Annotated in this window: 52 protein-coding genes and 2 pseudogenes (1 of these 54 running past the window's edge); 24 read left to right on the top strand and 30 right to left on the bottom strand. The window is 63.4% G+C overall.

Going from position 1 to position 56,280, the window contains the following annotated elements:
• Positions 1-583: the 3' end of a glycoside hydrolase family 127 protein gene (locus FJ423_RS08895; RefSeq protein WP_140840886.1), read on the top strand. Its footprint begins 1,397 nt before the window's first position; 583 of the gene's 1,980 nt are visible here — the last part of the coding sequence; its start codon lies beyond the left edge, outside the window; the stop codon is at positions 581-583.
• Positions 584-595: 12 nt separating this feature from the next.
• Here FJ423_RS08895 and FJ423_RS08900 read toward each other — a convergent pair whose 3' ends face one another.
• From FJ423_RS08900 to FJ423_RS08910, 3 genes are all read right to left on the bottom strand, one after another.
• Positions 596-1,402: an endonuclease/exonuclease/phosphatase family protein gene (locus FJ423_RS08900; protein ID WP_181170758.1), complete on the bottom strand. Its 807-nt coding sequence runs from the start codon at positions 1,400-1,402 to the stop codon at positions 596-598.
• Between the two features lie 24 nt (positions 1,403-1,426).
• A complete protein-coding gene (locus FJ423_RS08905; RefSeq protein ID WP_140840888.1) occupies positions 1,427-2,887 on the bottom strand; it encodes a phospholipase D-like domain-containing protein in 1,461 nt (486 codons plus the stop codon).
• Positions 2,888-3,039: 152 nt separating this feature from the next.
• Entirely contained in the window at positions 3,040-3,867 is an 828-nt protein-coding gene (locus FJ423_RS08910) for an oxidoreductase (RefSeq protein WP_140840890.1), read from the bottom strand.
• Between the two features lie 75 nt (positions 3,868-3,942).
• Between FJ423_RS08910 and FJ423_RS08915 the strand changes: the two genes are divergently transcribed.
• Entirely contained in the window at positions 3,943-4,875 is a 933-nt protein-coding gene (locus FJ423_RS08915) for an AraC family transcriptional regulator (RefSeq protein WP_140840895.1), read from the top strand.
• Between the two features lie 74 nt (positions 4,876-4,949).
• Here FJ423_RS08915 and FJ423_RS08920 read toward each other — a convergent pair whose 3' ends face one another.
• The 4 genes and pseudogenes from FJ423_RS08920 to FJ423_RS08935 all read right to left on the bottom strand — a co-directional run bounded on the left by FJ423_RS08920 (position 4,950) and on the right by FJ423_RS08935 (position 7,909).
• On the bottom strand, positions 4,950-5,597 hold the full coding sequence (locus tag FJ423_RS08920) for a class I SAM-dependent methyltransferase (protein ID WP_140840897.1): 648 nt from the start codon (positions 5,595-5,597) through the stop codon (positions 4,950-4,952).
• Between the two features lie 38 nt (positions 5,598-5,635).
• Complete coding sequence (locus tag FJ423_RS08925; protein WP_140840899.1) at positions 5,636-6,694, bottom strand: aminopeptidase; 1,059 nt, start codon at positions 6,692-6,694, stop codon at positions 5,636-5,638.
• A 119-nt stretch (positions 6,695-6,813) separates the two neighbouring features.
• A pseudogene (locus FJ423_RS08930) lies at positions 6,814-7,002 on the bottom strand (hypothetical protein); the annotation flags it as partial.
• Positions 7,003-7,159: 157 nt separating this feature from the next.
• Positions 7,160-7,909, bottom strand: a complete 750-nt coding sequence (locus tag FJ423_RS08935) for a DUF899 family protein (protein ID WP_140840901.1) — start codon at positions 7,907-7,909, stop codon at positions 7,160-7,162.
• Positions 7,910-8,029: 120 nt separating this feature from the next.
• Here FJ423_RS08935 and FJ423_RS08940 point away from each other — a divergent pair, with 120 nt between their 5' ends.
• From FJ423_RS08940 to FJ423_RS08950, 3 genes are all read left to right on the top strand, one after another.
• Positions 8,030-9,250, top strand: a complete 1,221-nt coding sequence (locus FJ423_RS08940) for a helix-turn-helix domain-containing protein (protein ID WP_140840903.1) — start codon at positions 8,030-8,032, stop codon at positions 9,248-9,250.
• 33 nt (positions 9,251-9,283) lie between these two features.
• Positions 9,284-10,288, top strand: a complete 1,005-nt coding sequence (locus tag FJ423_RS08945) for an NAD(P)-dependent alcohol dehydrogenase (RefSeq protein WP_140840905.1) — start codon at positions 9,284-9,286, stop codon at positions 10,286-10,288.
• Between the two features lie 96 nt (positions 10,289-10,384).
• On the top strand, positions 10,385-11,026 hold the full coding sequence (locus FJ423_RS08950) for a DUF5074 domain-containing protein (protein ID WP_140840907.1): 642 nt from the start codon (positions 10,385-10,387) through the stop codon (positions 11,024-11,026).
• 25 nt (positions 11,027-11,051) lie between these two features.
• On the opposite strand, the gene FJ423_RS08955 is transcribed toward FJ423_RS08950, so the two are convergent.
• The 3 genes from FJ423_RS08955 to FJ423_RS08965 form a co-directional block, all read right to left on the bottom strand.
• Entirely contained in the window at positions 11,052-12,140 is a 1,089-nt protein-coding gene (locus tag FJ423_RS08955) for an acyltransferase family protein (protein WP_140840909.1), read from the bottom strand.
• Between the two features lie 107 nt (positions 12,141-12,247).
• Positions 12,248-13,510 carry an MFS transporter gene (locus FJ423_RS08960; protein ID WP_246680112.1) on the bottom strand — a complete coding sequence of 421 codons (1,263 nt, stop codon included), beginning with the start codon at positions 13,508-13,510 and terminating at the stop codon, positions 12,248-12,250.
• Complete coding sequence (locus tag FJ423_RS08965; RefSeq protein ID WP_140840913.1) at positions 13,507-14,238, bottom strand: MBL fold metallo-hydrolase; 732 nt, start codon at positions 14,236-14,238, stop codon at positions 13,507-13,509. Before FJ423_RS08965 ends, FJ423_RS08960 begins: the two co-directional genes overlap by 4 nt.
• Positions 14,239-14,345: 107 nt before the next feature.
• Here FJ423_RS08965 and FJ423_RS08970 point away from each other — a divergent pair, with 107 nt between their 5' ends.
• A complete protein-coding gene (locus FJ423_RS08970; RefSeq protein WP_140840915.1) occupies positions 14,346-15,011 on the top strand; it encodes a metalloregulator ArsR/SmtB family transcription factor in 666 nt (221 codons plus the stop codon).
• Positions 15,012-15,180: 169 nt separating this feature from the next.
• On the opposite strand, the pseudogene FJ423_RS34095 reads toward FJ423_RS08970, so the two are convergent.
• The 8 genes and pseudogenes from FJ423_RS34095 to efp form a co-directional block, all read right to left on the bottom strand.
• Positions 15,181-15,341 (bottom strand): annotated as a pseudogene (locus FJ423_RS34095) (DUF899 domain-containing protein); the annotation flags it as partial.
• 32 nt (positions 15,342-15,373) lie between these two features.
• Positions 15,374-15,757 carry a VOC family protein gene (locus FJ423_RS08980; RefSeq protein ID WP_140840917.1) on the bottom strand — a complete coding sequence of 128 codons (384 nt, stop codon included), beginning with the start codon at positions 15,755-15,757 and terminating at the stop codon, positions 15,374-15,376.
• 225 nt (positions 15,758-15,982) lie between these two features.
• Positions 15,983-17,485, bottom strand: a complete 1,503-nt coding sequence (locus tag FJ423_RS08985; RefSeq protein WP_140840919.1) for a winged helix-turn-helix domain-containing protein — start codon at positions 17,483-17,485, stop codon at positions 15,983-15,985.
• Positions 17,486-17,660: 175 nt separating this feature from the next.
• Complete coding sequence (locus FJ423_RS08990; RefSeq protein ID WP_181174755.1) at positions 17,661-18,869, bottom strand: calcium-binding protein; 1,209 nt, start codon at positions 18,867-18,869, stop codon at positions 17,661-17,663.
• Positions 18,870-19,313: 444 nt separating this feature from the next.
• The gene (locus FJ423_RS08995; RefSeq protein ID WP_140840923.1) at positions 19,314-20,582 is read right to left on the bottom strand and encodes a calcium-binding protein; all 1,269 of its coding nucleotides are present in this window, start codon (positions 20,580-20,582) and stop codon (positions 19,314-19,316) included.
• Positions 20,583-20,733: 151 nt separating this feature from the next.
• Entirely contained in the window at positions 20,734-22,065 is a 1,332-nt protein-coding gene (locus FJ423_RS09000; protein ID WP_181174766.1) for an HlyD family type I secretion periplasmic adaptor subunit, read from the bottom strand.
• Between the two features lie 26 nt (positions 22,066-22,091).
• Positions 22,092-23,795: a type I secretion system permease/ATPase gene (locus tag FJ423_RS09005; protein ID WP_246680113.1), complete on the bottom strand. Its 1,704-nt coding sequence runs from the start codon at positions 23,793-23,795 to the stop codon at positions 22,092-22,094.
• A gap of 413 nt (positions 23,796-24,208) precedes the next feature.
• The gene (gene efp / locus FJ423_RS09010) at positions 24,209-24,778 is read right to left on the bottom strand and encodes an elongation factor P (protein ID WP_140840929.1); all 570 of its coding nucleotides are present in this window, start codon (positions 24,776-24,778) and stop codon (positions 24,209-24,211) included.
• Positions 24,779-24,907: 129 nt separating this feature from the next.
• Here efp and epmA point away from each other — a divergent pair, with 129 nt between their 5' ends.
• The gene (gene epmA / locus FJ423_RS09015; RefSeq protein WP_140840931.1) at positions 24,908-25,948 is read left to right on the top strand and encodes an EF-P lysine aminoacylase EpmA; all 1,041 of its coding nucleotides are present in this window, start codon (positions 24,908-24,910) and stop codon (positions 25,946-25,948) included.
• Between the two features lie 2 nt (positions 25,949-25,950).
• Here the strand turns inward: epmA and FJ423_RS09020 are convergent, their stop codons facing one another.
• Both FJ423_RS09020 and FJ423_RS09025 read right to left on the bottom strand, forming a co-directional pair.
• Positions 25,951-27,057 (bottom strand): glycosyltransferase family A protein, encoded by a 1,107-nt coding sequence (locus tag FJ423_RS09020; protein ID WP_140840933.1) that lies wholly within the window; start codon positions 27,055-27,057, stop codon positions 25,951-25,953.
• Positions 27,054-28,772, bottom strand: a complete 1,719-nt coding sequence (locus FJ423_RS09025; protein ID WP_181174756.1) for a glycosyltransferase — start codon at positions 28,770-28,772, stop codon at positions 27,054-27,056. Before FJ423_RS09025 ends, FJ423_RS09020 begins: the two co-directional genes overlap by 4 nt.
• 386 nt (positions 28,773-29,158) lie before the next feature.
• Between FJ423_RS09025 and FJ423_RS09030 the strand changes: the two genes are divergently transcribed.
• The 6 genes from FJ423_RS09030 (at position 29,159) to lpxK (ending at position 34,823) form a co-directional block, all read left to right on the top strand.
• Complete coding sequence (locus FJ423_RS09030) at positions 29,159-30,505, top strand: TldD/PmbA family protein (RefSeq protein WP_140840937.1); 1,347 nt, start codon at positions 29,159-29,161, stop codon at positions 30,503-30,505.
• The gene (locus FJ423_RS09035; protein WP_140840939.1) at positions 30,492-31,301 is read left to right on the top strand and encodes a 3'(2'),5'-bisphosphate nucleotidase CysQ; all 810 of its coding nucleotides are present in this window, start codon (positions 30,492-30,494) and stop codon (positions 31,299-31,301) included. The genes FJ423_RS09030 and FJ423_RS09035 overlap by 14 nt, the downstream gene beginning before the upstream one ends.
• Before the next feature lie 75 nt (positions 31,302-31,376).
• Positions 31,377-31,622, top strand: coding sequence for a DUF4170 domain-containing protein (locus FJ423_RS09040; protein ID WP_041002569.1), 246 nt, complete (start codon positions 31,377-31,379; stop codon positions 31,620-31,622).
• A gap of 5 nt (positions 31,623-31,627) precedes the next feature.
• Positions 31,628-32,407, top strand: coding sequence for a lysophospholipid acyltransferase family protein (locus FJ423_RS09045; protein ID WP_095767821.1), 780 nt, complete (start codon positions 31,628-31,630; stop codon positions 32,405-32,407).
• Complete coding sequence (gene waaA, locus FJ423_RS09050) at positions 32,404-33,720, top strand: lipid IV(A) 3-deoxy-D-manno-octulosonic acid transferase (protein WP_140840941.1); 1,317 nt, start codon at positions 32,404-32,406, stop codon at positions 33,718-33,720. Before FJ423_RS09045 ends, waaA begins: the two co-directional genes overlap by 4 nt.
• Before the next feature lie 74 nt (positions 33,721-33,794).
• The gene (gene lpxK, locus FJ423_RS09055; protein ID WP_140841084.1) at positions 33,795-34,823 is read left to right on the top strand and encodes a tetraacyldisaccharide 4'-kinase; all 1,029 of its coding nucleotides are present in this window, start codon (positions 33,795-33,797) and stop codon (positions 34,821-34,823) included.
• 80 nt (positions 34,824-34,903) lie between these two features.
• Here the strand turns inward: lpxK and FJ423_RS09060 are convergent, their stop codons facing one another.
• The 3 genes from FJ423_RS09060 to FJ423_RS09070 all read right to left on the bottom strand — a co-directional run bounded on the left by FJ423_RS09060 (position 34,904) and on the right by FJ423_RS09070 (position 37,083).
• Positions 34,904-35,842 (bottom strand): UDP-glucuronic acid decarboxylase family protein, encoded by a 939-nt coding sequence (locus FJ423_RS09060; protein ID WP_246680114.1) that lies wholly within the window; start codon positions 35,840-35,842, stop codon positions 34,904-34,906.
• Between the two features lie 57 nt (positions 35,843-35,899).
• Positions 35,900-36,757, bottom strand: coding sequence for a glycosyltransferase family 92 protein (locus tag FJ423_RS09065; RefSeq protein WP_140840945.1), 858 nt, complete (start codon positions 36,755-36,757; stop codon positions 35,900-35,902).
• Between the two features lie 92 nt (positions 36,758-36,849).
• Positions 36,850-37,083, bottom strand: a complete 234-nt coding sequence (locus FJ423_RS09070; protein WP_040986608.1) for a DUF2093 domain-containing protein — start codon at positions 37,081-37,083, stop codon at positions 36,850-36,852.
• A 114-nt stretch (positions 37,084-37,197) separates the two neighbouring features.
• Here FJ423_RS09070 and FJ423_RS09075 point away from each other — a divergent pair, with 114 nt between their 5' ends.
• Positions 37,198-37,800, top strand: a complete 603-nt coding sequence (locus tag FJ423_RS09075) for a hypothetical protein (RefSeq protein ID WP_140840947.1) — start codon at positions 37,198-37,200, stop codon at positions 37,798-37,800.
• A gap of 6 nt (positions 37,801-37,806) precedes the next feature.
• Here FJ423_RS09075 and FJ423_RS09080 read toward each other — a convergent pair whose 3' ends face one another.
• The gene (locus tag FJ423_RS09080; protein WP_095767816.1) at positions 37,807-38,733 is read right to left on the bottom strand and encodes a LysR substrate-binding domain-containing protein; all 927 of its coding nucleotides are present in this window, start codon (positions 38,731-38,733) and stop codon (positions 37,807-37,809) included.
• 90 nt (positions 38,734-38,823) lie between these two features.
• Between FJ423_RS09080 and FJ423_RS09085 the strand changes: the two genes are divergently transcribed.
• Together FJ423_RS09085 and FJ423_RS09090 are read left to right on the top strand one after the other, a co-directional pair.
• Positions 38,824-39,717 (top strand): EamA family transporter, encoded by an 894-nt coding sequence (locus FJ423_RS09085; RefSeq protein ID WP_140840949.1) that lies wholly within the window; start codon positions 38,824-38,826, stop codon positions 39,715-39,717.
• 120 nt (positions 39,718-39,837) lie between these two features.
• Positions 39,838-40,596, top strand: a complete 759-nt coding sequence (locus FJ423_RS09090; protein WP_140840951.1) for a hypothetical protein — start codon at positions 39,838-39,840, stop codon at positions 40,594-40,596.
• A gap of 50 nt (positions 40,597-40,646) precedes the next feature.
• On the opposite strand, the gene mutL is transcribed toward FJ423_RS09090, so the two are convergent.
• Together mutL and FJ423_RS09105 are read right to left on the bottom strand one after the other, a co-directional pair.
• Complete coding sequence (gene mutL, locus FJ423_RS09095) at positions 40,647-42,515, bottom strand: DNA mismatch repair endonuclease MutL (RefSeq protein WP_140840953.1); 1,869 nt, start codon at positions 42,513-42,515, stop codon at positions 40,647-40,649.
• 268 nt (positions 42,516-42,783) lie between these two features.
• A complete protein-coding gene (locus FJ423_RS09105) occupies positions 42,784-43,686 on the bottom strand; it encodes a LysR substrate-binding domain-containing protein (RefSeq protein WP_140840957.1) in 903 nt (300 codons plus the stop codon).
• 89 nt (positions 43,687-43,775) lie between these two features.
• Between FJ423_RS09105 and FJ423_RS09110 the strand changes: the two genes are divergently transcribed.
• The 4 genes from FJ423_RS09110 (at position 43,776) to FJ423_RS09125 (ending at position 48,193) form a co-directional block, all read left to right on the top strand.
• On the top strand, positions 43,776-45,326 hold the full coding sequence (locus FJ423_RS09110; RefSeq protein WP_140840959.1) for a trimethylamine methyltransferase family protein: 1,551 nt from the start codon (positions 43,776-43,778) through the stop codon (positions 45,324-45,326).
• A gap of 58 nt (positions 45,327-45,384) precedes the next feature.
• Positions 45,385-47,034: an ABC transporter substrate-binding protein gene (locus tag FJ423_RS09115; RefSeq protein WP_140840961.1), complete on the top strand. Its 1,650-nt coding sequence runs from the start codon at positions 45,385-45,387 to the stop codon at positions 47,032-47,034.
• Positions 47,035-47,127: 93 nt separating this feature from the next.
• Complete coding sequence (locus tag FJ423_RS09120) at positions 47,128-47,601, top strand: DUF3828 domain-containing protein (protein WP_140840963.1); 474 nt, start codon at positions 47,128-47,130, stop codon at positions 47,599-47,601.
• A 4-nt stretch (positions 47,602-47,605) separates the two neighbouring features.
• Positions 47,606-48,193: a hypothetical protein gene (locus FJ423_RS09125; RefSeq protein WP_140840965.1), complete on the top strand. Its 588-nt coding sequence runs from the start codon at positions 47,606-47,608 to the stop codon at positions 48,191-48,193.
• Positions 48,194-48,261: 68 nt separating this feature from the next.
• Here FJ423_RS09125 and queF read toward each other — a convergent pair whose 3' ends face one another.
• Positions 48,262-48,723 (bottom strand): preQ(1) synthase, encoded by a 462-nt coding sequence (queF, locus tag FJ423_RS09130; protein WP_140840967.1) that lies wholly within the window; start codon positions 48,721-48,723, stop codon positions 48,262-48,264.
• A 24-nt stretch (positions 48,724-48,747) separates the two neighbouring features.
• On the bottom strand, positions 48,748-48,951 hold the full coding sequence (locus FJ423_RS09135) for a hypothetical protein (RefSeq protein WP_140840977.1): 204 nt from the start codon (positions 48,949-48,951) through the stop codon (positions 48,748-48,750).
• On the opposite strand from FJ423_RS09135, the gene FJ423_RS09140 reads away from it, so the two are divergent.
• On the top strand, positions 48,941-50,986 hold the full coding sequence (locus FJ423_RS09140) for an NADH:flavin oxidoreductase (RefSeq protein ID WP_140840979.1): 2,046 nt from the start codon (positions 48,941-48,943) through the stop codon (positions 50,984-50,986). The genes FJ423_RS09135 and FJ423_RS09140 overlap by 11 nt on opposite strands.
• A gap of 96 nt (positions 50,987-51,082) precedes the next feature.
• Here FJ423_RS09140 and FJ423_RS09145 read toward each other — a convergent pair whose 3' ends face one another.
• Entirely contained in the window at positions 51,083-51,490 is a 408-nt protein-coding gene (locus FJ423_RS09145) for a hypothetical protein (RefSeq protein WP_140840981.1), read from the bottom strand.
• 139 nt (positions 51,491-51,629) lie between these two features.
• On the opposite strand from FJ423_RS09145, the gene FJ423_RS09150 reads away from it, so the two are divergent.
• Entirely contained in the window at positions 51,630-52,067 is a 438-nt protein-coding gene (locus tag FJ423_RS09150; protein WP_140840983.1) for a MarR family winged helix-turn-helix transcriptional regulator, read from the top strand.
• 168 nt (positions 52,068-52,235) lie between these two features.
• Here FJ423_RS09150 and FJ423_RS09155 read toward each other — a convergent pair whose 3' ends face one another.
• Positions 52,236-54,305: an EAL domain-containing protein gene (locus FJ423_RS09155; RefSeq protein WP_140840985.1), complete on the bottom strand. Its 2,070-nt coding sequence runs from the start codon at positions 54,303-54,305 to the stop codon at positions 52,236-52,238.
• Positions 54,306-54,592: 287 nt separating this feature from the next.
• Between FJ423_RS09155 and FJ423_RS09160 the strand changes: the two genes are divergently transcribed.
• Positions 54,593-55,780, top strand: a complete 1,188-nt coding sequence (locus tag FJ423_RS09160) for a glycine C-acetyltransferase (protein ID WP_140840987.1) — start codon at positions 54,593-54,595, stop codon at positions 55,778-55,780.
• A gap of 28 nt (positions 55,781-55,808) precedes the next feature.
• The gene (locus FJ423_RS09165) at positions 55,809-56,252 is read left to right on the top strand and encodes an SRPBCC family protein (protein ID WP_140840989.1); all 444 of its coding nucleotides are present in this window, start codon (positions 55,809-55,811) and stop codon (positions 56,250-56,252) included.
• Positions 56,253-56,280 lie beyond the last annotated feature (28 nt).

Genomic DNA, 56,280 nt, shown 5'->3' on the forward strand with positions numbered 1-56,280 from the left:
GACGCTCGTCCAGACCAGCAGCTATCCCTGGGACGGCGCGATTGCGATCGAGATCGGGCCGGAGGCGCCCGTAGAGTTCACGCTTCACTTGCGCATACCCGCCTGGTGCCGCAAGGCGGCTTTGCGTGTCAACGGCAAGCTCGTCGATCTGGAAGCGGCGACGGTCGACGGCTATGCCGCGATCCGCCGCGAATGGCGCCAGGGCGACAAGGTCGAGCTCGACCTCGAAATGTCGATGGCGCGCCTCTTCGCCAATCCGCAGGTGCGCCAGGACATCGGCCGCGTGGCGCTCGCGCGCGGCCCGCTGATCTATTGCGTCGAGGAGACCGACAATGGCGGCGGGCTACATCGCATAGCGCTGCCGCGCGAGGCAAGGCTCGAGGCGCACAAGGAGCCAAACCTGCTCGGCGGCGTCGTCACGCTTTCGGCCATCGGCAGCCGGGCCGAAACGGAAAACTTGGGCCGCGATCTCTACCGCCCTGAGCCGCCGGCGACCGAGGAGACGAAACTCAAGGCCATTCCCTATTTCGCGTGGGATAATCGGGATCCCGGCGAGATGCTGGTGTGGCTGAGGGAAGGCTGAAAGCGGCCTCTCTCAAAGATGCACGAAGGCCGTCAGCGGCAGGTGGTCGGAGGCGACCCGCGACAGCGGCGTGTCGTGCGCCTCGACGCCTGAAACCAGGTCGTGCCGGTTGCCCATGATGCGGTCGAGCGCCAGCACCGGCAGGCCGGATGGGAAAGTCGGCACCGCCGGCGTCGGGCCGAAGGTCGTGTGCAGCGTGTTCAACGCCGAGCGGTTGCCGAGCCGCCATTCGTTGAGGTCGCCCAGAAGCAGCGTCGGCCTCTCGTCGGCGCTGCTCATGATGTCGAGCACGACGCGCGCCTGTTCCGAGCGCGAGCGGCGCAGCAGGCCGAGATGGGCGGCAATGACGCGCAGCGACCGTTTCTCGTCGAGATCGATCTCGGCGACCAGCGCGCCGCGCGGCTCCAGTCCGGGCAGCTTGAGCTGGTGGACGTCGCGCACGGTGCCGCGCTTGAACAACAGCACATTGCCGCGCCAGCCATGCCCCTTGCCGTTGCCGCTGACCGGCACTGGCACCAGCCCCGTTTCCAGCTCCAGGCGGGCCAGGTCGAGCAGCCCGGCCCTGTCGCCGAAGCGGTTGTCGGCCTCCTGCAGCGCGATCACGTCGGGGCTCATTTCGCGGATGACGCGCGCCGTCCGTTCAGGGTCAAATCTGCGGTCGGTGCCGATGCATTTGTGGACGTTGTAGGAGGCGACGACGATTTCCGTGTCGTTGACGCGCTTGCGCGGCGTCGCCTTCGCCTTGCGTGCGCTTCTGCTGCGGATCGAGAGCAGCACGGTCTCGGGCAGGCTGCGTCCTTTGATGTCGTCTATCTCCATGATCCCGATGCTCGATTTCCTGCTCTAAAGATAGGGCGATCCCAGCCACAGCAAACGGTCGAAGACGCGGATTGCGAACGGCCTTGCCTTCAGCGTCTGCAGCGTCACCGGCTGCGCGGTCGAGATGGCGGCCGCGATACGGGCGTCGATCTCGGCGGCGAAATTTTTATCCAGCACTTCCAAGTCGATCTCGAAATTCAGCCTCAGCGAGCGGGCGTCCAGATTGGAAGAGCCGACATAGGCCCACACGCCGTCGATCGCCATCAGCTTCGAATGGTCGAACGCGCCTTCGTGGCGCCAGACGCGGCAATAGTGCTTCAAAACCTGGTCGAACTGCGCCGTCATCGCATGGTCGACGAGGAAGAGGTTGTTCACCGCCGGCACGACGATGTCGATTTCGACGCCGCGCCGGCCGGCCGTGGTCAGCGCGCTGATGAACTCCCGGTCCGGCAGGAAATAGGGCGACATGATGCGGATCGATTTGCGGGCGACCGAAAACGCTCCCATCAGCAACTTGAGATTGGTTTCGTTAGACGCGTCCGGCCCGGTCGCGACCGCGCGCACCAGCATCGGCTGCCCTGGCGGCGGCACGACACGCTCGACCTGCCAGGGCCCGTCCTTCAGGGCCTCGTTGCCGGCGAAGCGCCAGTCCTCGGCGGCCACCGAGAACAGATCGGCCACCACCGGCCCGGTGACCTCGAAATGCGTGTCACGCGAACTGTCGGAACCGGCGAGCTCGGCCGAGAATCCCTTGCGGATGTTCATGCCTCCCGTGAACGCCACCGTGCCGTCGATAATCAGTATCTTCCTGTGGGTCCTGAGATTGGCATAGGGAAGTCTCAGGCCCATGACGATGTTGCCGTTGAAGAGATCGACCGTGACGTCGGATTCCCTGAGCTGCTTCAGGATGCTGGGCACCGAATAGCGTACGCCGACGGCGTCGATCAGCACGCGCACGGTGACGCCGCGCTTGACGGCGTTGCCGAGCGACTGGACGAAAAGCGCCCCGACCGCGTCATTGTCGAAAATATAGGTTTCCAGAAGCACGCTTCGTTGCGCCGCATCGATCGCCCGGCACATCGCCGTATAGGCTTCGTCGCCTGTCTTGAGCACGGCGATGGTGTTTCCCGAGGTGAGCGGGCGCCGCGCCACTCTGTCGCCAAGCGTCTTCAGCCCGGTGAAACGCTGGCCGAATTCGGCGTTGATCAAGGCTTCCAGCGCGACGTCCCGGTCATGCCTGGCGGCAGCGGCCTCGGGCGAGACCGGCCGCATGGCGCTGATCGTCGCGCGGCGGATCCGGTTGATGCCGGCAATGGCGTAGATGATCGCGCCGAGGAAAGGCGACAGAAGCATCACGCCCACCCAGCCGGTGGCCGCGCGCACGTCTTCCTTCGTCATGATGGCGTGGACGATGCCCACCGCCGCCATCGCCAGCGACAGGATCAGGATAAGCGTCGACCAGTGACTCGCAATCGCCTCGAACATCGGCCCGACTATTGTGCGAGCCGGCGCGGAAGGCAATGCGGACGGTGAGGCTGGTCCGAAACTCGCCCCGTCGATGGCCCCCCCCGCCGAACACTCGGCAAGGTCAGGCTTGCCGAATGCCCCTGACCGCGTTTGCCTTTGTCGCTATGCGGTCAGCTGTCGGTCGAGATAGTTACGGCTTTCCAGGCATCGATCTCTTGCTGCAGCCGCTGGATTCGCTCGGACACGAGCTTGAGGGCGTCGCTGCCAAGCAGAAGCTGCGGCGGCGGGGCTTCGGTTTCGACCAGGGCCAATACGGCCGTCGCAAGCTTGTCCGGATCGCCAATTTGCTTGCCGCTTTTCGCCTGTCGGGCCTCCCGGATCGGATCGAACAGCGCATCGTAATCGCTGATGGACCTCCCGGTCCGGACCATGGAACGTCCGGCCCAGTCCGTCCGGAAGGAGCCTGGGCAGACGGCGGCAACGCGAACGCCGAATGGGGCCATTTCGGAACGCATCACTTCCGATATGCCCTGGAGCGCGAACTTGCTGCCACAATAGTAAGCGATGCCCGGCATTGTGATCATGCCGCCCATCGACGTGACGTTGACGATGAAGCCGCGGCGTCGCTCGCGGAACCTGGGAAGAAACGCCTTGGCGACCGCCACGGCGCCGAAGACGTTCACATCGAACTGACGCCGCATCTCTTCCAGTGACGACTCTTCAAGCACGCCCTCATGGCCGTAGCCGGCATTGTTGATCAGGACGTCGACAGGCCCGTGCTCTTCCTCCGCCTGCGCGACGACGTCCGGCACGCGGTCGAACTCCGTGACATCGCAGATGACGGTGCGGATCGCCGGAAGGGATCCGGCAAGTGCCGCGCGTGACGTCTCGGTCCGCACGGTGCCAATGACCGTATGGCCCATCTGGATGGCGGCGGAAGCGATGGCGAGGCCGAAGCCGGAATTGGCGCCAGTGATGAAGAAGGTCTTTTTTGCCATGATCTGCGGTCCTTCATTGATGGAGTGCAGCTTGGCAAATAGTATGGTGCGGTAACGTCCACGATTGCGGTTCCTATGAATGGCTTGCCAAATCCTATCAGGGCGGACGTCGGGCGAAGACGAAAGCTGGTCGAGTTGGCCGGAGCTATCGCCGACCGTGTTGGCTATAATGCGACCGCGCTCGAGCGTGTGCGCGTGCTCCGGACCGAGGCGATGCTTCACGACGTCCCGGTACTTTATGAACCGGGTGCGGTGTTTGTCCTGCAGGGAAGCAAGCGAGGCATCCTCGAACGGGAGGTCTACCTGTACGATGAAGACCATTATCTGGCGGTGTCGGTCCCTGTTCCGTTTCGGATGGAATCGACGGCCAGCCCCGATCGTCCTCTGCTTGCGGTCTATGTCGAGTTCGACATGCGGATGGCGGCCGACATTGCCACCCAGCTGGAGATTCATTCGGATGTGGGAAGCGACCGGCCGCGAAGTCTCGTATCGAGCAGGATCGGCTCCGACATCGAGGATGTCCTGCTGCGCCTGCTGACGGCGCTTCGCAATCCTGCCGAGACCGCCGTTCTTGGATCAAGCCTTCTGCGCGAGCTGCACTACCGCGTCCTGATTGGCCCGCAAGGCGGGGCGATAATCGCTGCCTTGCAGCAAAGAGGCAGGTCGGGAAGGATCGTGCGCAGCCTCGCATGGCTGCGGGAAAACTACAGCGCCGAAATCTCGGTCGCCGAGCTCGCGGGACAAGCAGGCATGAGCGTGCCTTCTTACCACGTTCATTTCAAGGAAATGACCGGAAGCAGCCCGATGCAGTACGTGAAAGCCATGCGGCTGCACGAGGCAAGACTGATGATCGCACGCAAGACAACGATCGCTCAGGTCGCGGCTTTGGTCGGATATGCGAGCGCGGCTCAGTTCAGCCGCGACTTCAAGCGGCATTTTGGACGCACGGCTTCTGAGGAGATGAGCTGGGTCCGTCGCCATCTGGGCGAACTCGTCTCGGAAGAGTAGTCCCTATCGCCGCTCAGCGGTCACGGGTCGGCACAGTGTCGCGGCGCGCTAGAGCCGGCGGCAAGGCCGCCGGCCTAGAGCTTCCTGAAAAAACCCGACAGAATGTTCGGACCTGCTTCGCCTGGCCGTAGCCTGATCCCGTCCTCGAAGCAGTTCAGCGTCACGCATTCGAAACCGTTGGCCGCGAGGAGCGCCACCAGCGAGTCGCGGTCGAAGTGATGCAGGTGCTCGTTGGGCAGACGCATGCGCCATTTGGCGAACCACGCGTCGCCCTCGGTGCCGAGCTCGCGCCAGCGGCAATAGGGGACGGCGACAGCCAGGTGGCGGGCCTGAAGCCGGGAAAGGAAGCCGAGATCGGGGATGTGCTCCAGCACGTCGAACATGGCGACGAGGTCCCAGGCGCCGGCGAGCGCCTCATCCCAATCGACGAAGCGGACACCCTTGGGCAGTGGGAATTCAGCGATATCGCAGCCGGCGCAATCGGCGACGCCGGTTATCTTCGCGGCTTCGATGAACGTGCCCGTGCCATATCCGATTTCCAGCACGGAACGAGGAATCTCGCCGGTGATGCCAAGCACCCAGCCAAGCCGCTGATAACCGAGCTTGATGGTCCGGTCGCTCAGGTCTTCATAATAGGAGATGTATTTCTTGTCGTATTTGATCGGTGTAAAGTCGATCTGGTGGATCACGCCGAACCTGTCCACCTCATAATTATCCAACATTTTCCGCGCGGCCTCCGGATGCCGAATTCCTTATAAGGTCAATTGCACGCAGCCACGGTTCTAAGCGCTTCGGCTCGGGAAGGTGCGGGCAACTTTCCGATCCGTCGAACAGAAGCGTAGAACCTCGGGTAGTCGCCGGAGCACAAGTCGAACAAGCGAAGAAACGCCGGGACCTGTTCGCCGTAGACAGCGGTCGCGGCGAGCTTTGCGTTGTTGATAGGGCTATCGAACCAGGCATCGTATCCCCGGTATCCAGCCCATCGCCTGTCGCGCATTTGCCGGTAGCGCATCCGCAGCCTGTCGATGGCGGCTGCTTTGGCGGCCGCCATCTGCTGCGGGCTGCGGGGACTTCCATAGACCTGCCTCAGCTCTTCCCGGGTTTTCGATAGCAGTCCGAGAAATTCCGCCTTGCGCTTGCGGTCGATTTCGTAGCTGCGCAATCCGGCGCGATTGCCGGTGGCGCGGAGCCATTTCCTCGTACCGGTGGTTTCGACGGAAACCGCGAAAGCCTCGTTGAATGCGGAGTCGCCGTTCACATAGACTTTCTGATGCGCCAACTCATGGAAAATAAGGCTTGCGAGATAGGTGTCGTCCTGACGCAGCATGGTGCTGAGCAGCGGATCGCTGAACCAGCCCAGCGTGGAATATGCGGTGACGCCCGACACATAGACGTCCAGCCCCTGCCGCTGCAGTTCAGCAGCACTTTCGAGCGCGTCTTTGCGCGAAAAATATCCCTTGTAGGGAACGCAGCCGAAGACTGGAAAGCACCAAGTTATCGGCGCAAGCGAGAATTGCGGCGCAGCAAACACGGCCAAGGTCACATTGTTCCGACCGACGTCGACATAACTGCGGTAGCTGTTGTTATCAGGCAGCGCCAGCTCTTCCGTGGCAAAGCGGCGTATGGCGCTGGCGGAGGTCAATTTGGCGCGCAACGCCTGTGGCGTCGACGGATCGCGGATAAGTCTTCCAACGTTCTTGCGCGCGGCCATGATCTCGACATGGCCCTCCAACGACTGCGCGTAGTAGGAAATGCTGGTGCATCCAGTCACGCCGGACGCCAGGATCGCCGCGGCAAGCAATCGAAAAACGCGCTTCACAGCCTGCCCACCGCCTGCCCGTCTCCCATGGAGCAAATGTCTGCTCCCGTGTCTCAGGCGCGCCTATTTTCGTCAAGACCTGGAGGGGCAGGGTCGGACCTTAGATTGCTGAGCAGCCATCACCCCCGCCGCGCCGCCAGCCGCAGCCACGGCGCCAGATGGAACGCTGCCATCAACAGATACATCGGCACCATGCCGCTGAGCGCCGAGGCGCCCGACATGCACATCATGTCCTGGCCGCCATAGGCCGCCGTGAGCAGCGCCATCGTGGCGAAGGTAGGAGTCGCGGCGAGGCAAAGCCAGTCGGCGAGGCCGAAGCCGATCAGGCCGTTTGGGCGCGGGGCAGGATTGTCGATGCTCATGATATCCACCTTCTGATGCGGGGCAGGGTTCGAGCCCGTTGGAACAAGCACGAGGCGATCGGCTCCGGCGGCGCGCGGTTGCGCCGCCGGAACCGCTTCACGCTCAGGCGTTCTTGTTGCGGAACGCCGCTTCGCCGGCATCCGAGACTTCGACCCATCTCTGGTCGGGGGCGGCGCCTTCCCCGTAATTGTCGTGCCAGTTCCACCATTTGTAGGTCTGGGTCTGCGGATAGCCCTCGGGCGAATCCTCCCATACCTCCTGGCGGCCGAGCGGGGTGACGTCGAGATAGCTCCAGACAGTGCCAAAGGCTTCGTCGCCGCGGTTGTTGACGAAATAAGTGCGGAAGATGCGCTTGCCGTCATGGATGAAGACGTTGTGGCCATGCCATTCGTCGACGCCGAAATCCTTATCCCAGCTGTCGGTGATGGTGTACCAGGGCATCTTCCAGTCCATGCGCTGCTTCAGCCGCTGGATGTCGGCCTGTGGCGCGCGCGAGGCATAGGCAAGCGTGGTGTCGCGGGCGTTGAGATGGGCGAGGTTGCCGACCTGGTCGGCGCCGAGCGAGCAGCCGCGGCACGCATGTTCTGGCCAGCCATAGACGCCGGGCTCGAAGAAGGCGCGGTAGACGACGAGCTGGCGGCGGCCTTCGAACAGGTCGAGCAGGCTCATCTTGCCGTTCGGGCCTTCGAACACATAGTCCTTCTTGACTTCCATCCACGGCATGCGGCGGCGTTCGGCGGCCAAAGCGTCGCGGGCGCGGGTGAGCGCCTTTTCCTTCACGAGCATCTCTTCATAGGCGCCTTCCCACGCTTCCTGCGAAACGACCAGCGGTGTCTTCATATGTTGGGTCATTGCTCTTGTCCCGTTCTTGGGTTTGGTTGGGGTGACGAGGACAGACATAGGACAGCGCACTGCGATGGTGAGAGTTACAAGTGTGACGCGATTTGCTGCGGCGGGCGCTGAGACGGTGGCATGGATTCGCTGATCAATGCCGCCGGCCGCGCGCTTGCCGCGGGCGATCCGCTCGGCGCCTTGAAGCGCGTCGCGCTGCGCGACGATGCGCCGGCGCTGGCCCTGCGCGGCATCGCGATGGCGCAGCTCGGCGATTTCGCCAAGGCCAAGGCACTGCTGAAGGACGCCGCCCGCGCCTTCAGTCCGAGGGAGGCGGTGGCGCGCGCCCGCTGCATCGTCGCCGAGGCCGAGATCGCGCTGGTCTCGCGCGACCTCGGCTGGCCGGAGAAAGCGCTGCGTGCCGCAAGGGCGACGCTTCAATCGCATGGTGATCGCTTGAACGCCGCTTATGCGGGCAGCCTCGAGGCGAGGCGCCTTATCCTGATCGGCCGGCTCGATGAGGCCGAGCGTTTGCTGTCGGACTTCGATCCGGCGCCGCTGCCGCCGGTGGCGCGCGTTGCGCACGAACTGGCCGCGGCCGGCATCGCGGTCCGGCGCCTGAGGACGAAGGCGGCGCGCTCGGCCTTCGGCCGCGCATCGCTTGCCGCCTATCAAGCCAACATCCCAGCATTGAAGGCCGAAGTGGAAGCGGCATCCCTGGTTCTGAACACGCCGGTCGGCCGGCTGATCGCGCGCGGCACGGAGAAGGAGCTGCTGCTCGACGAAGTCGAGGCGTTGCTGACCTCGGGCGCGCTGGTCATCGATGCTTGCCGCAACGTCCTGCGCGAAACCGATGCGGTCGTTTCGCTTGCGACCCGGCCGGTGCTGTTCGCGCTGGCGCGCACGCTTGCCGAGGCGTGGCCGGCCGACGCATCGCGCGAGACGCTGCTTAAGCGCGCCTTCCGGGCGAAGCACGCCGATGAATCGCATCGTGCGCGGCTCAGGGTCGAGATGGGGCGGCTCCGCGCCGAGCTCGCCGGCTTGGCCGAGATCAATGCGACCGCCGGCGGCTTTGCGTTGACGCCGCTGAACGCCGCCGAGATCGTCGTGCTGGCGCCGCCTGTCGAGGATGAGCATGGCGCGGTGCTTGCCTTCCTGACCGATGGCGAGGCCTGGTCGAGCTCGGCGCTGGCGATCGCGCTTGGCGCCAGCGCGCGCACCGTGCAGCGGGCGCTGGAGCAGTTGTCGGCCGAGCACAAGGTGCAGGCGGTGGGCCGCGGCCGGGCGCGCCGCTGGATGATGCCGCCGGTCACCGGATTCCCGACTGTCTTGTTACTCCCCGGTCCGCTGCCGAGCGACTAGTTTGCCGGTACTCGGCATCGAGGGAGAGACGTCATGAAACTGATCAGATTAAGAGCGCCCGGCGGCCTGGAACAACTCTCGTTGGTCGAGGAGGATCGGCCCGAGCCCGGACCGGGCGAGTTGCTGGTCCGAATCCGGGCATGCTCGCTGAACTTCCACGACAGCATGGTTGCAACGGGCAAGAAGCCCTGCGCCGACGGCCGCATTCCGCTGTCCGATGGTGCTGGCGAGGTGATTGCCGTCGGAGAGGGCGTCGACGCATTCGAGACCGGCGATGCCGTTGTCAGCTGTTATTGGCCCAATTGGCTTGGTGGCGAGGCTACGCCCGCCACCAAGCAGGGTGAACTGGGCGATGATGTCGATGGCTATGCAAGGGAATATGCCTCGATGCCGTGGCATGCTTTCACGAAAGCGCCGGCGGGTTACACCCATGTGGAGGCGGCTACACTCAGTTGCGCCGGAGTAACCGCCTGGAGGGGCCTGGTGGTGTGCGGTCAGGTGAGGCCCGGCGATACGGTGCTGGTCCTCGGCGCGGGCAGCGTGTCGTTGTTCGCGCTGCAGTTCGCCAAGATGGCGGGCGCCCGTGTCATCGCGACATCTTCCTCCGATGACAAGCTCGAAAAGCTCAGGCGGCTCGGCGCCGATCATCTTATCAACTACAAGGCCGTGCCGGACTGGGGGCGGAAGGCCAGGGACCTGAGCGATGGACGCGGTGTCGATCACGTGGTCGAGGTCGGCGGCCCCGGCACGCTGGCGCAGTCGATAACGGCCTGCAGGATGGGCGGCCACATCGCGCTGATCGGCGTGTTGACCGGCTTTGCCGCAGAAGTGTCGATCCCGGCGCTGTTTTCCAATCAGATCCGCATCAATGGAATTTCCATCGGCAGCAGAGCTGACCAGGAAGATATGATCCGGGCGATAACGGCCAACGGCCTGAGGCCTGTTATCGGCCGCAGCTTTCCGCTGCTCGATATTGCCTCGGCTTTCCGGGCGTATGGGAGCCAGAAGCATTTCGGCAAAGTCTGCATCGAGCTTTGAGGCGGTTCATAAATTCCCGACTGTGTTGTTGCTCCCCGGGTTGCAGCAGAGCGGCTAAAGTCGAAGCTGACACAAGGGACCGATGAGGATTGGAAGATGAAAAGAGCCGCTGCCGAAATCCTGCGCGAATATGGACCCTTTCCGGACGCCGAGCGCGTCAATGGCGTCACCTACGATGGCAAGAATGTCTGGTTTGCCACCGGCGACAAGTTGAAGGCCCTCGACCCGGAGAGTGGCACCATCGTGCAATCGATCGACGTCGCCTCGCATGCCGGAACCGCTTTCGACGGCGAGCACCTCTACCAGATCGCCGAGGATCGCATTCACAAGGTCGACCCAAAGACCGGCGAGGTCGTCGCCACCATTCCCGCGCCGGGCAATGGCGGCGATTCAGGTATGGCCTGGGCCGAAGGTTCGCTCTGGGTCGGCGAATACAGGGCCCATAAGATCCACCAGATCGATCCTGAAACGGGCGAGGTGATCCGTAGCATCGAGTCGAAACGCGTCGTCACCGGCGTCACCTGGATCGACGGCGAACTCTGGCATGCCACTTGGGAAGGTGAGGAGGGCGATCTGCTGCGCATCGATCCCGAGACGGGTGACGTGCTGCAGGAGGTAGCAATGCCCTCCGGTGTGTCGGGACTGGAATCCGATGGCGACGGCTGCTTCTTCTGCGGCGGCGGCAGCAGCGGCAAGATCAGGGCCGTGCGCCGGCCGGGATACGACGCTGGCAAATAACGGATGGCCGGAACGGGCGGCCCGGTCAGGCCGCCTCGCGTGCCGGCCGGGTCATGGGCTTGCCGGAGGCCTTGGCAGCTGTCGGCCTGTCGAAATGCGCCCAGGCCGGCCGCTCGAACAGGAAGGTGCCGAAGCCGACGCGCTGGACGATGAAGTAGAGCACCACCGGGCTTATGACCGAGACCAGCAGCACCGCCAGGCTCAGCATGCCGGTATCGGTCAGGAGACCGCTCGCCAGCATGACGCCCCGGAAGATCGACATCGGGATGGTGAAGGCGACATAGACGACCAGCGAATGCTCGCCGAGCCAGCGCAGCCATTCCATGGAAGCGAATTTCGACAGGAAACCGCCGGCAACGCAGAGCGCCACGGCGCCGGCGACGGCAAGCGACAGATGCAGCGGCGGCCATGCCGCCAATCCCATCTGCATGCCGACCGGCTGCATCGCATAGCCCGGCGAATAGACGAGCAGGCCGTTGACGATCGCCCAGGCGAGCAGGCCGAGAACGGCGATCGCCGGCCGTGCCTGCGTCCACTCCACCAGCCGGAATATCGGCGGCGCGAGCACGAAGCCGAGATAGAAGAACACGAAATAGGCCGCGAACTGCTCAAGCGCGTAGCTGTCCGGCTTCGGCGCCCACATTTGCAGCGCAGCCGCAGCCAAGATGACGACCCAGTGCGGCACGCGAAGCTCGCGCAGCACGCGGATGACGATCCCGAACACCGCCAGCATGTAGATGAACCACAACACGCCGTATGGCTGGACGGCGGCCATCGCGAGATCATGCAGCATGCCGGCGGGGTCGCGGCTGAAGATGCCGATCTTCAGTCCGATCGAGATGATCGCCCAAAGCACGTAGAAATAGAGGTAGTGGACGACGCGGCGGTCGATATAGCGCCGCCATGGACGGTCGATCACCTGCGACAGGAACAGGCCCGAGATCAGGAAGAATTCCGGCATCCGGAACGGCGTCGCGAAGCCGATGACATAATGCAGGAAGCCGACGCCGCCGGTGTATTCACCGGTGTTGTAGGCGGCATACATCATTACCACCAGGATAATGGAAAGGCCTTTTGCCGTATCCACCCACGGCATGCGGTTCGGGTTGCTCATGAACGATCTCGAGGAAATGTACCTGATCAGATTGTAGCGGACAGGCACATCCCGCGCAGCATCAAGCTTCCATTAACGTAAACACGGCCTTCGTTTCCGAGGCGGTCTCAACGATCGCCCGATGTCGGAACCACGGTGGCGGAACGCGGCTCGCGCATCGTCACCGCGACGATCGCGCCCGACAGGAAGGTCAATGCGGCAATGGCCGCGATCGCCGCAACGAAGCCGAAGAAGTCGGCGATCAGGCCGGCGGACAGCGCCCCGATCGCATAGCCGAGGTCGCGCCAGAAGCGATAGACGCTGAGCGAGCGCGCCCGCCAGGAAGGGTGCGATGCGTCCGACACCGCCGCGATCAGGCACGGATAGACCATTGCCGTGCCGAGGCCGAGCAAAAGGCTGGCCAGCAGCCACCAGCCGAATTCGCGCGTCATGGCGGTGGTGAGAAGCCCCGCCGCCTGCACCCACATGCCGGCGACGATCAGCCCCTTGCGGCCCCAGCGGTCGCTCAACGGCCCGGTCGCGACCTGGAGGATGCCCCACACCGCCGGATAGACCGCCTTGAGGATGCCGATGCGCTCGATGCCGAGCCCATTGGCAACGAAGAAGAGCGGAAACAGCCCCCAACTCATGCCGTCGTTGAGGTTGTTCACCAGGCCGGCCTGCGAGGCTGCGAACAAATTGCGATCCCCGAACGTGGTCAGCATGAAGATCTCCCGGAAGCTGAGCGGGGAAGCTTGTCTTGGATGGTTGGCCAGTTCCAGCCGCAGATGCTCGCGCGTGTCGCGCACGAGCAGGATCGACAGCGCCGCACCCAGGATCGCGTAGCCGGCGCCGAGATAGATCGGCACGGGACGAAAGCCGTAGCGGCTCGCCAGATAGCCGGTCAGGAAAGCGGTGACGCCGACGGCGAGGTAGCCGGCGAACTCGTTGAGGCCGACGGCGAGCCCGCGCGACTTCGGCCCGACCAGATCGACCTTCATGATCACCGTCATCGACCAGGCGAAGCCCTGGTTGATGCCGAGCAGCGCGTTGGCGGCGACGATCCATCCCCAGCTCGGCGCCCAGATGATGATGAAGGGCACCGGCAGGCCGAATAGCCAACCGAGGATCAGCACGCGCTTGCGACCCCACCTGTCGGCAAGCTGGCCGGAGACGAGATTGGCGCAGGCCTTGACCACGCCGAAGCTGACGATGAAGGAGACGACCAGCGTGGTTGACGCCACGCCAAACTCCTCCGCGCCGATCAGCGGCACCACGGTCCGCTCGATGCCGACCATGCCGCCGACGAAGGCGTTGATCAGCACCAGGAGCGAAAACTGCTTCCAGTTGGCCTTGAGGCCGAGCGCGACGGCAGACGCCGCTATGTTCAAGATTTCGCTCCGGCGTTGACGGCCCGGGTCCGGGCGGCCTGCGGCGGCGGGGGAGGGATGTCGGCGGTCATGGCTGCGACGAACTCACCCTCATCCTCGATGCGGAACGCCTTGTTGAAGCGTCGCTCGAAGCCGATGGTCGATGTCGGCTTACCGCTCAGCGAGCGGCCGCAGACCGAGCCCGAATAGGCGCCGGGCAGCACCTCGATATGGTCCGGCAGCTCCTTCAGCCGCCGCACGCTGGCATAAAGCGCACGCGCCCCGTCCTCGGCGCTTGAAGCAAGCTCCGTGCGGCCGAGATCGCCGACCATCAGCGTGTGCCCGGTGAGCACGAACCAAGGTTCGGCCGACCGCGTCCGGTCGGTGACCAACAGGCTCAGATGCTCCGGCGTATGGCCCGGTGTATGCAAGACCGTCGCCGTGACATTGCCGAGCTCGAGCACCTCGCCATCCTTGACACGCCGGAACGGGAAGCCTGCTTCGGCCCCCTCGAACAGCACGTATTCCGCGCCCGTCGCCTCGGCCAGCGAGCGTCCGGCCGAGATGTGGTCGGCATGGATATGCGTGTCGACGACATAGAGGATGCGCATGCCGGTCGCGCGCGCCGCATCGACATAGGGCGCGATGTCGCCGACCGGGTCGACCACGGCCGCGGAAGCCTTGCCGCCGCAGCCGAACAGATAGGAGGCGGCAACCGGATCGTTGTGCAGGAACTGCCTGAGAATCATCGCCTTTTTCCCGAACGAGCGGCTGCGCCCAGGGACAGCCGCTCTGCTTGACAGCAATGGTCGAAACAGTCATTCAATTATTCCATTGAATGACGGCAGAAAGGTCGATGTCAATCCGCAATCCGAAACAGGCGTTGTACGAGCAGTTCGCGATCGTCGCCAAGGCGCTCGGGCATCCGCTGCGCCTGGAAGTGATCGAGCATCTGGCGCAAGGCGCGCGCAGCGTCGAGGCGCTCGCGGCGAAGCTCGGCCGGCCCGTCGCCAACATCTCGCAGCATCTGCAGGCGCTGCGCCGCGCCGGCATCGTCTCGGCCGAGCGCGACGGCAAGTTCGTGCATTATTCGCTCGCCGATGACAGCGTGCTTTCCGCCTTCGCCGCCGTGCGCGGCGTTGCCGAGCGGCAGCTCGCCGAGGTCGATCGCATCGTGCGCGGCTATTTCGACGCGCGCGACGACATGCGGCCGGTCACGCGCGACGAGCTTGAGAGGCTGATGCGCGACGGACTAGTGACGCTGATCGACGTCCGCCCGGCAGACGAGTTCGCGCTCGGCCATGTGCCGGGCGCCATCAATGTGCCGCTGGGGAAAGTCAGGGCCTGGTCGGCCGACGCCGCTATCGGCCGCGAAATCGTCGCCTATTGCCGCGGCCCGTGGTGCGTGATGTCCTTCGAGGCGGTCGCGGCGCTGCGCGCGCTCGGGCATGCCGCGCGCCGGCTGGAGGACGGCATGCCGGAATGGAAAGCCGCCGGCCTGCCGGTGGAAGTGGTTGCCTGATCGTGGCCAGTTGGACAGCGCCGAACGCTCGCGCGTCGACGTGCCACTGAGCGCCAGTTGCAGACGCTTGATGACAACATCGCGAATGCCTTAAGCGGAGCCGTGAGCGGATTGGCAGGTCTCCACCCTTTTCCGCAACGCCAGACTCCTGGCCAACCATCTCGACCGCTTAGTAGGTGACCTTCGGGTACCAGTCGGTCCCGCGACCTTCCGGCGCCCAGTCCAGGACGTTCCACAGCATCATCAAGTCCGGCTCGGTTGTCGGGTCTTTGCCTGGATCGGCTGACTCGAAACCTAGCTCCGCCCCCCGAAGTGCCGAATGGTTCCGTCGTGCGATACCCAGACTGTCGTATAAACGCACTTTATTGCTCTTCGTAGAGTTCCAACGGCAATCCATCCGGGTCGCTAAAGAAGGTGAAGCGCCGATCCGTATATGGGTCGATCCGGATTGGCTCTACGGCAACGCCGGCGGCTTCCAGGCGCGCGACTACGAGGTCAAGGTTCCCCACGGCAAACGCCAAGTGCCGCAGCCCTGTCGCCTCTGGATAAGACGGCCGCGGCGCTGGGGCCGGGAAGGAAAACAATTCCAGCTGGGCGGACCCGATCCGCAGGTCGGCCTTCCAGGACTGCCGCTCCTCGCGATAGACCTCGCGGATCAGGTCCAGGCCGAGAAGCTCGACATAGAACCGTCGCGACCGATCGTAGTCGGTGCAGATAAGCGCGACGTGGTGAATGGCGTCCAGCATCTTCGAACTCTAGCCAAGCTGGGCCTTGGGGCCAAGGTCACCACGTTGTTGCTGTCATCGCTGGCAGGATCGCCTTATCGCTTTTGGTCAGAGCCTAACATCCAGACGGCGGGCAACCGTGCTGACCGTGGCTCGCTTGGTCGCAGGCGGGCCTGCTGTCCTGCGGGGCATCAGGATCGTCCGCGTGTTTACCAAAGTCGAAATAGGCTGGGATCGTAGAGACGTTCACACGGGAAAACCGGCCTTTCTGAAGCCCGACGTGAAAAGCTCAAGGGCGACTTGATCGGTGAACGGGAGACCTGAAATCAGCCGGATGGTCAGCTCGTGTTTCCTTGTCAGTGCTTCCTCGACCTCAGCGCGCGCCTTCTCCATCTCGCCCAAATGTGCGTATGACGCTGCGAGGAAGGCATGGATGAAGAAATGGTCACCGGCCTTCCGATACGAAGCGACAGCTTCCGAGTACCTTCCAAGCAGGAACAGAGAGCTGCCCTTCACCTCCCAGAACCACACCGGAGGTAATGGCTCGCGCAGGAGCGCGGTTTCGAGCACATTGAGCGCCGCCTCGGCCCGTCCGCCGTAATTGAGCCAGCTTGCGTAATCCCCCGCAATATTCACGTCTAGCGGGTTCAACGAGCGCGCTCGCTCAAAATGCACTCCGGCATCGCTATGCTGGCGCATGTGTGTAAGCACCAGCCCCATGCTCTGGTGACAGACGCCATCGCTTCTGTCGACAGAGAGCGCCGTCCGTGCCGAGTCCCAGGCTTTCTGTAGCGTCCGCGGATCGTTGTCGTACCAAAATCTGCCGACGAGGGCCTGCGCGAGGAAGGCGTGGGCTTGAGCGAATGTCGGATCGAGATCCACGGACCGAACGAAGAGGGGCTCGGACTTTTGCAGTTCATATCGGTAAAAGTGCGCGCGCCCCTGCAGGTAGTAGTCGTATGCATCCCAATCGGCGGGTGGCTTGCGTCTGGTACGGGTCGCCGATTCCGCCTCCGCTTGCCCTTCGACCATCGAGGCGATAAGCGCCGCAACCTCGTCTTGTAACGCGAAGATGTCGTTAAGGGCCCGATCGTAGCGTTGGGCCCATAGATGGGTGCCGGTGGCGGCGTCGATCAGCTGTGTGGTGATCCGAATGCGATCACCGAGTTTTCTTATGCTGCCTTCGACGAGATAGCGAACTCCGAGTTTGCGGTGTACTTCGGCAATGTCCATTGCCAAATGGCGAAACTGAAAAGACGAATTGCGCGCGATGACGAGGAGGGAGCGAAACCTGGCCAACTCCGTGATTATGTCCTCGGTTATGCCGTCGCTGAGATACTGCTGGTCCTGATCGCCGCCCAGATTGGCAAAAGGCAGCACCGCGATCGAAGGCTTGCCGGACGGCGGTATCGTTTTGTAGGGCGCGCTCGCCACCGGCTTGATAGTCCCGGTGAAGCGGTAGCCGACGCGAGGCACCGTGGCGATCCACTCACCGCCATTATCAGTCGGACCGAGAGCCTTTCTTAGTGTCGCGATTTGAACGGTAAGGTTGCCTTCCTCGACGGCGGTTCCCGGCCAGACAGCGTCCAACAGCTCGGCCTTGGTCAGGATCTCGCCGGGCCGTGCCGCAAGCGCAGCAAGCAGCGTCAGTCCACGATGCCCAACAGCGACCGGGATCTCCTCTCTAAGGAGCGTCCCGATGTCGGGGTCGAGTACGAACGGACCAAAAGCGATGCGAGTCCCGTGCATGCAGGCATAGTAGACGTTTCGGTATTTTCGGAACAGTTCCGGCGCCGCGCAAATCTAACGGCGAACTTTCCGGGAAAGTGCGTCATCAATTTGCTATGGCGCAACTCTGCTCATGGCGCCGGCGCTGCCAGAATTGGCGCTCGTACTCCACTGCAAGTTTTACAGGCGCAACTTTCTACGCGAAGAGGAAGTCTGATTCAGTGATGTGAGCTGCCGCCGTCTCGCCCACCGCCACGTTTAGGTCGATTGTACCGGCGTCGTCGCTGAAACCGACAATGAGCCCGCTGCTTCCGGTGTCGACTTTCACCACTGCTCCTTCGGCGGATATGTTGTGTGCGTGAAGATAGTCGAGAGCTGCCTGAGAGGAGGCGAAAGTTCCGCTAGTACCGGGAGCGTCGTTAAGGATCAAAGCGACGTGCCGCGATTCATGCAGATCGATTTTATCCTCGCCATGCTTGAATCCCTGGATGGTGTCCTGAACGGTCGCCGATGATTCGCCCGAGAAGAAGACAAAGGTGTCCCGGGCGCCGTCCCCGGTGGTGATGCCGTTGTTCGCCGACATCCAGTCCGCGCCTGCGCCGCCGAGGATGATGTCGGCGCCTTTGCCGCCATAGATGGTGTCGTTCTGGTCTCCACCCAATATCAAGTCATTCCCGGCATCGCCGTATAGGGTGTTGGTACCGCGACTATCTTCTACCACGTCATCGCCTGCACCGCCGTGGATAGTGTCGTTACCGCTGGTGGGGGAGGTGGCGGTGTCGTCGCCGTAGAGGGTATCGTTGCCGGCGCCGCCCTCGATATAGTCGTCCCCGGCGTTGCCGAAGATCGTGTCGTCGCCGGCACCGCCGTAGAGTGTGTCGTTCGTGTCGCCGGGAGTGTGATCCTGACCGTCGCTCGGGCGAATCCCGCTGCCGCCGTAGATAGTGTCGTCCCCGGTGCCGCCGTGAATCACGTCGCTGTCGATCCCGCCTCGGAGCGTGTCGTTGTCAGCGCCGCCATTGATCGTGTCGTTGCCGGCACCGCCGTCGAGAAGATCATCCCCGGCCCCGCCGGTGATAAAATCGTTGCCGTCATCGCCGTTGAGGGCGTCGGCACTGGCGCCGCCGTGGAGGAAATCGTTGCCGGGGCCACCGGAAAATAGGTTGGTGAGATCGTCACCGATCATTCGGTCGGAGAAAGCCGAACCGAACCAGGTGCCGGTGTATGTGAAGTCGGTGGTGTATGCGGTCCCGCCGGCGAAATAAGCTGCCTCGTTGGTGACTGTCGCGCTCGGCGGGATGTTCTCTTCGAATTGGACTGTGTGGGTGTGCAGATTCAGATCGACACTCGCCGTCGACTGCGAGAAATCCGGGCCGACTGATACTAAGACTGGCTTTTTAGTCATGGTATTCATCTCCCTGTTGTGCACAAGATTGTGCGCGTTGTGGCGCTACACTGCGGATATGAAATATGTGTCTTTGGTCTGGGTTCCCCTTGTTGTGAAAAGGATGCGTACGGAGCTGTTGAAGATTTCATTTCTCGCGCAATGAGCGACGGATATTTTGCGTGAGCGGTTCGGCAAGATATGCCAGCACGGTGCGGGTGCCGGTCTTGAACATGGCCTCGCTCGACATACCCGGCAGCAGACTTTGTCCACGCCGCCGAGCCCGTCGGAGATTTGGAAGCCGTCTGTATTATCGTCGCCCGAGGCCGAGGTGTATGGAGGCGGCTAGGTCGGCTCTGATACCGCTTCGGGCCCCCTAAACCGCGCACTCCCTACCTCTGTCCGCATACGTGTATCCCACTAGAGGTGTTGGGGGGCGACTTGTGCGCCGCCCCTCACTGTAGGTTACACCAGAGCGCCGAAGAGGAAGTCCGCCTGTGTGATATGCGCCGCCGCCGACGCGCTTACCGACACGTTGAGGTCGAGAGTGCCGGCGTCGTCGCTAAAACTGACGAGGTCGACGGCAGAACCGTCGATGACCTTTACTACTGTACTCTCGACAGAGAGATTGTGCGCGTGGAGGTAATCGATAGCCGACTGTGCCGAGTTAAAGGTGGGGCCTTGCAGGAACGCGGTGTCGTGAGTGTCCCTCAGGTCGAACTTATCGTCACCGTGTTTGAAGTCGGTGATGACGTCATGTTGGCCGGCGACGAAGGTGTGGCTGTGGAAGACGAAGGTGTCGTTACCCGCGCCGCCCGTCAGGGTGTCGCTGCCGGAATTGATCGAGAAATTTGCCCTACCCCCTTCGATGGTGTCGTTGCCGGCCCCACCGTTGATAGTGTCGTCACCGATAAACCCGACGATGGTGTCGTTGCCCCCGTCACCGTACAGGAAGTTAGCTCTGCCGGACGGGAGAAACATGACGTCACCTTCGATATAATCATCACCGGCACCGCCGTGGATGGTGTCGGTGCTGTTGTGATTCATAGCGCCGTTGTCGCCGTAGAGGGTGTCGTTGCCGGCCCCGCCGTTGATAATGTCCTGGCCCTCGCTGCCGGTGATGGTGTCGTTGCCAGCGTCGCCATTGAAAATGCCGCCGTCACGGCCGGCCCTGATAAAATCGTTGCCGCCACCGCCATTGACTATGTCGACTCCGGGGGAGTAGTGGGCTTGGCTGTCGTCACTGGTATAGATGGCGTCATCACCGGCCCCGCCGTTGATGATATCGTTACCGTCACCGGCTCTGATAAAGTCGTTACCGTCACCACCTTTGATGGTGTCGTCGCCGGCGTTGCCGTAGAGGGAATCGTCGCCGGCGTCACCGGCAATAGAATCGCTACCGTCACCGCCTTCAATCCAATCGTCACCGCCGCCGCCGTACATGAAATCGTTGCCGCCGCCGCCGAGAAGATGGTTGAGGAGATCGTCGCCGATCATTCGGTCTGAGAATTCCGAGCCGGTGTAAACACGGAGATAATCCCCGGTGGGGTTGGTGAAGTCGGTGGTGTAGGCGATGCCGTTACTGCCGGCGAAGTAAGCGGACTCGTCGACGACTGTCGCGCTCGGGGGATTCTCTTCGAGCTGCACTGTGTGGTTATGCAAGTTCAGGTCGACGCTGGCCGCTGACAGTGAGAAATCGGGGCCGATTGTTATAATTACTGGATTTTTCGCCACGGTATTTCCTCCCTACTGCACACACAATTGTGCCATTTATAACTCTATAGCGTGGGTATGGACATAAATGAGCGAGGTGGAGACTTGTGTCTTTAATCTGGATCCTCCCTTGTTGTGACATGGATACGCACGTGAGCCACTGATGTTTGCATTATTTCTCACGCAATGAGCGACGGATGTTTTGCGTGAGCGGTTCGGCGAGATAAGCCAGCGCGGTGCGGGTGCCGGTCTTGATCATGGCCTCGCTCGACATGCCCGGCAGCAGCCTGGGACCGTCAAGCTTGGCCAATTCGCTCTTGTCGATCACCACCGTTGCGGCGAAGTAAGGAGCGTTCGTGCGCTCATCCACCAATCGATCGGCCGACACCGTTTCCACAACTCCGCTGAGCTGCGGCAGGTTGTATTTGGCGAAGGCCGGGAAGCTGACATAGGCTGTCTGGCCAGGGGCGATCGTCTCGACGTCCTCGGGCTTGACCATTGTCTCGACAACCAGCTTCTCGCCGAGCGGGACGACCGTCATCAGCGTGTCGCCGGGTTTCACCACTCCGCCCGCCGTGTGAACTTTCACGTCCATCACGATTCCGTCGACGGGGGCGGTGATGTCGGTGCGCTTGAGGACATCCTCGGCCGCGCGCGCTTGCTGCCGGAAGTCGAACAGCTCCGCTTCGACCTTGCTCAATTCGTCAACTGACTCGTTCAACTGTTGAGTTGTAAGGTTGAGGATTTGCATGTCGATCTCGGCGATAGAGCTGCGGGCGCGGGCGATCGATGCGACATTCGTGGCGCGTTCTCCCTCGGTCTGGCGTTGTTGCTGGGTGAGTGTCAGGTTGCGTTCGCGGGTGGTGAGCCCCTTACTGAGCAAAGTCTCGAGGTCTTTGTTCTCATTCGCGAATGCCGCGATCCGCTTGTCCTCGGTCGCGATAAGCTGTTGCAGTCCGGTAATTTGCTCGGCGGTCTGCTGGCGGCGTTCGTCGAGGATTGCCTTCTCGTCCTTTAGGTTGCGGTGCTTCGCGTTGAAGACGTCACGTTGGGTGGCCACCGCGTCCTTGACGGCAGGGTCCGGGTTGTCGAGCAATGCCTGGTCGAACTCGATCGTGTCCTTGCCGTCGCGTTCGGCCCGGAGACGGGCGACGAGCGCCTCTCGTGTGGCGATCTTGTTTTGGATCGAGTCCAGTTGAGCCTTGGCTTGCGTGTGGTCGAGGCGGACGAGGACTTTGCCTTTCTTGACGACATCGCCGTTGACGGCGTCCAGTTCGGCGATAATGCCGCCCTCGAGGTGCTGGATGAGTTTGCGGTCGCCGTCGACCTTGACCACTCCGGTCGTCACCGCCGCGCTGTCGAGCGGTGCCAGGGCCGCCCAGCCGCCGGCCACGCCGAAGAACAGGAACATGATTGAGAAACCGGCGTTCGTGACGGCTCTGAGACGGAGCGGTTGCAACGTCGGCGGGGGTGGCAGTGGCTGGGGGAGAGCGACTATGTTCATATCGTCGTCTGCTGGGTTTGCGCGGGTCATGACGTGACCGCCGTGACGTGATTGGTGTTGGGCAGCTGGGCCACTCTCCTGGCGCGGGCGGCGAGTTCGTTGAAGACCGTGTCACGCGCCCCGAATAATTCTTGTCTGCCCTGATTGAGCACCAGCACCTTGTCGACTTTCTCCATGATGCCTGGGCGGTGCGCGATTAGGATCATCGTGGTGCCCGTCGCCTTGACCGCGCCGATCACGGCCATCAGGGCGTCTTCGCCCTCGCGATCGAGGTTGGAATTCGGCTCGTCCAGGATGATGAGTGTCGGATCGCCGTAGAGTGCCCGCGCCAGCCCGATTCGTTGGCGCTGTCCGCCTGACAGCGATGCGCCTGAATCCCCTACTTGAGTTTCGTAGCCTTTCGGCAAGCCCTTGATCAATTCGTGAACGCCCGCCAGTTGCGCGGCCTTGATCACGCTGTTGAAGACCGCGGGACTGAGCTTCGCGAAGCGGGCGATGTTCTCGGTGATCGTGCCGGCGAACAACTCGATGTCCTGCGGCAAATACCCGACGTGCCGACCACGGTCCTCGGCGGGCCACTCGGCGACGTCCATGCCGTCGAGCAAAGCGCGACCGGCCGATGGGCGCCAAGCGCCGGCGAGAACGCGGGCCAGGCTTGTCTTGCCGGATGCGCTCGGGCCGATGAGCGCCATCACTTCACCGGGCTTGAGTTGGAAACTCACGCCTTTCAAGACAGGCTCGCCGCCACCCTGCCGGGCGAGGACAATAGTCTCTGCCTCGACCTTTCCTTGTGGGCGTGGCAAAGACCACACTGCTTTGGCCTCAGGGCGTTGGCCGACAAACGCGGTAAGACGCTTGTAAGCGGCGCGTGCCCCGAGCGTCGCCTTCCAGGTGCTGATCGCTTGCTCCACGGGGGCCAGCGCGCGACCCATCAAGATTGAGGATGAGATCATGATGCCGGGAGAGGCCTCGTTTTGCAGCACCAGGTAAGAGCCGAGGCCGAGCACCGCCATTTGCAAGGCCATCCGCCAGAAACGTGCGATAGACGCGATGGCGCTGGCGCGGTTGCCGGCGGCGACTTGTCCGGCGCTCGCTTCATCCTGCTGCTCTTGCCAACTGTCGAGCAACGGCCGCAGCATGCCCATGGCCTGGACGACCTCGGCGTTGCGGACTGCCGACTCGGCTTGGGTGAAAGCCCGTGCCTGCGCGTTGCCGGCCTCTGTCAGCGGTTTGCGGGTGGCGAGTTCGTTGAGCAATGCCAGCGCAAACAACACGCACCCGCCGGCCAGCGCCAACCAGCCGAGCCACGGATGCATGAAGAAGATGGCGATGAAGAAGATTGGCGCCCACGGTGCGTCGAGAATTGGGTAGATGCTCGGGCTGGTGAAGAAATTCCGCACTTGGTCGAGATCGCGTAGAGACCGCGTGCTGCCTTGACCCGGCGCGGCGGCCGACTGCTCTACTGACGCGGTCAACAGGACTGGGGCCAGCCTCGAGTTCATCCAGGCGCCTACTGTTGACAGCAGGCGGGCGCGTACCATTTCGAGCCCTGCCATTGTCAGGATCGCCGCGCAGCCGATCAACGACAACGCTGCTAAAGTTTCCACGCTGTGGCTGGACAGCACCCGGTGGTAGACTTGAAGCATGTAGAACGAGCTGGTGAGCATCAGTATATTGATGCCGCCGCTGAACCAGATAAGCGGCGTTATGGCGCGTTTGGCCTCTTTCATCACTGCCTGCAAAGCAGGAGCCTGTTTGTTGCTTATTTGCATGACGGCGACCGCGCCCGTTCCGCGCGCCGCACGCTATCTTGCTTTTTGGCCTCTGAAATCCATCAAAGGAATGATGCGGCGATACAAGCGTGCCTCGCCTTTCGCTAAACGTTCGGGGGTAACTGCCTTTGATAAAACCGCAGCGTGCGCTGGGTATTTGGGCAATCAGCAGATGCCCATGAGGCGGCGCGGGCCTTTGGTGCCAACACTATTTCAGCTTTCGGGTGTCGGCATTCGTGGTTCGCGCGGCTGAAGTGAGGCGTAAGCGATCGTCCGCAGGCGAAACTGGCGGATACGGGTCAAAAAAGCCAACTATGTGTAATTGCAGGCCCGCCTGTGCTCAGGCGAGCCACTTCAATCGCCCTAAAATCTCAGTCCTTGGCGCGCTCGACGTAAGAACCGTCGGCGGTCATCACCACCACGCGCGTGCCGGCCGAGATATGTGGCGGCACGGCTGTGCGCACGCCGTTGGAGAGTATCGCCGGCTTATAGGACGAAGACGCCGTCTGGCCCTTGGTCACCGGCTCGGTGTCGACCACCTCGAAGGTGGCGCGCTGCGGCAGCACCAGCGAGATCGGCACGCCGTTGAACTGCGCGAGCTGCACGGCCATGCCTTCCTGCAGATAGGGCGCCATGTCGCCGACCACGGCTTCCGAGGCCACGACCTGATCGTAGCTTTCCGGGTTCATGAAGTGAAAACCTTCGCCGTCGGAATAGAGGAAGGTGTGCTCGCGCTCCTCGACATAGGCGCGCTCGACCATTTCGGTCGTACGGTAGCGCTCCGAGATCTTCACGCCGTCGCCGATGCGGCGCATGTCGAGCTGGGTCACCGGCGTGCCCTTGCCAGGGTGGATGTTTTCGGCAAAGAGGATGACATACAGCTTGCCGTCCTTATCGACGACGTTGCCTTTGCGTAAGGAACTGGCGATGACCTTGACCACGATATTCGATCCCGTTCGAGTTTTTCGGCCTGCAAGCGTCGATTTCCGCGAAGCGGCGACGGCGGCCATCGCGTGCGCCCTAGCGCATCTTGCGCCGAACCGCCAGCCTGTCGGGCGATTTTCCTGCCCATGACCGCCGCTTCGCCCTGGTGGACGCCGCATATCCACGCCGACCGCCGGCCCCGGCTGATGGCGCGCAATGCCATCGCCGCCGCCCTGCGCGGCTGGTTCGCGCAGCGCGATTTCGTCGAGGTGACGACCTCGGCCCTGCAAGTTTCGCCGGGCAACGAGGCGCATCTCGCCGCCTTCGCCACCGAGGCGATCGGGCCCGACGCATTGCGCCGGCAGCTCTATCTGCATACCTCGCCCGAATTCGCCTGCAAGAAGCTGCTCGCCGCTGGCGAGGAACGCATCTTCAGCCTCGGCCCGGTCTGGCGCAACCGCGAGCGCGGGCCGCTGCACCACCCCGAGTTCACCATGCTCGAATGGTACCGCGTCGGCGATACAGTTGAGCGTCTGATGGCCGACTGCGCCGAATTCCTGGCGCTCGCCGCGGAAAAAGCCGGCGCTAAGAGTTTCCGTTTTCGCGGCCGCGAGGCCGATCCGTTCGCCGAGCCGGAGCGGCTGAGCGTGGCGGAGGCTTTCCTGCGCCACGCCGGCATCGACCTGCTCGCGACCGTATCGGCCGACGGCAGCACCGACCGCGACGCCCTTCACGAGGCACTGGTCCGCGCCGGCCTGCGCACTGCGCCCGACGACAACTGGGCCGACCTGTTCAGCCGGGTGATGGTCGAAAAAGTCGAGCCGGTGCTTGGGCAGGGGCGGGCCACCATCTTATACGGCTATCCGATTTCGGAAGCGGCGCTCGCCCGGCCGAGCGCTGAAGATCCGCGCGTCGCCGAGCGCTTCGAGCTCTATTGCTGCGGCGTCGAGCTTGCCAACGCCTTCGGCGAGCTGACCGATGCGGCCGAACAGCGCCGCCGCTTCGCCGCCGAGATGGATGAGAAAGAGCGCGTCTATGGCGAGCGCTATCCGCTGGACGAGGATTTTCTTGCCGCTTTGGCCATCATGCCGCAAGCCAGCGGCTCGGCCCTCGGCTTCGACCGGCTGGTGATGCTGGCAACAGGGGCCGCAAGGGTCGACGACGTGATCTGGGCGCCGGTGGCGTGATTTTAGCCGCCGTCGGCCCTCGAGTCAGGTCGGGATTTTCTCTGACCCTGCAAGGCCAGGAATTGCTTATAGCCTTTGCGCCCCATGCGAGCGCGTAACGCCTCGCGCGTCTCGGCCTCTCCGCATGCTGCCAGGATCTCGTCGAAGTGATCAGCCAAAATATCCTGAATTGCAGGGTCGTTGAAATATGCCTTCAACGAAATCCCGTCCGGCACGCTGGGAGCATCCATCAGGGTCCAGAAAGCATGTCCGTGTGTCGACACAAAATCCCGGGCACGTGAGGCCAGTTCGCGCACCATAGCACTTCGCCGCACGCGCGAACGCTGATGGGCGGCTTTGCTGAATGTCCTCAAGTTCGGCAAGGAGGGCTGCGCGCCATGCACGTTGCCTCCGTGAATTCGGTAGGCCGAAAGCGGAAGGTCTATGCAGGCCGAACCAGCCAAGGCATGCACGAACGGCATGAAATAATTGTCGGTCGCGGCATTGCCGACCACAGCCAGGGATGGCTTGCATCGGACGAGATAATGCCGCTTGTACATGTTCGCCGTACCAGGCGACCAGTGCCAGCCGGGTTCGTGAGGCTCTATCACCGTGGACTGTTGCCAGAGCAGCTCGCGCTCCCGTCGTTCCAGAATCATGTGATCTGAGTGTGAACGGTCGGGATCAAGGGGGCTGCCCACTCTGCGGTGCAGCAACCATGCGAAACCAGAAGACAGCGGCCGCCCGGCATGATCGGTTTCAAGAACGCCGCCCGACGTGGCGCCGATCGTCGGGCAATCGCAATGAAGCTGAGCGTGAAAGGCCGCGAAGTTCGCGAACAGGAAATCGTCGGCGTCAACGATACAGACCAATTCGCCCGCCAGGCGATCCAGAACGTGAAGGAACGCGCCCATCTGGTGCAGGTTGTCATCCAGACATTCAAACGCCAGCCTGGGGTCGGTATTCTCGAATCGCGCGATGACATCGCGGCTGTCGTCGGTCGAGGCGTTGTCGAGGACAACGCATTCGAACTCGGCGTAATCCTGCGACAGAACGCTCGATATCGCCTGGCCGACATACTGGCCGTAATTGTGGTTGATGATGACGAAGCTGATCTTCGGCGCGGTCATTGTCGCTTCCGTCCGATCCTCAGAAAGATGCGGACATCGCGGAACAGCGACTTCGAGAGGACGCGCATTGGAATTCGGCCTCCGAAACCGGCTCTGAGGATGGATCTTGCCTGGGCTCCAGAAAACCGGGCCAGCACCTCTCTGCTGAACCTCCTGGCACCGAAAACAGACCTCAATTGCAGCGCGTTGCGCTTGAATATCTCGACCGCGATCTCGTCGCTGAAATAGTCGCGCAACCTGTCGGGGTTTTCTCGTGTGACCCGGTCCACGACCGGCCAGAACTCGCCCCCTAAAAGCCAGTCGAACCTTTCGCTTCCTTCGATCAGATACTTGACGCTTTCATATGTGAATTTCCGCAATTTGGCCGCGTATTCCCTGGTCCCGGTGCGAATGCCCTCCACGCTTTCGCCGGTGGCGAAATAATTGCTTGAATGCAGGCGATAGCCGGACAAGGGCATGTCGATCAACGCGCTGCCGGCAACCGCATGGCATATTGTATTGAAATAGCCGTCGGCCGACGTCATCCAGGGTTTGCTGCCATCGTCCAACCGCAGCAGATGCAGGACCGAGGTGCGGAACATGTTGGCGCTGCCCGGCGCCCAGAACCAGCCGACGTGCGCACGCGGTATGGTCGCCGTGCTGGCGTCGAGAAGCCGGTATTGCGACGGGGAGACGGTCGGCAGTCGCAGCACGGTCCGCTCACCTCGCAGGCCTCGCTGCGCGCCCGGTCTGTTCAGCCGGAGTTGCTGGTACGAGGCCGTCAGGGCTGCGCCTGTCGAGTCCATCTCTGCGACGTTGGCCGAAGTGAAGCCGACGCTTCGTTGCAATGCCATATGCACCTGGATGTGCGTTGAAGCGTAGTTGTCGAACAGCACGTCGTCCGCGTCCACGAAGGTGACGAATCCGCCGTTCACCTTGTCCAGAGCCCACAGCGCGGCGCCGAGCTGGCCGTGGTTCTGCGCCAGCGTCTCGACCCGGAAACGTGGATCGCCTTCGACATGCCGGGCAATCACCTGCGCGCTGTCATCGGTCGAGCCGTTGTTGATGACGATGCACTCGAAATGCGGATAGTCCTGTCTGCGTATGGAATCGATCGTCGCGCCGACATAGCTGCCGTAATTCCAGTTGATGACGACGAAGCTGACCAGCGGCGGCGACAGCGCGCCGCCGGCGAGCCCGTCAATGTCCCGGCCGGCGATCGTGAATGACTTGGCCGCGACGATCTCGCTCTTGCGAATGACGATCTGCTGGCCCCGGTGCAACAGCTCGTATTCCCCGGCGACCTGGCTCAGGAAAGCTTCTATCCCTGCCTGGGGACGCCTGGCCATCGGCAGATCCGGCCTCCACCGGTAATCGTCCAGGATCATGACACCGTCATTGTCGAGCACGTCCCAGGCCAGTCGGGCATCGCTGTAAACGGAGGTGGCGGAATGGTCGCCATCGACATAGACCACGTCATACAGCCGTCCTTCGCCGGCAAGGCCTGGCAGGATCGTCAACGAATGGCCTTTGCGTTTCTCGACCCGGCCGGCGAAGCGCTTGAGGTTGCGGTCGAAGCGTCGTTCGACCTCGGCCATATCAGATTCATGCTTCGAGCCAGGCTCGAGATGCTCTTCGCTGCCCTGGAAGCTATCCACGCAGGTAATGCGGGATTTTGGCAGGAATTGCAGGAAAAAAAGCGCGGAACGCCCCTCGAACGAGCCGATTTCGAGCACAGCCGTCGCCGTGCCGGCCTTGTCGCCGAGAAGCTCCTCCCAAAGCTTCAGGTGATGGGAGGTCCAGTCATGGGTAAACTCTCCGTCGACAAAATAATCCATCCTTCCCCCATTAGCCCGGCGCTGAAGCGCGCGCGGCCAAGCCCATTTCGTCAGAACGAGACACTGTTCCAGCGATCGGAACCCCTTCCGGTCGCTTTGGACGATTTGGCCGCGGTATCCTGATTGTCCTGAGCCCATTGCACAAGCGGCAATGGAACAATAGATGGTGCATGAGCATCCAGCAGATAGTGCGTGAGCATCCGCAGACGGTGCGTGAGCATCAATGGATGGGTGCGGGCGTGATCCCGACCTGACAGACTGCGTGAACAGACAGGAACAACCGCATGACCGATAAGCTCGACGCAGCGAAATTGACCGATCGCGTCGCGGCGCTCGTCGAGGCCGCCAGGCGCGCCGGCGCCGATGCGGCCGACGCGGTGGCGGTGCGCGGCCGTTCGGCCGGCGTGTCGGTTCGGCTAGGCAAGGTCGAAGGCACCGAATCGTCGGAGAGCGAGGACGTGTCGCTGCGCGTCTTCATCGGCCAGCGTGTGGCGAGCGTCTCGGCCACCGCCGCCGCATCCGACCCGAAGGCGCTCGCCGAGCGTGCCGTGGCGATGGCCAGGGTTTCGCCCGAAGACCCGTTCCAGGGCCTCGCCGATCCCGCGCTGCTCGCGCGCAATTTGCGCGATCTCGACCTCTTTGACCCGACAGAGGTATCGGCAGACGAGCTGAAGGAAGCTGCACTTGCCGCCGAAGCGGCCGCGTTGGCCGTCAAGGGCGTCACCAATTCCTCGGGCAGCAGCGCCGGCGCCGGCTTGGGCGGCCTGGTTCTCGCCACATCGCATGGCTTTGTCGGCCAGTACGTCGCCTCGCGTTTCTCGCGCTCGACCAGCGTCATTGCGGGTGAGGGAACGGCGATGGAGCGCGACTACGAATTCTCGTCGCGCCAGCATTTCGCCGACCTCGACACGCCGGAAGAGATCGGCCGCAAGGCGGGCGAACGTACCGTTCGCCGCCTCGGCGCCCGCAAGGCGAAGACCGGCCCGGTCGACGTAGTGTTCGATCCGCGCGTCGCGCGCGGCATTGCCGGCCATCTCGCCGGCGCCATCAACGGCGCCGCGGTCGCCCGCAAGACCAGCTTCCTGCGCGACATGATGGGCAAGCAGGTGGCGTCGGCCGCGATCACCGTCACCGACGAGCCTTTGCGGCGGCGCGGCCAGGCCTCGCGCCCCTTCGATGGCGAGGGCATCGAGGGCGAGAAGCTGCTGATGGTCGAGAAGGGCATCTTGAATCACTGGTTCCTGTCCACCTCGGCCGCGCGCGAGCTCGGCCTTGTCACCAACGGGCGCGGCTCGCGCAGCGGCTCGTCGGTTTCGCCGTCCTCGACCAACCTTGCCATCGAGCCCGGCGAGCGCTCGCCGGAAGATCTGATCGCGTCGTTGAAGAGCGGCTTCTATGTCACCGAGGTATTCGGCCAGGGCGTCGACATGGTGACCGGCGAATACAGCCGCGGCGCTTCCGGCTACTGGATCGAGAACGGCGCATTGGCCTATCCGGTCGCCGAGGTGACGATCGCCTCGAACCTGAAGGCCATGTTCCTCAACATGGTTCCGGCGAACGATCTCGACCGCAATTTCGGCACCGCGGCGCCGACGCTCCTGATCGAAGGGATGACCCTTGCCGGCGCTTGACCAATTGACCTCGAGCGAGGCCCGCGACGACCTCGCTTTGCTGCGCGACGCCGCCCGTGAGGCCGGCGCCATCGCCATGGGCTATTTCGGCAAGAACCCGCAGGTGTGGATGAAGGGCGGCACCTCGCCGGTGAGCGAGGCCGATCACGCCGCCGATACCTACCTGCGCGAGACCTTGCTCCGGCTGCGTCCGGATTATGGCTGGCTGTCGGAGGAGACCGCCGATGACCATGCCAGGCTGTCGGCCCGCCGCACCTTCGTGGTCGACCCGATCGACGGCACGCGCGGCTTTCTCGACGGCCTGCATTCCTGGTGTGTCAGCGTCGCAGTGGTCGAGAACGGGCGCTCGCTCGCCGGCGTGCTCGAATGCCCGGCCAAACGCGAGACCTATTGGGCGCTGCCGGGCGAGGGCGCCTATCTCAATGACAAGCGCATCTATGTGCGCCCGCTGGGCGAAAGCGTCGATATCGGCGGACCCAAGCCGCTGGTCGACTTGATGCCGCCGGCATGGCAGGACAGGCTGCGGCGGACGGCCTACATCCCTTCGCTTGCCTATCGGCTGGCGATGATCGCCGCCGGAAAGCTCGATGCGACCTTCGTCAAGCCGAGCGCGCATGACTGGGACATCGCCGCCGCAGACCTCATCCTTGCCGAGGCGGGCGGAGCATTGCTCGACCGCACCGGCAAGCCGCCGCGCTATGCCGGCGAGGTGATCAACCATGGTGCGCTCGCCGCAGGCAGCGGCGAGCTGCTCGGCGTGCTCGCCAGGGTGATCGCGGGGATTGACCAAGGGTGAGTCGGCCCGCAGTTCCAAAATCGGCTGCTTTGGGCTAAACGTTTCACAAAACTCATGAATCTGTGAAGGATCGGCATGGCCGTGGAAGACGGAAAGAAGCAGCTTTTGCACCTGGTGTTCGGTGGCGAGCTGAAAAAGCTGGGTGGAACCGAGTTTCGCGACCTGGACGCGCTCGACATTGTCGGCATCTATCCCGACTATCAATCGGCGCACGCCGCCTGGAAGGCGAAGGCGCAGGCAAGTGTCGACAATGCTCATATGCGCTATTTCGTTGTTCATCTGCACCGCTTGCTCGATCCAGAATCGAAGGTCGGCGGTTGACGTCGATGGAGCATGAAGCGGTGAAAGGGGCGACCCGGCCGCGCGCCGCCAGACGCGGCGGAACGCGCACGCTGTGGCGGCGCATCCGCGAGCCTTTGGCGCAGTCGAGTTTCGTCAAGAACTTCATCGCCAGCCTGTTCGCCTGGTTCTTGCGGTTGATTCGCGTCACCAGCCCGCTCGTCGAAGGCTCGACCCGGGTAGCCGGCGGCGCTTATGCGCATCTTGAACCGGGCATCATCGCGCTCTGGCACGGCCAGCACCTTTTGACCCCTGCCTATTACCCCGAGGGCCGGCCGCTGGTCGCCATGGTTTCGCGCAGCGCCGACGCCGAGCTCCAGGCGCTGATGATCGAGAAATTCGGCATCGAGGCAGTGCGCGGCTCCGGCGGCCGCGACAATTCGAGGCATTTGGACAAGGGCGGCGCCAAGGCCTTGATCGCGCTGAGGAAGGCGCTTGCCACCGGCAAGAACGTCGCCATGATCGCCGACATTCCGAACGGCACGCCGCGCGACGCTGGGCTTGGCATCGTTCTCCTGGCAAGGCTTTCCGGCCGGCCGATCCTGCCATCGGCCATCGCCACCAGCCGCCGCAAGGTGCTGGAGAAGAGCTGGGACAAGACCACCATCAACCTGCCGTTCGGCCGCTCCGCGGTCATCGTGGGCCAGCCTGTCTTCGTGCCCGCCGATGCCGATGACGCCGAGATGGAGCGCAAGCGCCAGGAGGTCACGGCCTCCCTCAACGCCGCGACGGCTGAGGCTTATCGCCTCGTGGACGGCGGCAAATGAGCGAGCGCTGGGCGCGTGCGGCCCTGACTGCCTATCGCTATGCGGGGGCGGCCGCCTATCCGCTGATTGGCCCCTATGTCGCCTGGCGCGCCTCGCGCGGCAAGGAGGATCGTGTCCGCCGCCGAGAACGCTATGGCATCGCCGGCCGTCCCCGTCCGGAAGGACCGGTGATCTGGATCCATGCCGCAAGCGTGGGCGAGACGATCGCGGTGGTGCCGCTGGTCGAGAGCATCCTCGACTATGGCGTCAACATCGTTTTGACCACTGGCACCGTGACCTCGGCCAAGGTCGCCGAAGAGCGCCTCGGCAGCCGCATCATCCACCAATATGTGCCGCTCGATCTGAAGCCCGCGGTAAGCCGTTTTCTTGATCACTGGCGGCCGGAACTGGCGATCATCGCCGAATCGGAAATCTGGCCGATGACCATCCTGGAACTTGGCGCCCGCAACGTGCCGCAGGTTCTGGTCAACGGCCGGCTGTCGGACCGCTCCTTCATGTCCTGGAAGAAGCGCGCCGGCGTTGCCGAGGCGCTGTTCGAGAATCTTGCCCACGTCATCGCCCAGTCGGATGTCGACGGCGAGCGGTTCCGCGCGCTGGGCGCCCGGCCGGTCACCGTTTCCGGCAACCTCAAGGTGGATACCAACCCGCCGCCGGTCGACGAGCGGGCCTTAGCCACCCTGCAGCGCCAGATCGGCGGCCGTCCGACCTGGGCTGCGATCTCGACCCATGATGGCGAGGAGGTCGTGGCCGCGGAGGTCCATGCCAGCCTGCACAGGCGTCATCACGGGCTCTTGACCATCATCGTGCCGCGTCACCCCGATCGCGCCGACGCGCTGGCCGCGCAGATTTCCGGCATGGGCCTGTCCGTGGCAAGGCGCGGCAAGGGCGACCGCATCTCCCACGATACCGACATCCTGCTCGGCGACACGATCGGCGAGATGGGCCTTTATCTGAGGCTGACCGAGATCGCTTTCGTCGGCCGCTCGCTGACTTCGCAAGGCGGCCAGAACCCGCTCGAGCCGGCGATGCTCGAAACCGCCGTGCTGGCCGGGCGTAACGTGCAGAATTTCCGCGAGGCCTATCAGCGCCTGCTCGACAGCGGCGGCGCCAAGCTGGTGCGCGACCGTGACATGCTGGCCGGCGCCGTCAATTTCCTTTTGACCAACGAAGTGGCGCGCCACGAGATGATGGCGGCGGGTGCCGCCACCGTCGACGAAATGCGCGGCGCGCTTGCCCGCACGCTGAAATCGCTGGAGCCCTATATCCAGCCTCTGGTTGTCAAGGCGCGCCTGAAAGGCGCAAACGGGCGCTAGATCATGACCCCAGAAATCGGATCCGATTTTTGGAGAAATCCATGCGCGAAACCGAGACGCATGGAGCAGGCGCGATGACCAGCGAAGCGCCACCCTTCTGGTGGGAAAAGCCGGACTGGCGCGTGCTTGCGCTGTCGCCCGCATCGGCGATCTACGGGCTGGTCGCCGGCCGCCGCATGCGCCACGCGCCGCGCGAGAAGGTCGCAGCGCCGGTCCTGTGCGTCGGGAACCTTACCGTCGGCGGCAGCGGCAAGACACCGGTCGCCATCGCTTTGGCCAAGCAGGCCAGACGCATGCAGCTCACGCCAGGCTTCCTGTCGCGCGGCCATGGCGGCTCGTTCGCCAGGCCTCATGTCGTCGATGCGCATCACGACGCCGCCAAGCATGTCGGTGACGAGCCGCTGCTCCTGGCCGAGCATGCGCCCGTCGCGGTGACGGCCAACCGCGCCGCCGGTGCGAAGCTGCTCATCGAAGAACGTGGCTGCGATTTCCTGATCATGGATGACGGGTTCCAGTCGGCGCGCGTCCATATCGACTATGCGCTGGTCGTGGTCGACGCCCGCTTCGGCATCGGCAACGGCCGCGTCATCCCGGGCGGGCCGCTCCGCGCCAAGGTCGTCGACCAGCTGGTCTTCACCAGCGGCTTGCTGAAGATGGGCGAGGGGACCGCCGCCGACGGCGTCGTGCGCCAGGCGGCGCGCGCCGGCCGGCCGATCTTCCTGGCGCATGTCGAGCCGGCCGATCCGTCGCGCTTCGCCGGCGGCCGCTTCCTGGCCTTTGCCGGCATCGGCCATCCGGAGAAATTCTTCGACACGGTGCGCGGCGCGGGCGGCGAAGTGGCTCAGTCGCGCGCTTTTCCGGATCATCATTTCTACGCCCAGGACGAGCTTGCCGACCTCCTGGCGCTCGCCCGGCATGAGGGGCTGCGCCTCGTCACCACGGCAAAGGACGCCGCGCGGCTGCGCCATGGCGAGACGCCTGCCGGTTTCCTCGCCCAGCTGGACGTGCTCGACATCGAGGCCGTGTTCGAGCTCGATCATGTGCCCGAACGCATCGTCGACGAGACGCTCGACGCCTGGCGCCTGCGCAAGATGCGGGGCTAATGCATGTCGCGCAAAAGTGTGCAGCGGTTTTGCGACAACGACATGCATGAAGACAAAGACTTAAAGGGGCGCGCCCGCCGTCAATTGCCGTTGATGAGGCGGCGGAAGTAGCGAACCGTTTCGGTGAGCCCATCCTCGAGAGCGACGCGAGGAGACCAACCCAGCGTCGACCGCGCCAGACCTATGTCGGGTTGGCGCTGGCGGGGATCGTCCTGCGGCAGGGCCTTGAACTCGATTTTGGACTTGCCGCCGACAAGGCTCAATACAAGTTCGGCCAGTTCCAGGATCGTGACTTCCGTCGGGTTGCCGACGTTGAGGGGGCCCACGAAATCGTCGGGCGTAGCCATCATCCGAACCATCGCATCGACGAGATCGTTGACATAGCAGAAGCTGCGGGTGTGGCTACCGTCGCCGTAGATGGTTATAGGATCGTTCTGCAAGGCCTGGACGATGAAATTGCTGACCACCCGTCCGTCCGACGGGTGCATGCGAGGCCCGTATGTATTGAATATGCGCACCACCTTGATGGGTAATTTCGACTGACGCCGGTAGTCGAAGAACAGCGCCTCGGCGCATCTCTTGCCTTCGTCGTAGCAACTGCGCGGCCCGATCGGATTGACGTGGCCCCAATAGGCTTCGGTCTGGGGATGGACTTGCGGATCGCCATAGACCTCGGATGTCGATGCCTGAAGGATCCTGGCCCCGGAAGCGCGTGCAAGATCGAGCATGTTGATCGCCCCATAGACGCAGGTCCTGGTCGTCTCGATCGGAATGCGCTGATAGTGAACAGGCGAGGCCGGGCAGGCGAGGTTGAAGATTTCATCCGTTTCGACTTTGAGAGGCACGGTAACGTCGTGCCTCAGAAACTCGAAATGTGGATTGCCCAGAAGATGGCCGATATTTTCCTCCGAGCCGGTGGAAAAATTGTCGGCACATAGTACCTGCCGGTCTTGTGCCAGCAGCAGGTCGCATAGATGCGAGCCGATAAAGCCGGCCCCACCCGTGACAAGAACCTTCACAATTAACCCCCGTACCCATAGCCCTTTGCTGTCTATAGCCCCATAAAGGCGAAAGTGTCAGCACTGAAACGACGGAGTGGGGCCATCGATGGGAAGGGAAGAAGTGGCTACGGCTCCTGCGCGCCGCATCGCCTGCAGGATCGCCTCGTCGCGCTCGACATTGAGCTTGCTTTCGAAGTCGAAATGCCAATCCCTGTCGCGCAGCGCGGAAGTCGAGGCGTCGCCGCGCCGGATTTTCTGGTCGAGGTCGGCGAGTGATCGCGACCAATAGTGATTGATCCTCAGGATGTCGAACTGGGGAGGCATGCCGGGCGCGATGGTCCGTCGACGGGTGTCCATCCCTTCACCGGACAGGAATTTCGACTGATGGACGCCCACCCTGTAGACCATGCGCGGGTTGAGGATTGTCTTGACCGTCGTGATGTCCGGCCCGGCTCGCATCGTATAGGCCTCGACCACCGGCCGTTCTGGTCGCTCCGCTTGGCCGGAGGAGCCATAGAAAGCTTGCCAGACGCAAACGCCTGGCAGGTCGCGATAGTCCCTCATAACCGAGGGTACGTCACGTCCGTCAGGTGCGAAAAGAAACTCATCGATGTCGAAGAATCCGATCCACAACGCTTCGCGCCAGCGCCTGCGGATGCAGTCCCTATAAGCCGACAGCTGCCCCACCGGCCGCGGCCAGTCGACCACCGTGACCAGGCCCTCCTGAATGAACGGATTCAATACGGCTTTGAAGTCGTCGGTCGAGAAGTTGTTGTAGAGATAGAAATGCTCGAATCCCACATTCTGATGGAATCTGATCCATTCGGCCAGGAACGGCGCTTCCTCGCGGAAGATGGCGCAGGCCGTCAGCTTGAATCGGGGCGCCCTCGACACCGCCCGATCGCGCCATCTCGCGCGCATGACAAGCGGCATGCGAAGAAGTGTCTTGAGAGATTTCCTGAAGTTTTTCAATGTAGTACCCTGAGCGGTCGAGCTTGGCTGCCAAGCGCCATGGGCTCGCAAGCCTATCCCCGCTTGCGCAATTCCGGGTGCATCTCGATCTCGCGGGCAAGCGACACCGCGGCATTCACATAGGGCTCCTGTCGGGCGACGCTCCAATATTTGAGCTCGTCGAGCGGAATGTTCTCGCCCGTCACCGCACAGCGCACGAAGGAGCCGGGACTGGTGACTTGGAAGTCGCCGTCGAGATAACGGATCCGGGCTTCCCTGCCGCCCGGGCCTTCGAAACGGTTCATCATGAAAGGACGCTGCAGTTCATCGGGTTTCAATCGCCATAAATCGCAAGCAACGTCAAGCTTGACGCAATGCTCATCCGGTATGGCTGCAGCGACAATGGTTCCCGGAGCCCCGGCATGGACATCACTCCGCCCCGCTTGAACACGCTGATCAATGAGGCGCTCACCCCGCATGTGGTGCCTTCGCCGAAGGCCGATCCGGCGACGGCGGCTTTGATCAAGACGCTGATCCAGCCGCCGGCGCCATCAATGGTGCAGGCGGCGCAGTTCGCCGCGCAGGCGCTGCAGAGCGCACAGCCGCGCCCTGCGGCTCAGGCATCGCCACGCCTGTCGTCCTCCGAGGCCGAGGACGCTTACCGGGCCGTCATGGAGCCCGATGCTGCCTTGGATGACGCGCCGTCAACACCTTCGACGGGCAGGGCGGCGGCGGACACCGATCGGGCACCGCGCGGCTTCGCCTCACCGCAGGCAGCGGTCGCCGACAATGCGCCCAGGGCCCCGGTTGCGCCTGCATTGTCCACATTTTCGCCGGCCGTCGCTTCCGCCGCGGTGCTGGTCGCGGCCAACGCCAATGCACCGCAGCCTCGCGGCGCCGCGGTTCGTCCGGCTGGTCACGCGCCGCGATCGGAATCCGCGCCGATATCCCTTTGGACGATCTCGGTCGTCACGGCTGTCGTCTCGGCCGTGACCGCCACCATCATGGTTCTGTTGCTTCGATAAGCCCGCTCAGACGCCGTCCTGAAGGAAAGCCTCGAGCTTTTCCGGAGCAAGCCCTGCCTGTTCGGCGATGCGCCTGGCAAGGTCCGCCGCTGCCGCGCGCGGCCGGCCGACGGGGCGGTCCATCCAATAAGACACCGGATTGAGCGCGACGCGCTCGTCGACGGCAACGATGCGGCCGGATTGGAGTTGGTCTGCCGTCAGCGGGGGCCGCGCCAGCGCTATGCCCAACCCATGCGCGGCCGCATCGAGCACCAGATTATAGTCCTCGAAACGCCGATCCTGCGGACGCGGGCGATAGTCCATGTCCTGCGCCGCGAGCCAGGCGCGCCAGGCGGATGCGTCGGAATCGTTGATCAGCGGGAATTTCAGCAGCCGGGCAGGGTCGCCTCGTCCGATCTCCTTCGCCAGCTCCGGCGAGGCGATCGGGAAAATATGCTCCTCGAACAGCTGCACCGAGATGCGGCCCGGAATGCGGCCGCGCCCGCAGCGCACCGAAAGATCGATGCCTTCGTCGGCGAGATCGGCCTGGCGGTTGTCGACGTCGAGCACGATGCGCAGCTTGGTCGGATGGTTCTCCAGCGCGGCCATGCGCGGCATCAGCCATAGCCCGCTCACCGACGGGATCGAGGCCAGCCGCACCACGGCGGTGCCGCGCGGCTCGACCCAGCGGTCGGAGTTGAACGAGATCAGCGCGAAGGCCTCGGCGGTCCTCAAATGCAGCCGGTTGCCCTCGATCGTCAGCGTCACGCCACGCGCGTTGCGCTCGAACACTTTCAAGCCGAGCCAGTCCTCCAGCTTGGCGATCTGGCGGCTCACCGCGCCATGGGTGAGGTTGAGCTTTTCAGCCGCCGCGGAAAAACTCCCCATGCGCGCCGCCGCATCGAAGGCACGCAGGGTTTCCAGCGGCAGTATCTGGTCAGAGCTGTGATCCATGCTCACAGCTGACTCTCGAATTGGTCGTTTGTCAATTGCCGGCAATGGCGTTCTCATGCATCCATGACGCAGAAAGACGAGGCTACGGCAATGAGCGCTTACACTGGCACGTTGAATGAGACACGGCGCATGGACACCGCGGCCGCAATCGCGGTGACGCTGACGGTCATCGGCTGGGCCTCGGCTTTCCCGGCGATCCGCGCCGGCCTTGCCGCCTTCCAGCCATTGGAGCTCGGCGCGCTGCGCTTTGCCATCGCGGCGGTTCCGGCCGCCATCTTCCTCGCGGTGAAGCGCCCGGCACTGCCCCGAGTGGACGAGCTGTGGCGCTTCGGCTTCGGCGGCGCCATCTTCGTCGCGCTCTACACCGCCATGCTCAATTTCGGCGAGCTGACCGTCTCGGCGGGTGCGGCTGGCTTCATCATCAATGTCAGCCCGATCTTCACCGCTATCATGGCGATGGCGCTGCTCGGCGAGCGCTTCTCGGGGCTTGCCTGGCTGGGCACTGTCATTTCCTTCGCCGGCATCGGCATCATCGCGGTGGCCGACGGGCACGGCCTTCATTTCAACGCCGGCGCGCTGCTGGTGCTGGGCTCCGCGCTCTGCTCCGCCGTCAATACCATTGTGCAGAAGCCGCTCTTTGCCCGTCATCATCCTCTGACGATATCCGCTTCCAACATGGTGCTCGGCGCGCTCTGCCTGTCGCCCTTCCTGCCCGAGGCTTTTTCGCAGGCAGCGGTCGCCGACACCGCCGGTCTTGGCGCCGTCATCTATCTCGGTATCGTGCCCTCGTTGATCGCCTATGCCGCATGGGCGACCGCGCTGTCGCGCCTGCCCGCCGCGCGCGCCTCGAACTTCCTCTATCTCGTCTCGCCGACCTCCGCTCTGATCGGCTTCTTCTGGCTGGGCGAAGTGCCGTCGCTGCTCGGCATCCTGGGCGGCGCGCTGGCGCTGGGTGGCGTGATCGTGGTCAATTTGAAGCGTTAGTTCAAAAGTTTACGGCCGTTTCCGGGCTCGAGCTGAAAAGTTGAATGCGGCTACCGGCGCCCCCTGTGATGCGGACGTGAGGCAAGCTATCCTGATCCGCCTTTGATGGAGGGGATCGGGATGGGAAGAGGCTTCATTGCCACGGTTTTCTGCCTGCTGATGCTAAGCGGGAAAGCCTTGGCGGGCTGGTACCAGGTGGAAAACTACGAAGGCTCCATCGGACCGAACCCGGTTCACGTCTCCCTGCAGCGCTATGCCAGCTTCGGCAGCGGCATCAGTGTCAAGGGAAGCTATTTCTACGACGCCAAGCAAAGCCCAATCGCGATCTACGGCAAGGCGGAGGGCTCAAAGCTCACGCTGTGCGAGATCGCGGACGACCAGGAATTTCAACGCGTCCTCGTCATGGGGTCGAAAACACCCGTCGACACCACCGGATGTCCTTTCTCTATCGAGATCAGTGACAGCGGCGCGGCGGGAAGCTGGAGCAAAGGCGTGGACAAATTTCCCGTTACGCTCAGAAAGGTCGCGAGTCTTGACAATACAGGCGACCTGAAGATCGACGGGACCGTCGAAATTCCCTTTTGGGCTGAGACGACCCGCGACAGATTTGCGGGGATTTACACGAAGTCCGACGCCGGCATCTGCATGACGAAAATGCTGGTGATCAACAAGAAGAAAAAGAAGGCCGTTCAGGAGATCGGCTTCGACGATGAGGACTGCAACGCCGGTATGTCGACGACGCCCATTTATATGAACGTGCAAAAATGGGTGGAGGCAGGCAAGGACATCATTTCGGTGGAATTTGGAGGCGGCAAATTCGCAGGCGCGAACGACTATGTTCTCAACCCGAAGACAGGAAAATACCACCTCAAGAAATGATATTTAGCGTATGGCGCCGACCCTTGCTGTTGCAACGAGCCAGGGGACGGTCACCGCCGCCCGAACAGCCTTTCGATATCGGCGAGCTTGAGCTCGATATAGGTCGGGCGGCCATGGTTGCAGGTGCCGGAGCCGGGTGTCGCCTCCATCTGGCGCAGCAGCGCGTTCATCTCCTCGGCCTTGAGCAGGCGCCCTGACCGCACCGAGCCGTGGCAGGCCATGGTCGCGGCTATTCTGTCCAGCCGCTCCTTCAGCGTCTCGACCGTGTCGTTGTCGGCGATCTCGTCGGCAAGGTCGCGCACCAGCTGCTGCACATTGGTTTCGCCCAGCATCGACGGCGTCTCGCGCACCGCCACCGCGCCTGGGCCGAAGCGCTCGAGGCCTAGGCCAAATTTGGCGAGCGTCTCGGAATGCATCGCCAGCCGCTCGGCATCCTCTTCCGGCAGGTCGACGATCTCGGGCAGGAGCAGCATCTGCGACGGCACGGCGCGAGAATGCAGCGCATTCTTCAGCGCCTCGTAGACCAGCCGCTCATGCGCGGCATGCTGGTCGACGATGACGAGCGAATCCCTGGTTTGGGCGACGATGTAGTTCTCATGCACCTGCGCGCGCGCCGCGCCCAGCACCATGCCGAGCAGCGCCTCAGTCGGCTCGGCCATGCCGGCGCGGACATCGGCGCTGGCCAGCGGCCCGGCGTCGAACGCCGCCTGCTCGTTCTCGGCGAAGCCGTTTCGTGGCGCCCGTGCTTCGCCCATGTCGAGCGGCCGCTGCGCCGAGCGCAACGGGTCGAAGCCTCCGGAGGCGGAAGCGTGATAAGCGGCCTCGTAGCTGCGATGGCCGTTGGCCGGGCCGGCATGCGAGTAGGGCGCCGCCCCTGGCCGGAATGCCGCCATCATACCGGCGGCGCCCGTTGTCGCCGCGCGGATGCCGGCGCCGGCCAGCGCCTCGCGGATGGCGCCGACGATCAGCCCGCGCACCAGGCCGGGATCCCGGAAGCGCACATCGGCCTTGGCGGGATGGACGTTGACGTCTACCGTCGAGGGATCGAGCGACAGGAACAGCACCGTCACCGCATGCCGGTCTCGCGGCAGCACGTCGGCGAAGGCGCCGCGGATCGCGCCGGCGATCAGCTTGTCGCGAACCGGCCGTCCATTGACATAGGCATATTGCTGCAGCGCATTGGCACGCGTGTAGGACGGGATCGAGACGTGGCCGGCAAGGTGAACTCCCTCCCGCGCGGCATCGATGGCAATGGCATTGTCCGGGAAATCCTTGCCCATTACCTGCGCGACGCGGGCAAGCCGGCCCTCCGGCGTGTCGCTGGTTGCGGGCAGTTCCAGCGTCGAGCGGTCGGCGCCGGCCAGCGTGAAGCGGACAGCGGGAAAGGCGATGGCGATGCGCTTTACCACGTCGCTGGTGGCCGAGCTTTCGGCGCGCTCGCCCTTCATGAATTTCAGCCTGGCCGGGGTGGCGAAGAAAAGGTCGCGCACCTCGACCGTGGTGCCCCGGTTTGCCGCCGCCGGCTTCACCGCCGAGACGCGCCCGCCGTCGATGCCGATCTCGGCCGCGCTGTCGCCGCCAGCCGTGCGCGAGCGGATCGACAGCCGCGCGACGGAACCGATCGAGGGAAGCGCCTCGCCGCGGAAACCCAGCGAGCGGATGTCGTGGATGTTGTCGGACAGCTTGGAGGTGCAGTGCCGCGCGACCGCCAGCGCCAGTTCCTGTTCCGGAATGCCCGAGCCGTCATCGGTGACGCGGATGAGATTGAGCCCGCCGCCGGCGGTGACGATCTCCACGCGCGAGGCTCCTGCGTCGAGCGCATTCTCGACCAACTCCTTCACCACGCTCGCCGGACGCTCGATGACCTCGCCGGCGGCGATCTGGTTGATCATCGTTTCGGAAAGCTGGCGGATGGGCATGAGGCGATTATAGGCGGATTCGGACGGCGTGGGCAAAAGCTGCGCGTATTATGGAGAGGCTAGCGGGACAGCACCCCCCTCTGGCCTGCCGGCCATCTCCCCCGCAAGGGGAAATTGGCTGTGTCATCGCCTCGCTCTTCTGCAACGTACGAGATTGGCGAGGGCCTGCGTCAAGTCTGATCTCCCCCCTTGCGAGGGAGATGTCCGGCAGGACAGAGAGGGGTGTGAAGGATCGCTACGACGGCGATTGCCCGACGATGATGCAAATCTAAGCCTGCGCCACCAGCCAGTCCCTGACCCTGCGCGCATTCTCGCTGAGGTCGCGGTTCTTCGGCCAGATGACGTGGAAGCCGATGCCGGTCCGCATGACATGATCGGTCACCGGCACAAGCAGCCCTGATGCCACCAGCCGCTCGACCAGATGCCGCCATCCAAGCGAGATGCCTTGCCCTTCCATCACCGCCTGGATCACCAGGGCATAGTCGTTGATTCTCAGGCCGCGCTCCGCATTGCGCAGGCTGGTTCCTGCCGAAGCGAACCATTCGTCCCAGTTCGGCGCCTCGCGATAGGGCTCCTCGAGATGGATCAGCCGGTGCGTGGCCAGTTCCTCGACCGTCTTCGGCTTGCCGAATTTGGCGAGATAGCTCGGGCCTGCGACCGGGAAGATCTCTTCGTCGGAGAGCGACAGCGAGTGATAGTCTGGCCAGTCACGCGGCACGCCGCCCCGCACCCCGAGCGGAATCCCCTCGGCGATGATGTCGAGGTCGCGGTCGGCGGTCTGGATGCGCAGGTCGATACCCGGCAGTTCGTCGCGGAACTGCTGCAGGCGCGGCATCATCCAGAACGAGCCGAAAGCCGTGGAGGCGGCCAAAGTCACATGCCCGCCGGTTGCCTGCAGGCGCAGGTCCTCTGCCGACTTGCGGATATGCGACAGGCCGAGCGAGACGTCGGCATGGAAGCGCTCGCCGGCTTCCGTCAGAATCACCTGGCGATGGCGCCGCTGGAAGAGCTTGGCGCCGAGCTGCTCCTCCAGCCCGCGCACGGCATAGGAAACGGCGGCCTGCGTCATGCCGAGCTCGCGCCCGGCGGCGGTGAAGCTCGACAGCCGGCCGGCGGCTTCGAAGACGATGAGGCTGCCGGCCGAGGGCAGGAGGTGGCGCAGGCTTCGCATAAGGTGAACTTATACAGAAGATCAGGATTTTCCAGCGTCACAGCCATATTTTGCCTCGCTAACGTGAGTGGCGGGAAGAAGGAGCCTCCATGAACGCACCGGCCGTTGAATTGACCGAACAGACCCACCGCCGCGGCGGCGGCCGTCTTGGCCGCAAGGCGCTGAGAAGCGCGCCGATCGCGTCCTTCCCGACCCTTGTGCGCAAGATCCCCGCCTATGAGATCGTGCCCGACGAGGCGGTGGAGCTGATCCACGAGGAATCGCTCAAGATCCTTGAGGAGGTGGGCTGCGAATTCCGCGACGACGGGGCGATAGAGCTCTGGAAAGCGGCCGGCGCCGATGTCAGGCAAACGCGCGTCCGCATCGACCGCGCGCTCCTGATGGAACTCGTCTCGAAAGTTCCGCCTGAGTTCACGCTCAACGCGCGCAATCCGGAGCGCACGGTGCGCGTCGGCGGCAAGAACTCGATCTTCGTGCCGATGTATGGCGCTCCCTATATCCGCGACCTCGACAACAAGCGCCGTTACGGCACGCTGGCCGACCTCAACAATTTCCACAAGATGGCCTATATGGCGCCGGCGCTGCATTCCTCGAGCTCGGTCATCTGCGAGCCGATGGAAATCGCGGTGCCGAAGCGGCATCTCCACATCATCCATTCGGCGCTGAAACATTCCGACAAGCCGTTCATGGGCATCGTGACATCCAAGGAGCGCGCCGAGGACACGATGGCGATGGCTGGCATCGTCTTCGGCGAGGACTTCGTGCGCGACAACCCGGTGCTGGTGGCGATCACCAACTGCAATTCGCCGCTGGTCTGGGACGCCACCATGATCGACGCCATGCGGGTCTATGCGAGCCACAACCAGCCGCTGATCCTGGCGCCTTTCGCGCTATGCGGCGCCTCGACCTCGGCCTCCGCCGTCGGCGCGGTGGCGCAGGTCAACGCCGAGGCGCTCGCCGGCGTGGCTTTGACCCAGCTCATCCGGCCCGGCTCGCCGCAACTCTACGGCCAGTTCATGGTTACTGTCGACATGAAGACCGGCGCGCCGATGGGCGGCACGCCGGAAGCCGCGCAGATGATGTATCTGATGGGCGCCCTGGCCAGGAAATACAAGCTGCCCTGGCGCACCTCCGGCTTCCATGTCGGCTCCAAGCTCAATGACGCCCAAGCCGGCTATGAAGCGAACATGCTGATGCATGCCGCGATCCTTTCCGGCGCCAACTACATCTGGCATTCCGCCGGTTGGCTCGAGGCGGGCCTCACGTGCGGCTATTCGAAATTCGCCACCGACTGCGAGCAGCTCGTCGGCTGGTACAAATATGCCGGCGGCGTGCCCTTCGACGATTTCAAGGAAGCGATGGCGGCAATCCGCGAGGTCGGTCCGCAGGGGCATTTCCTCGGCACCCAGCACACGCTCGAGCATTTCGAGAGCGCCTTCTTCATGCCCAACATCATGGACTTCAATTCCTTCGAGCAGTGGAGCGCCGAAGGCGCCAAGGATCATGACACGCGCGGCCGCGAAAAGGCGCGCGCCATGCTCGCCGACTACCAGGAGCCGAAGCTCGACGAAGGCATCGCCGAAGGTCTCAGGGATTTGATCGCCCGGCGTGAGGAAAAGCTGCCGGACAGCGTTAGTTAATAGACGATAGTTCAAGCAAAAGGGCAAAAGACCCGCTCAAACCAATGGGAGAAAGAGAATGACACTGTTCAGAAGCAATGGCGACCGGGTCCCGGTCGCTATCGAGGCGATGGCCGAGGAAGCGCGGGCAGGGCGTGTCGACCGGCGCGAATTCCTGGCTCTGGCAAGCGCTTTCGGTGCATCGACGGCTTTCGCCTATGGCATGCTCGGCCTTGCCGCGCCGACCAAGGCCCTTGCCGATGAGCCCAAGAAGGGCGGTACGCTGCATGTCGCGATGTCGGTCAAGGCGCAGAAGGATCCGCGCACCTATGACTGGACGGAGATGGCAAACGTCACCCGCACGTGGCTGGAACCGCTGGTGCGCTACACGCACCAGTTCACTTTCGAGCCGGTGCTGCTCGAAAGCTGGGACGTCAATGACGACGCCACCGAATACACGCTGCACCTGCGCAAGGGCGTGACCTGGAACAATGGCGATGCCTTCAACGCCGATGATGTGGTTTTCAATCTGAACCGCTGGTGCGAGAAGGCCGCTTCCGGCAATTCCATGGCGGCTCGTGTCGGCGCGCTTATCGATGCCAAGACTGGCAAGGCCAAGGACGGCGCGATCACCAAGGTCGATGACCACACGGTCAAGCTGAAGCTCAACGAAGCCGACATCGCCATCATCCCCGGCCTCACCGACTATCCGGCCCTGGTCGTGCACCGCGACTTCGACAAGGACGGCGCCGACCCGATCAAGAAGCCGATCGGCACCGGAGCTTTCGAGCTGGTGTCCTATTCGGTTGGTCAGAAGGCGGTCGTCAAGCGCCGCGAGAACGGCAAGTGGTGGGGCGGCGAAGCGCCGCTCGACGGGGTCGAGTTCATCGACTACGGCACCGACTTCAACGCTACGCTGAATGCCTTCGATTCCGGCGAGATCGACCTCGACTTCGAAACGCCGGCCGACTACATCGACCCGCTAGACAAGATGGATCTGGTGAAGTCGGAGGTCGCGACGGCGACCACGCTCGTTGCCCGCACCAACATCACGCATAAACCCTATGACGATAAGCGGGTGCGCAACGCGCTGCAGATGGCGGTCGACAACAACCAGGTGATGCAGCTCGGCTATAATGGCCGCGGCACGGTCGGCGAGAACCACCATGTCAGCCCGATCCATCCCGAATACTACCCGCTGCCCAAGAAGGAGCGCGATGCCGCCGGCGCCAAGAAGCTGATGGCGGAGGCCGGCCAAGCCGACTTCGAGCATGAGCTGATCACCGTCGAGGACGAATGGCAGAAGAACACCGGCGATGCGATTGCCGGCCAGTTGCGCGACGCCGGCATCAAGGTGAAGCGCACGGTGCTGCCTGGCTCGACCTTCTGGAACGACTGGACGAAATATCCCTATTCGATGACCATCTGGTACATGCGCCCGCTCGGCGTGCAGGTGCTGGCGCTCGGCTACCGCACCGGCGAGGCCTGGAACGAGACGGCCTATTCCAACCCGGAGTTCGACGCCAAGCTCAAGGATGCGCTGTCGCAGATCGACGTCGCCAAGCGCAAGGAGGTGATGAAGGATGTCGAGGCGATCCTGCAGGATTCCGGCGTCATCATCCAGCCCTTCTGGCAGAAGCTCTACTGCCACATGAACAAGAAGGTGAAGAACTATTCGATGCACCAGACCTACGAAATGGACTTCCAGAACGTCTGGCTGGATACCTGAGCGCGACTGGACTTCATGAGCCGCAAAAAAGCCGGTATGCAGGATGCGTGGCAGCGAGCTTGCCGCCACGCACCGAACCTCCGGAGATCCTGCATGAAGCCGATAGTGCTTGCCGCTGCCATGTCGATAGCCTTGCCCGGCGCCGCGCTTGCCGGGCCGGCTTCCAACACCGTGAAGTTCTTCTACGTGCCGGAGGTGAAGTTCGAGGCGGACGCCAAATACCGCGACCGCTTCACCGAGCCGGTGACCAAGCTGTTCGAAGCCAACGACAAGGCGCAGAAGGAGAAGCCCGACGAGGTATCCTGTATCGACTTCGACCCGGGCCTCGACGCCCAGGATTTCGACCAGAAGACCCTGTCGAAGACGCTGAAGCTCACCGAAGCCGTCAACGGCGACACCGCCGAGGTGACGGCAAGCTTCAATCTTTTCCCGGAAGGCGATGACTCCAAACGCGAAATGGTGTGGTCGCTGAAGAAAGTGGACGGCAAGTGGAAGATCGCCGATATCACCTCCAAGACCAGCGACTGGAAGCTCAGCGCGCTGGAATGCGGCGCCTCGACGGAGTGACGCCGTGCTTCGCTGGTCCGTCCTCGTGCTGTCGAGCTTGTCGATGCTGGCCGCGGGGCTGAGCGGCGGAGCCTTGGCGCAGGCGCTCTTCGGCTCGCCGCCCCCGAACGCGTCTTCAGGCGACAAAGCGCCCGAGACCGACAAGTCGCCGCCTGCCGCGGCGCCGGAAACCAAACCAGCCGAACCGGCGCCCGTCGCACCTGTCCTGCCCGGATCGCCGACCGCGGTGGTGAAGCCGTTCTACGAACATGTCGGGTTGGAACTCGACCCTTCTCAGCGCAAGAACTTCATCGATCCGGCGAAAACCGTGCTCGACAAGAGCGATGCGCTACGCATCTCGGGGCAGGGCGAGTGCCTCGACCCCAACATGGCGCTCGACAATGTAGATTATGACAAGCTCGCCATCGACCGGAGCCTGCGCACCATCGAAGCCGTCAATGGCGACGAGGCCAAGGTGGTCGTCGCCTTCGTCGTCGAAGGCCACCAGCACCGGCTGGAATGGAAGCTGAAGAAGGTCGGCGGCGCCTGGAAGGTCTCCGACCTTCTGTCGGTCACCGGCGAGTGGGCGCTCAGCCAGTATCAGTGCGAATGATAATGGTGATTGAAGATCAGGGCTGGCGTTCCTTCGCGCGCTGTCCCGCCAGCCTTTCGCAACAAATCTCAACCCCTTCCGCGATAGGGCGCAACGCCAGTATCCGGCAGCCAGGCGTCCTTGGGCGGCGCGCCGGTCTGCCAGAAGACGTCGATCGGAATGCCGCCGCGCGGGAACCAGTAGCCGCCGACGCGCAGCCAGAGCGGTTTCGTGGCCTCCACGATGCGGCGGCCGATCATCACGGTGCACTCCTCGTGGAAGGCGCCGTGGTTGCGGAACGAGGTCATGAACAATTTCAGCGACTTCGATTCCACCAGGGTCCGGTCAGGCGCGTAGTCGATGACGATTTGCGCGAAATCCGGCTGGCCGGTGACCGGGCACAGCGAGGTGAATTCGGGGCAGGTGAAGCGCACGATAGCCGGCGGGCCGTCGCCGCGCTGGAACGGCACGGTCTCCAGGACCGCCTGTTCGGGGCTCTGTGGCGTCTCGACGTGCTTGCCGAGCTGGGTGAGGTTTTTGGCGTCGGTCATGGGCGGGCTCCTTGCTCCCGGCCGTTAGAAGCGCAGTTCAATGCGGCGGGCGCGAAACGAAGGTTGAAAGAAGCGTTGCAGTCCTCTCGGGCGCAGCGCGTTTGACCGCTCATTAGCATCGGACCGAAAAGTGCGCAGCGGTTTTCGGATGAATCCGATGCGTGAAATGGAAGCGGGAGCGCTCCGCTCCCGCACAATTTGAAACGGCAGGAAGACAATGACCAGCAACGACCCGCTTCTCCAACCCTATCAGCTCAAGCACCTGACGCTGAAGAACCGGGTGATGTCGACGAGCCATGAGCCGGCCTATTCCGAGGACGGCATGCCGAAGGAGCGCTACCGGCTCTACCATGCCGAGAAGGCCAAGGGCGGCATGGCGCTGACCATGACGGCGGGCTCGGCGATCGTCTCGCGCGACAGCCCGGCTGCCTTCGGCAACCTGCATGTCTATGACGACCGTATCGTGCCGTGGTTGGCCGAACTGGCAGACGCCTGTCATGAGCATGACTGCAAGGTGATGATCCAGATCACTCATCTCGGCCGCCGCACGGGCTGGAACAAGGCCGACTGGCTGCCGGTGCTTTCGGCCTCGCCGGTGCGCGAGCCGGCGCACCGCGCGTTCCCGAAGACCATCGAGGAGTGGGATATCGAGCGCATCGTCGCCGACTATGCCGCGGCCGCGCAGCGCTGCCAGGCGGCCGGCCTCGACGGCATCGAGTTCGAATCCTACGGACATCTGATGGACGGCTTCTGGTCGCCGCTCACCAACCATCGCGACGACGAGTTCGGCGGCTCGCTCGACAATCGGCTGCGCTTCACCGACATGGTTCTGGATGCGGTTCGCGCCGCGGTCGGTAAAGAATTCATCGTCGGCATTCGCATGGTCGCCGACGAGGATGTCGAAAAGGGCATCTCGAAGGAAGTTGGCGTCGAGATCGCCAGGCGCTTGGCCTCATCCGGCAAGGTCGATTTTCTCAACATCATCCGCGGCACGATCGAGACCGATGCGTCGCTGACCAAGGTCATCCCGGTGGCCGGCATGCGATCCTCGCCGCATCTCGATTTCGCCGGCGAGGTGAGGGCGGCGACGAAATTCCCGACCTTCCATGCGGCGCGCATTTCCGATGTCGCCACAGCTCGCCACGCCATCGCCACCGGCAAGCTCGACATGGTCGGCATGACCCGCGCCCATATCGCTGATCCGCATATCGTCAGGAAGGTGATGGAAGGCCGCGAGCACGAGATCCGCCCCTGCGTCGGCGCCACCTATTGTCTCGACCGCATCTATGAGGGCGGCGAGGCGCTGTGCGTCCACAACGCCGCGACCGGCCGCGAGGCGACCATTCCGCACGTCATCGCAAAGAGCGAGGGACCGAAGAAGAAAGTCGTGGTGGTGGGCGCTGGCGCCGGCGGCCTGGAGGCCGCCCGCGTGGCGGCCGAGCGTGGTCATCAGGTGACTGTGCTCGAAGCCTCCAGCCAGGCAGGCGGCCAGGTGAGGCTCGCAACCCAGAACCCGCGCCGCAAGGAACTGATCGGCATCATCGACTGGCGATTGGCCGAGCTCGACCGTCTCGGCGTCGAGGTCCGCTACGACACCTGGGCCGAGAAGAACGATGTGCTGGCGCTGTCACCGGATGTGGTGATCGTGGCGACCGGAGGCATGCCGCAAAACCCGCCGCTGGCGGAAGGCGACAATCTCGTCACCTCGAGCTGGGACATCATGGCCGGGAGCGTCAAGCCGGCCGAGAATGTCCTGCTTTACGACGACAATGGCGGCCATCAGGGCATGGGCGCCGCCGAGCTGATCGCCAACAGTGGCTCGAAGCTGGAACTGGTTTCGCCCGAGCGCTTCTTCGCGCCGGAAATGGGCGGCCTGAACCACGTGCCCTATATGCGCGCCTTTCACGAGAAGGGCGTCACCGTCACCATCAACACCCGCCTGCGTTCGGTTCGCCGCGAGGGCAACCAGCTCGTCGCCGAGCTGGCGTCGGACTTCGCCGACGGCTGGCGCGGCGAGCGGCGCATCGACCAGGTGGTGGTCGAGCATGGCACCGTGCCGCTCGACGATCTTTATCTGTCGCTCAAACCCCTGTCGAAAAACGGCGGCGCGGTCGACTATGAGCGGCTGGTGAGCGGCGGCGACATCTTCCCCGCTCGCAATGCCGAAGGCGGCTTCGTGATGTTTCGCATCGGCGACGCTGTCGCCTCGCGCAACATCCACGCCGCCATCTATGACGGCATCCGGTTTGGGATCAGGATCTGAGGGTTGTGACGCGCAACGGACCTTTGCAAGGAGAGCCACCTGCCGCTTTGGTTCCGTTGCGCGCCGCGCCCGGTCGGTTTTGCCGGCCGTGCGATTTCAAAACAGCTTGGCAGACGCCATGCAAAACACGGTGATGACCAGCAGCCCGCCCGCGATGCGTTCGCCTCTGGTCATTTTCGCCCGCAGCTGGGTTTGCGTCGCCTGATCGGCGCCGGCGAGCTGTCTGCTGGCGGAGGCGACAAGCGCGCCCTGCACGCCGGCGGCGATCAGCGCCGTCAAAATGCCCAGCGTCAGCACCTTCTCCATCGAGCCGAAAGCACCTTCGTGGAAGAAATACCAGAGCAGTATGCCAGTCAGGAACGCCAGGCCGGAGGCGCCGAGCTGCGGTCGGATGAAGCGCTCCGCCTTGATCTCAGGATCGCGGGCAACCGCAATGGTTGTGCCGGCCCAGAACACGCCGGCCATGACATGCAGGCCGATGGTGACGATATAGACATATTGCATGACCGCATTCCTCTCTGCCGCCCGCCGCGCGTCGCAGCATGTCGACGCCATCAATAAGACAAAGTTAGATATCTAACGGTTAGATGTCAATCATGAAGCCAGGTTTCATGTTCCAATCGCTTTGCTCTACTGTCAGGTCATGACACCGTTTGACCGTCCGCCCGTCGGCATGAATCTCGCCCGCACCTCGAAAGTGGTGGCGCAGGCTTTCGATGCCGCGATGGTCGAGGCCGGCGGCACGCTGCCGGTCTGGGTGACTTTGCTGTCGGTCAAGTCGAAGGAACTGGCGAACCAGCGCGAGCTTGCCGGGATGATCGGCATCCAGGGTGCGACGCTTACCCATCACCTCAACGGCATGGAGGCGCAAGGATTGCTGACGCGCCGCCGCGATCCGGAAAACCGTAGGGTCCATCAGGTGGCGTTGACGGAAGCCGGCGAAGCGCTGTTCGAAAAGTTGCGCCTCGCGGCGGTCGCCTTCGACAAGCGTCTGCGGGCTGGTATCCCCGATGACAAGCTCGCCGAATTCACGCAGGTGCTTGCGATGCTAAGACGGAACGCTGAGCCGCCTCAGTCGTAGTCCGATGTCGCGCCGAAGATGTAGCGTCGCCGTACCCTTCATAGGGCGGAGACACTTATGAGGGCTTCGGCCGGGGAGAACCGGAGCGGAGCGTACTTAACGTACGTGAGCACCGGAAGCGCAGGAAGCCGGCATTTGCAGCCGGCCTCACCTGAATATCGGCGCATCTCAAGCCAAGCTGCCGTGCAGCACCTTCAGCTTCGTCTTCTTCGGGCTACGCGCCAAAAGCCATTCGCGCGCCTTGTCCTGCGGCATCGGGAAGGCGATCGAATAGCCTTGCACCTGGTCGCACCCGATCGCCATCAGCGAGTCGAGCTCAGCCTCGGTTTCGGCGCCTTCGGCGACGATCGAGATGCCCAGCCCGCGGGCAAGCTCGGTGATGGCGCGCACGATCTTGGAGTTGTCGCCGTTCTCGTTGATGTTCTGGACGAAGCGGCGGTCGATCTTGAGCCGGTCGATCTCGTTGGGGTTGACGTGGCTGAGCGAGGCATAGCCGGTGCCGAAGTCGTCGAGCTCGAGATGCACGCCGGCGGCGCGGATGTGGCGCAGCTTCGCGGCGATGCCGGTCTTCTCGTCATCGAGGATGACGGATTCCACGATCTCCAGCGCGAGCTTCTGCGGCGGCAGTCCTGCGCGCTCCAGCGTGCCGAACAGGAAGCTATCGAAACCGGGCTCGCGCAGCTCCGTGCCCGAGACGTTGACGGCGATCCGCCCGAAATCGATGCCGGCGCGGTCCCATTCGGCGGCTTCCTCGATCGCTTTGGCGATGACGATGCGGCCGATATCCGGCATGAAGCCGCATTTCTCGGCGACGGGAATGAATTCGCCGGGCGAGATCATGCCGCGCGTCGCGTGCTTCCAGCGCACCAGCGCCTCGATGCCGCTGATCTTGCCGCTGGTCAGCGACACTTGCGGCTGGAAATAGACCTCAAAACTCTTGTTGGCGATCGCCGTGCGGATGTCCTGTTCGAGCCGCTTGCGGTAGTCGAGCTCGCGGCGCAGTTCCTCGGAGAAGAAGGAGAAGTTGCCGCCGCCGAGCTTCTTGGCGGAATAGAGCGCGAGATCGGCATGGACGAGCAGGTCCTGCGCGTTGTCGGCGTCCACCGGATAGACCGCGATGCCGGCGCTGGCGCCGGGCATGATGGTCGTGCCCTGGAAGGTGATCGGCTCGTTGATCTCGCCGAGAATGCGCGTGGCCAGCGCATGAATGTCCTCGGTGCTGCCGGCACCGTTGAGGATCATGACGAACTCGTCGCCGCCGAGCCGCGCGCAGAGATCCGAGGCCCGGCAGGAATCGCGCATGCGCTGGGCGGTCACCACCAGCACATAGTCGCCGGCGGCATGGCCAAGCGTATCGTTGATCTGCTTGAAACGGTCGAGATCGAGCTGGATGACCGCCAGGCGCTCGCGGCGGCGGTGCGCTCCCTTGATCAGCGTGTCGAAATGGTCGGTGAGGAAGGTGCGGTTGTGCAGCCCCGTCAGGCCGTCATGCACGGCGATGAAAGCCATCGAGTTGCGCGCGTCGACCAGCTCGCGCGTCTTGCGCAGGATGGCGTTGGACATCGGCCGGAAGATGAACAGCGCCACCAGAACGATGACCCCGAGGGTGGCGAAAAACAGGGTGCGGTGCAAGTCGAGGATGTTGCTGGATTTTTCGTCGGCGAAGGCGCTGATGCGCTGGCCGAGCGCGGCATAGCCGGACATGGTGGCGTTGGCGACGGAAGCGTCGAGGCCGACGCGGTCGCCGCCGCCCTTATAGCCGTCGGTTTGCATGCCGAGCTGCGATCCGAAGGACGAAGCCAGTCGCTCACCATTGGCAACCAGGCCGACGGAGAAATAGTCGAGATGGAATGGCTTGCTGAACAGCACGTATTCGATCGATTTGGGATCGTTGCGCGCCGGCGACAGCGGGTCGGCGCCGGTCTCGGTGAGCAGCCGGTCGTAATTGGTTTCGAACTCGCCGGTCGCCTGCTTGAGCGCGGTCACCAGCGCCGGCTGCTTGTCGCGCGAGGCAGCACCCGTGGCGCTGGCCAGGAAGACGATGCGCTGCGACAGCGCCTTCTGCGTCTGGACGATGTCGAGCAGCGCATCATTGTGCTGTTGCTGCGCCATCAACTGCTGCAGAAGGATGAAGGAGGCGATCACCATGGCGGCGATGATCGTCAGCGCCAGCCAGTAGCCGGTCTTGATGAGCAGGATCAGCTTGCGCGAAACGCTCTGCACTGGCTGCTGCGACATAACTGGGTGACCCCTCCGGTCGACGGATACCTGCCAAGGATTCGTGGCGGGAAAACGATTAACTTGAAAGGGTTAACGGGTCGGCAAGGTGATCGCGGCAGCGCGGAAAAGCTCGCAAGATGGTTATCACGTCCTTTCTCGCACATTTCTTTTTTGATCCTATTGCCGCCACGCCATCGCAGGGATTGCGACCGTGCTTTCGCAGCGCCACCGAAGCGGTCGCTTTTGCGATGGATTTTTCGTGCCCGTAGCGCGACAGTCCGGCCTCGAACCGAACAGGGCCGACCATGAGCAAAGCATTCCTTTCCCATCTCGACAGCGAGCTTCAAGGGCTGAAATCGGCCGGACTCTACAAGTCCGAGCGGGTGATCTCCTCGATGCAATCCGCCGAGATCGAGGTCGGCGGCGAAAAGGTGCTGAATTTCTGCGCCAACAACTATCTCGGGCTCGCCGACAGCCCGGATCTGCGCGACGCGGCAAAGCACGCGCTCGACCGCTACGGCTACGGCATGGCCTCCGTGCGCTTCATTTGCGGCACGCAGGAGGAACACAAGCAGCTCGAGGCGACCATCTCCTCATTTCTGGGCATGGACGATACCATCCTCTATTCTTCCTGCTTCGACGCCAATGGCGGCCTGTTCGAAACGCTGCTCGGCGAGGAGGACGCCATCATCTCCGATGCGCTCAACCACGCCTCGATCATCGATGGTGTCCGGCTCTCCAAGGCCAAACGCTTCCGCTACGCCAACAACGACATGGCCGATCTCGAGGCCCGGCTGAAGGAGGCAAAGGACTGCCGCTTCCGGCTGATCGCCACTGACGGCGTGTTCTCGATGGACGGCATCATCGCCAATCTCAAGGGCGTCTGCGACCTCGCCGAGAAATACGACGCGATGGTCATGGTCGACGACAGCCATGCGGTCGGCTTCGTCGGCAAGAACGGCCGTGGCTCGGCCGAGCATTGCGGCGTCGAGGGCAGGGTGGACATCATTACCGGCACGCTTGGCAAGGCGCTGGGCGGTGCCTCCGGCGGCTACACGTCGGGCAAAAGCCAGGTGGTCGACTGGCTGCGCCAGCGCTCGCGCCCCTATCTTTTCTCCAACACGCTGATGCCGGCGATCGCCGGCGCCTCGATCAAGGTCTTCGACCTGATCCGCCATGGCGACGCGTTGCGCGAGCGACTATATGCCAATGCGGACCGGTTCCGTTCCAGGATGGGCAAACTGGGCTTCACGCTGGCTGGCGCCGATCATCCGATCATCTCGGTGATGCTGGGCGACGCGGCGCTGGCGCAGGAGATGGCGCAGCGCATGCTGAAGCGCGGCATCTATGTCATCGGTTTCTCCTTTCCGGTGGTCCCGAAGGGCCAGGCGCGCATCCGCACGCAGATGTCTGCCGCCCATTCCAGCGCCGACATCGACCGTGCGGTCGCGGCCTTCGGCGACGTGGGAAAAGAACTGGGTGTAATCGCTTGACCCACGCCGAGGAAAACAGAAGTCGGCCATGACGATCGATGTCACGAGCAGGATCGAGATCGCCAGGCCCCGCGCGATCGTCGCCGCCTTTTCCGCCGATCCGGACAACGTGCCCCGCTGGTACGTCAATATCAAATCGGTCGAATGGAAGACGCCCCGACCGGTCCAGGTAGGATCGAGAATTGCGTTCGTAGCGCAGTTCCTCGGACGGCGGCTTGTTTACACCTACGAAATTGTAGATCTCGTGCAGGGCGAGCGGCTGGTGATGCGAACCGCCGAAGGACCGTTTCCCATGGAAACGAGTTATGCATGGCGCGATACCCGAGAAGGCGCTACCCATATGGCGCTCCGGAACCGCGGTACCCCGACAGGCTTTTCCCGTCTTGTGGCGCCGTTTATCGCCCTGGCCGTTCGGCGTTCGACCGATCGAGACTTGCTCCGGCTGAAGAACATTCTGGAGGCGGCGCACTGATGAAACCGATCCCATCGAGACAGGCAAG

This window comes from Mesorhizobium sp. B2-8-9 (genome assembly GCF_006439475.1).
GTDB lineage: Bacteria > Pseudomonadota > Alphaproteobacteria > Rhizobiales > Rhizobiaceae > Mesorhizobium.

Excerpts from the sequence above, each read along its gene's own strand:
- FJ423_RS08910 (WP_140840890.1), bottom strand. The coding sequence starts at position 3,867 with ATGGCAAAAAAGACCTTCTTCATCACTGGCGCCAATTCCGGCTTCGGC.
- epmA (WP_140840931.1), top strand. The coding sequence starts at position 24,908 with ATGACCGCCGCTTCGCCCTGGTGGACGCCGCATATCCACGCCGACCGC.
- FJ423_RS08920 (WP_140840897.1), bottom strand. The coding sequence starts at position 5,597 with ATGTTGGATAATTATGAGGTGGACAGGTTCGGCGTGATCCACCAGATC.
- FJ423_RS09020 (WP_140840933.1), bottom strand. The coding sequence starts at position 27,057 with ATGACCGCGCCGAAGATCAGCTTCGTCATCATCAACCACAATTACGGC.
- FJ423_RS08950 (WP_140840907.1), top strand. The coding sequence starts at position 10,385 with ATGAAAAGAGCCGCTGCCGAAATCCTGCGCGAATATGGACCCTTTCCG.
- FJ423_RS09005 (WP_246680113.1), bottom strand. The coding sequence starts at position 23,795 with ATGAAAGAGGCCAAACGCGCCATAACGCCGCTTATCTGGTTCAGCGGC.
- FJ423_RS09145 (WP_140840981.1), bottom strand. The coding sequence starts at position 51,490 with ATGCAATATGTCTATATCGTCACCATCGGCCTGCATGTCATGGCCGGC.
- FJ423_RS09065 (WP_140840945.1), bottom strand. The coding sequence starts at position 36,757 with ATGCCGCTTGTCATGCGCGCGAGATGGCGCGATCGGGCGGTGTCGAGG.
- FJ423_RS09115 (WP_140840961.1), top strand. The coding sequence starts at position 45,385 with ATGACACTGTTCAGAAGCAATGGCGACCGGGTCCCGGTCGCTATCGAG.
- queF (WP_140840967.1), bottom strand. The coding sequence starts at position 48,723 with ATGACCGACGCCAAAAACCTCACCCAGCTCGGCAAGCACGTCGAGACG.
- FJ423_RS09165 (WP_140840989.1), top strand. The coding sequence starts at position 55,809 with ATGACGATCGATGTCACGAGCAGGATCGAGATCGCCAGGCCCCGCGCG.
- FJ423_RS09080 (WP_095767816.1), bottom strand. The coding sequence starts at position 38,733 with ATGGATCACAGCTCTGACCAGATACTGCCGCTGGAAACCCTGCGTGCC.
- FJ423_RS09070 (WP_040986608.1), bottom strand. The coding sequence starts at position 37,083 with ATGATGAACCGTTTCGAAGGCCCGGGCGGCAGGGAAGCCCGGATCCGT.
- FJ423_RS08905 (WP_140840888.1), bottom strand. The coding sequence starts at position 2,887 with ATGTTCGAGGCGATTGCGAGTCACTGGTCGACGCTTATCCTGATCCTG.
- FJ423_RS09000 (WP_181174766.1), bottom strand. The coding sequence starts at position 22,065 with ATGAACATAGTCGCTCTCCCCCAGCCACTGCCACCCCCGCCGACGTTG.
- FJ423_RS08955 (WP_140840909.1), bottom strand. The coding sequence starts at position 12,140 with ATGAGCAACCCGAACCGCATGCCGTGGGTGGATACGGCAAAAGGCCTT.
- FJ423_RS09030 (WP_140840937.1), top strand. The coding sequence starts at position 29,159 with ATGACCGATAAGCTCGACGCAGCGAAATTGACCGATCGCGTCGCGGCG.
- FJ423_RS08935 (WP_140840901.1), bottom strand. The coding sequence starts at position 7,909 with ATGACCCAACATATGAAGACACCGCTGGTCGTTTCGCAGGAAGCGTGG.
- FJ423_RS08980 (WP_140840917.1), bottom strand. The coding sequence starts at position 15,757 with ATGCTGGACGCCATTCACCACGTCGCGCTTATCTGCACCGACTACGAT.
- FJ423_RS09155 (WP_140840985.1), bottom strand. The coding sequence starts at position 54,305 with ATGTCGCAGCAGCCAGTGCAGAGCGTTTCGCGCAAGCTGATCCTGCTC.
- FJ423_RS09110 (WP_140840959.1), top strand. The coding sequence starts at position 43,776 with ATGAACGCACCGGCCGTTGAATTGACCGAACAGACCCACCGCCGCGGC.
- FJ423_RS09085 (WP_140840949.1), top strand. The coding sequence starts at position 38,824 with ATGAGCGCTTACACTGGCACGTTGAATGAGACACGGCGCATGGACACC.
- lpxK (WP_140841084.1), top strand. The coding sequence starts at position 33,795 with ATGACCAGCGAAGCGCCACCCTTCTGGTGGGAAAAGCCGGACTGGCGC.
- FJ423_RS08900 (WP_181170758.1), bottom strand. The coding sequence starts at position 1,402 with ATGGAGATAGACGACATCAAAGGACGCAGCCTGCCCGAGACCGTGCTG.
- mutL (WP_140840953.1), bottom strand. The coding sequence starts at position 42,515 with ATGCCCATCCGCCAGCTTTCCGAAACGATGATCAACCAGATCGCCGCC.
- FJ423_RS09090 (WP_140840951.1), top strand. The coding sequence starts at position 39,838 with ATGGGAAGAGGCTTCATTGCCACGGTTTTCTGCCTGCTGATGCTAAGC.
- waaA (WP_140840941.1), top strand. The coding sequence starts at position 32,404 with ATGAGCGAGCGCTGGGCGCGTGCGGCCCTGACTGCCTATCGCTATGCG.
- FJ423_RS08940 (WP_140840903.1), top strand. The coding sequence starts at position 8,030 with ATGGATTCGCTGATCAATGCCGCCGGCCGCGCGCTTGCCGCGGGCGAT.
- FJ423_RS09140 (WP_140840979.1), top strand. The coding sequence starts at position 48,941 with ATGACCAGCAACGACCCGCTTCTCCAACCCTATCAGCTCAAGCACCTG.
- FJ423_RS09150 (WP_140840983.1), top strand. The coding sequence starts at position 51,630 with ATGACACCGTTTGACCGTCCGCCCGTCGGCATGAATCTCGCCCGCACC.
- FJ423_RS09075 (WP_140840947.1), top strand. The coding sequence starts at position 37,198 with ATGGACATCACTCCGCCCCGCTTGAACACGCTGATCAATGAGGCGCTC.
- FJ423_RS08965 (WP_140840913.1), bottom strand. The coding sequence starts at position 14,238 with ATGATTCTCAGGCAGTTCCTGCACAACGATCCGGTTGCCGCCTCCTAT.
- FJ423_RS09045 (WP_095767821.1), top strand. The coding sequence starts at position 31,628 with ATGGAGCATGAAGCGGTGAAAGGGGCGACCCGGCCGCGCGCCGCCAGA.
- FJ423_RS08985 (WP_140840919.1), bottom strand. The coding sequence starts at position 17,485 with ATGCACGGGACTCGCATCGCTTTTGGTCCGTTCGTACTCGACCCCGAC.
- FJ423_RS08915 (WP_140840895.1), top strand. The coding sequence starts at position 3,943 with ATGAATGGCTTGCCAAATCCTATCAGGGCGGACGTCGGGCGAAGACGA.
- FJ423_RS08990 (WP_181174755.1), bottom strand. The coding sequence starts at position 18,869 with ATGACTAAAAAGCCAGTCTTAGTATCAGTCGGCCCGGATTTCTCGCAG.
- FJ423_RS08970 (WP_140840915.1), top strand. The coding sequence starts at position 14,346 with ATGTCAATCCGCAATCCGAAACAGGCGTTGTACGAGCAGTTCGCGATC.
- FJ423_RS08945 (WP_140840905.1), top strand. The coding sequence starts at position 9,284 with ATGAAACTGATCAGATTAAGAGCGCCCGGCGGCCTGGAACAACTCTCG.
- FJ423_RS09105 (WP_140840957.1), bottom strand. The coding sequence starts at position 43,686 with ATGCGAAGCCTGCGCCACCTCCTGCCCTCGGCCGGCAGCCTCATCGTC.
- FJ423_RS09040 (WP_041002569.1), top strand. The coding sequence starts at position 31,377 with ATGGCCGTGGAAGACGGAAAGAAGCAGCTTTTGCACCTGGTGTTCGGT.
- FJ423_RS09160 (WP_140840987.1), top strand. The coding sequence starts at position 54,593 with ATGAGCAAAGCATTCCTTTCCCATCTCGACAGCGAGCTTCAAGGGCTG.
- FJ423_RS09120 (WP_140840963.1), top strand. The coding sequence starts at position 47,128 with ATGAAGCCGATAGTGCTTGCCGCTGCCATGTCGATAGCCTTGCCCGGC.